This is a genomic window from Nocardia coubleae NBRC 108252 (assembly GCF_001612805.1).
GTDB lineage: Bacteria > Actinomycetota > Actinomycetes > Mycobacteriales > Mycobacteriaceae > Nocardia > Nocardia coubleae.
Genome location: NZ_BDBD01000025.1, coordinates 229,730 through 277,315, shown reverse-complemented (window position 1 = coordinate 277,315; position 47,586 = coordinate 229,730). Strand labels below are relative to the sequence as shown.

At 64.5% G+C, this 47,586-nt stretch carries 29 protein-coding genes (1 of these 29 running past the window's edge); 12 read left to right on the top strand and 17 right to left on the bottom strand.

Translation table 11 applies throughout. The features are described 5' to 3' along the window. Positions 1 to 44 precede the first annotated feature (44 nt). Positions 45 to 293, bottom strand: a complete 249-nt coding sequence (locus NCO8_RS26285) for a MoaD/ThiS family protein (RefSeq protein ID WP_245655502.1) — start codon at positions 291 to 293, stop codon at positions 45 to 47. 29 nt (positions 294 to 322) lie between these two features. Continuing rightward, a complete protein-coding gene (locus NCO8_RS26280; RefSeq protein ID WP_067643234.1) occupies positions 323 to 1,420 on the bottom strand; it encodes a WD40/YVTN/BNR-like repeat-containing protein in 1,098 nt (365 codons plus the stop codon). A 154-nt stretch (positions 1,421 to 1,574) separates the two neighbouring features. Here NCO8_RS26280 and NCO8_RS26275 point away from each other — a divergent pair, with 154 nt between their 5' ends. The 3 genes from NCO8_RS26275 (at position 1,575) to NCO8_RS26265 (ending at position 3,787) form a co-directional block, all read left to right on the top strand. Beyond that, complete coding sequence (locus NCO8_RS26275) at positions 1,575 to 2,012, top strand: hypothetical protein (RefSeq protein ID WP_067643231.1); 438 nt, start codon at positions 1,575 to 1,577, stop codon at positions 2,010 to 2,012. Positions 2,013 to 2,191: 179 nt separating this feature from the next. Next, entirely contained in the window at positions 2,192 to 2,890 is a 699-nt protein-coding gene (gene gntA / locus NCO8_RS26270; protein ID WP_067643227.1) for a guanitoxin biosynthesis heme-dependent pre-guanitoxin N-hydroxylase GntA, read from the top strand. A gap of 18 nt (positions 2,891 to 2,908) precedes the next feature. After that, the gene (locus NCO8_RS26265) at positions 2,909 to 3,787 is read left to right on the top strand and encodes an ATP-grasp domain-containing protein (RefSeq protein WP_067643224.1); all 879 of its coding nucleotides are present in this window, start codon (positions 2,909 to 2,911) and stop codon (positions 3,785 to 3,787) included. On the opposite strand, the gene NCO8_RS26260 is transcribed toward NCO8_RS26265, so the two are convergent. After that, the gene (locus NCO8_RS26260) at positions 3,777 to 4,667 is read right to left on the bottom strand and encodes an ADP-ribosylglycohydrolase family protein (RefSeq protein WP_245655501.1); all 891 of its coding nucleotides are present in this window, start codon (positions 4,665 to 4,667) and stop codon (positions 3,777 to 3,779) included. The two genes, NCO8_RS26265 and NCO8_RS26260, sit on opposite strands and share 11 nt — an antisense overlap. 140 nt (positions 4,668 to 4,807) lie before the next feature. Here NCO8_RS26260 and NCO8_RS31925 point away from each other — a divergent pair, with 140 nt between their 5' ends. Beyond that, positions 4,808 to 6,163: a hypothetical protein gene (locus NCO8_RS31925; RefSeq protein ID WP_167353336.1), complete on the top strand. Its 1,356-nt coding sequence runs from the start codon at positions 4,808 to 4,810 to the stop codon at positions 6,161 to 6,163. 41 nt (positions 6,164 to 6,204) lie between these two features. Continuing rightward, entirely contained in the window at positions 6,205 to 7,032 is an 828-nt protein-coding gene (locus tag NCO8_RS31920; protein ID WP_067643214.1) for an EamA family transporter, read from the top strand. On the opposite strand, the gene NCO8_RS26245 is transcribed toward NCO8_RS31920, so the two are convergent. The 3 genes from NCO8_RS26245 to NCO8_RS26235 form a co-directional block, all read right to left on the bottom strand. Beyond that, positions 6,989 to 7,693 (bottom strand): phosphoribosylanthranilate isomerase, encoded by a 705-nt coding sequence (locus NCO8_RS26245; protein ID WP_067643210.1) that lies wholly within the window; start codon positions 7,691 to 7,693, stop codon positions 6,989 to 6,991. The two genes, NCO8_RS31920 and NCO8_RS26245, sit on opposite strands and share 44 nt — an antisense overlap. Before the next feature lie 133 nt (positions 7,694 to 7,826). After that, positions 7,827 to 8,483, bottom strand: coding sequence for a hypothetical protein (locus tag NCO8_RS26240; RefSeq protein ID WP_067643333.1), 657 nt, complete (start codon positions 8,481 to 8,483; stop codon positions 7,827 to 7,829). A 58-nt stretch (positions 8,484 to 8,541) separates the two neighbouring features. After that, complete coding sequence (locus NCO8_RS26235) at positions 8,542 to 9,120, bottom strand: helix-turn-helix domain-containing protein (protein ID WP_157105117.1); 579 nt, start codon at positions 9,118 to 9,120, stop codon at positions 8,542 to 8,544. A gap of 534 nt (positions 9,121 to 9,654) precedes the next feature. Here NCO8_RS26235 and NCO8_RS26230 point away from each other — a divergent pair. Then, the gene (locus NCO8_RS26230; RefSeq protein ID WP_157105116.1) at positions 9,655 to 14,478 is read left to right on the top strand and encodes a PDDEXK-like endonuclease domain-containing protein; all 4,824 of its coding nucleotides are present in this window, start codon (positions 9,655 to 9,657) and stop codon (positions 14,476 to 14,478) included. 7 nt (positions 14,479 to 14,485) lie between these two features. Here NCO8_RS26230 and NCO8_RS26225 read toward each other — a convergent pair whose 3' ends face one another. Further along, entirely contained in the window at positions 14,486 to 16,297 is a 1,812-nt protein-coding gene (locus tag NCO8_RS26225) for a DEAD/DEAH box helicase (protein WP_067643201.1), read from the bottom strand. A 176-nt stretch (positions 16,298 to 16,473) separates the two neighbouring features. Here NCO8_RS26225 and NCO8_RS26220 point away from each other — a divergent pair, with 176 nt between their 5' ends. Together NCO8_RS26220 and NCO8_RS26215 are read left to right on the top strand one after the other, a co-directional pair. Further along, a complete protein-coding gene (locus NCO8_RS26220; RefSeq protein ID WP_067643198.1) occupies positions 16,474 to 19,857 on the top strand; it encodes a hypothetical protein in 3,384 nt (1,127 codons plus the stop codon). Further along, positions 19,758 to 24,788, top strand: a complete 5,031-nt coding sequence (locus NCO8_RS26215; RefSeq protein ID WP_210740871.1) for a DEAD/DEAH box helicase — start codon at positions 19,758 to 19,760, stop codon at positions 24,786 to 24,788. The genes NCO8_RS26220 and NCO8_RS26215 overlap by 100 nt, the downstream gene beginning before the upstream one ends. A 39-nt stretch (positions 24,789 to 24,827) precedes the next feature. Here NCO8_RS26215 and NCO8_RS26210 read toward each other — a convergent pair whose 3' ends face one another. Genes NCO8_RS26210 through NCO8_RS26195 form a run of 4 tightly spaced genes read right to left on the bottom strand, consistent with a single transcriptional unit; the run spans position 24,828 to position 36,827 of the window. Beyond that, the gene (locus NCO8_RS26210) at positions 24,828 to 27,062 is read right to left on the bottom strand and encodes a 3'-5' exonuclease (protein WP_067643190.1); all 2,235 of its coding nucleotides are present in this window, start codon (positions 27,060 to 27,062) and stop codon (positions 24,828 to 24,830) included. Continuing rightward, positions 27,062 to 28,270 carry an HIRAN domain-containing protein gene (locus tag NCO8_RS26205; RefSeq protein WP_067643187.1) on the bottom strand — a complete coding sequence of 403 codons (1,209 nt, stop codon included), beginning with the start codon at positions 28,268 to 28,270 and terminating at the stop codon, positions 27,062 to 27,064. Before NCO8_RS26205 ends, NCO8_RS26210 begins: the two co-directional genes overlap by 1 nt. Positions 28,271 to 28,305: 35 nt before the next feature. Beyond that, a complete protein-coding gene (locus NCO8_RS26200; RefSeq protein WP_067643183.1) occupies positions 28,306 to 30,498 on the bottom strand; it encodes a 3'-5' exonuclease in 2,193 nt (730 codons plus the stop codon). Continuing rightward, complete coding sequence (locus tag NCO8_RS26195) at positions 30,498 to 36,827, bottom strand: DEAD/DEAH box helicase (RefSeq protein ID WP_067643181.1); 6,330 nt, start codon at positions 36,825 to 36,827, stop codon at positions 30,498 to 30,500. Before NCO8_RS26195 ends, NCO8_RS26200 begins: the two co-directional genes overlap by 1 nt. A 362-nt stretch (positions 36,828 to 37,189) precedes the next feature. Here NCO8_RS26195 and NCO8_RS26190 point away from each other — a divergent pair, with 362 nt between their 5' ends. Next, positions 37,190 to 37,627 carry a hypothetical protein gene (locus NCO8_RS26190; protein ID WP_157105114.1) on the top strand — a complete coding sequence of 146 codons (438 nt, stop codon included), beginning with the start codon at positions 37,190 to 37,192 and terminating at the stop codon, positions 37,625 to 37,627. 72 nt (positions 37,628 to 37,699) lie between these two features. Here NCO8_RS26190 and NCO8_RS26185 read toward each other — a convergent pair whose 3' ends face one another. The 6 genes from NCO8_RS26185 to NCO8_RS26160 form a co-directional block, all read right to left on the bottom strand. Then, positions 37,700 to 40,000: an AAA family ATPase gene (locus NCO8_RS26185; RefSeq protein WP_067643176.1), complete on the bottom strand. Its 2,301-nt coding sequence runs from the start codon at positions 39,998 to 40,000 to the stop codon at positions 37,700 to 37,702. Continuing rightward, positions 39,997 to 40,578, bottom strand: coding sequence for a hypothetical protein (locus NCO8_RS26180; RefSeq protein ID WP_157105113.1), 582 nt, complete (start codon positions 40,576 to 40,578; stop codon positions 39,997 to 39,999). Before NCO8_RS26180 ends, NCO8_RS26185 begins: the two co-directional genes overlap by 4 nt. A 25-nt stretch (positions 40,579 to 40,603) precedes the next feature. After that, a complete protein-coding gene (locus NCO8_RS26175) occupies positions 40,604 to 41,101 on the bottom strand; it encodes a hypothetical protein (protein ID WP_067643170.1) in 498 nt (165 codons plus the stop codon). A 251-nt stretch (positions 41,102 to 41,352) separates the two neighbouring features. After that, a complete protein-coding gene (locus NCO8_RS26170) occupies positions 41,353 to 41,718 on the bottom strand; it encodes a DUF732 domain-containing protein (RefSeq protein WP_067643167.1) in 366 nt (121 codons plus the stop codon). Positions 41,719 to 41,894: 176 nt separating this feature from the next. Next, entirely contained in the window at positions 41,895 to 43,982 is a 2,088-nt protein-coding gene (locus tag NCO8_RS26165) for a UvrD-helicase domain-containing protein (RefSeq protein WP_067643164.1), read from the bottom strand. Between the two features lie 82 nt (positions 43,983 to 44,064). Further along, positions 44,065 to 45,579 (bottom strand): ATP-dependent nuclease, encoded by a 1,515-nt coding sequence (locus NCO8_RS26160; protein ID WP_084457487.1) that lies wholly within the window; start codon positions 45,577 to 45,579, stop codon positions 44,065 to 44,067. A 274-nt stretch (positions 45,580 to 45,853) separates the two neighbouring features. Here NCO8_RS26160 and NCO8_RS26155 point away from each other — a divergent pair, with 274 nt between their 5' ends. The 3 genes in view from NCO8_RS26155 to NCO8_RS31610 are tightly spaced (at most 41 nt apart) and all read left to right on the top strand, a layout consistent with a single transcriptional unit that may run on beyond the window. Continuing rightward, positions 45,854 to 46,228, top strand: coding sequence for a hypothetical protein (locus NCO8_RS26155; RefSeq protein ID WP_067643161.1), 375 nt, complete (start codon positions 45,854 to 45,856; stop codon positions 46,226 to 46,228). A 41-nt stretch (positions 46,229 to 46,269) separates the two neighbouring features. Next, positions 46,270 to 47,580 carry a hypothetical protein gene (locus tag NCO8_RS30885; protein WP_245655500.1) on the top strand — a complete coding sequence of 437 codons (1,311 nt, stop codon included), beginning with the start codon at positions 46,270 to 46,272 and terminating at the stop codon, positions 47,578 to 47,580. Next, positions 47,577 to 47,586, top strand: the 5' end (the start) of a protein-coding gene (locus NCO8_RS31610) for a hypothetical protein (RefSeq protein WP_157105112.1). It continues 440 nt past the right edge of the window; 10 of the gene's 450 nt are visible here — the first part of the coding sequence; the start codon lies at positions 47,577 to 47,579; its stop codon lies beyond the right edge, outside the window. The genes NCO8_RS30885 and NCO8_RS31610 overlap by 4 nt, the downstream gene beginning before the upstream one ends.

Below are 47,586 nucleotides of genomic sequence, written 5' to 3'. Positions count from 1 at the left end.
CCCCCTGACTACGGTCAGGGGGCTTTCGTCGTTTCTAGACCAATTCACCCGCCGGCAACGGCCGGAATAATCATCACCTCGGTCCCTTTCTGCACCGCAGTCTCCTGGCCGTCGAGAGTCCGGCATTCGTCACCGTCGACATAGAAGTTCACATAACGGCGCAATACTCCGCGTTCATCGCGCAAGCGCCGTTCCAGCCCCGGATACTGCTCGCGCAGCACATCGAGCACCTGGCGCAGATCAGCCCCGTCGATATCGAGTTCCCTTGCGCCGTCGACGTATGTGCGAAGCACCGACGGCAGACAGACGCGCGCCACGGCCCTTATCCGATCACCGCGGCGCGCACACAGAGCACGTCCGGCAGCTTGTCGGCCACCAGCTGCCAGTGGTCGCCTTCGTCCGCACTGCAGTACACCTCGCCGTTGCGGGTGCCGAAATAGATGCCGGTCGGGTCGGCATCATCAGCGCACATGGCATCACGCATCACGGCCGCCCAGAACGGCACCTCCGGCAGTCCTTCGCTGAGCGCCGACCAGGTCTGCCCGCCGTCCTCGCTGCGGTACACGGCGCACTTGGCGTCTGGCGGAAATCGAAAGCGGTCCATGTCCGCGACCAGTGGGAACGTGTAGATCACGCCGGGCCGCCGAGGATGCGCGACGATCGGGAATCCGAAATTCGACGGCGGCAGCCCACCATCGATCGACTGCCAGCGCTCTCCGGCATCGGTACTACGGAACACCCCACCGTGGTTCTGCAGGTACATCGTGTCGGGATCCGCGGCATCGAGCGCCACCTTGTGCACGCACTGCCCCCATTCCGGCAACTCACCAGGCATGAAGTCCGCCGTGACCCCTTTGTTCGTGGGTCGCCACGATTGCCCACCATCGGTGGTCTGATACACCCCACCGGTCGACATCGCGACAGCCATCCGCCGGGTGTCCGCAGGATGCGGAAGGATCGTATGCAGTGCGAGCCCGCCACCGCCCGGCTGCCACTGCGTCCGATGCGGATGGTCCCACAGTCCCCGCACCAACTCGAAACTGCGCCCGCCGTCCTCGGAACGGAACAACGCCGACGGCTCGACTCCCGCATACACCACATCCGGCTCCGCCTCGGTCGCCGGCTTGATCTGCCAAACCCCTTGCAGCGCAGCATCTGTGTTGTCCGGAAACGCCAGCGGCGCATCGTCCGGCTCACTCCACGTCTGTCCGAGATCGTCGCTGACCACCATCGTCGGACCGAAGTGACTGTTCAACACCCCCGCCAACACTCGCGGAGTTTCCGATCGCGTGTCGATCGCCAACGCCTTCACATCGGCAACCGGAAACTGCGGCGGCGACACCTCCCAGGTCTTGCGCCCGTCCCGGCTCCGTGCCAGAAACAGCCCCTTACGAGTCCCTATCCCGAGCAACACGTCCATCGCAGACCTCCAGTGGTAACCGCAACGCCGACGTCCGTCACGCTACTCCGGACCACCGACAATCGGAATGTCATTCGGGTGGAAGCGGGGGATGGCGAGGTTCTGCATAATATCTCCGGGTCCTGATCTCGACTCAGCGGAGGGGAGTATGAGAATGCGCGAGTTCGTCTATGCCGCAGGGTTATTCGCGGTGGCGACAATGCTGGGATGCGGGCGCTCGATCGAGGGAACTGCGACAGCAACAGACCCCGACGCCACAAATGCAAAGACGCTCGAGGGGACCTGGACCGGTTCCTACACCTGCGCGCAGGGCGCCACCGGCCTCACCCTGACCGTGCGATCGCCTGACCGCGCGGAGTTCGAATTCTATCCGCTGCCGGAAAACCCCACGGTCCCGAACGGCCGCTTCGCCATGCAGTGGCACACCGAGCCGACCCGTTTCGTCTTCCGCCAAACGTCGTGGATCGACAGACCGGGTTCCTACCGGATGGTCGACCTGATAGCCGACCGCACGGACAGCACCACAATCCTGACCGGAACAGTGACAGGTGAAGGCTGCACGACTTTCTGGCTGAGCCGCGACCTGACCTGAGCGAACAGCGCACTGAGTTTCACGGCACCGAGCGGCCGGGTGTGATTTCGGACATGGACATTTCACGGATCCGGCCTTCGAGCGGGGGAAACCGGCATCGGTGACAATTCCCCCGATTCGCGCACTGCGCTGGTCACCTGACAGGATCACGCGCGTACGCACGGAAAGGAACACAGGGGTTGACGACGGACGCGCGAGCTGAGCTGGCGAATTTCCTGCTCGGCGACCGATTCGCCTGTCTGGCGGGTCGCTCCGCCTGGCGTCAGGGCGGAATCACCCATTGCCACTACGACGTGCTCGGCGGCGCAGAAGCAGCTCGTCTGATGGCCGCTGATCTGGCGGAGTTCGTCGGCGCCGCCGACTGGAGCTCACGCAAGTTCACAAGCTTCATCGCCACCTTCGAGCAGCCTCGCGGCGTGGACGAGCTCCGCTTCGAAGAGCTCCTGTGGCAGCACCTACAGCTCCTTCACGAGGCCGACGCGGACCGCTTCGCCTGGGCGGAAGGTTGTTCCGCCGACCCCCAGTCCGAAGAATTCAAATACAGCGTCGCCGGCCACAAATTCTTCGTGATCGGCCTCCACGAAACCCACCGCCGCCTCGGCCGCCGCCCACCCTTCCCGATGCTCGCCTTCAACTCCCACGACCAGTTCGCCCGCATCAAAGCCGACGGCATGTGGGACCGCCTCGCCGACAAGATCCGCAAACAGGACATCATGCTCCAAGGCGACATCAACCCGAACCTGATGGAGTACGAAACGCTTTCCGAGGCCCGCCGCTACTCCGGCCGCCCCAAGCCCCTCGACTGGCAGTGCCCGTTCAGCGTCCGTCCTGCGGCGGAAGAATCCGGCCCGGCCGAGGTCCAGCGCGCCTATATCTGACGGAATAATGTGGCGAGAGTGCCCACCACTCTGCTGTTCTGCTGTGACCCACTGAGCCCGCGAAAGGTCGACGACCATTTCGCCGAACAAGCGGCCATCGCACGAGCCATCGGTGCGATCGTCGCGCTGCTGGACCATGATGCGCTGCTGGCCGGGCACACCGCCGCAGCCGTCAGCCGCGTGGCCCGCGACAGCGGAGAGCTGTGGTACCGGTGCTGGATGATTCCGTCGCAGCGATATCGCGAGCTGGCCCAAGCGCTTTCATCGCGCGGCTGCAGCCTGGCGGTCGCGCCGGACCAGTACGCCTCAGCTCACGAATTGCCTGGCTGGTATCCCTCGTTCGAGGAATTGACGCCGCGAACTGTGTGGTCGCCGTCAGGGCCTGGCGAGATCCCCGATGAATCGGCGCTCGCACAGTTGGTCACGCCACTCGGTGACGGTCCGGGAATCGTCAAGGACTACGTGAAATCCCGAAAACACGAGTGGGACACCGCCTGCTACATCCCCGATCTGCGCGATACCGCCAACCTGAGACGGGTGGTCGAAAATTTCGTCGAACTACAGGGCGAGTTCTTGGCAGGGGGTCTCGTGCTGCGGCAATTCGAAGACTTCACCGATACGGCAGACACCCCCGCATCGGAGGCCCGAGTCTGGTGGCTCGACGGCGAACCCATCCTCATCGGCCCACATCCCGACAACCCGGCAGCCCACGTCGAACCGGACCTGACCGCAATAGCGCCGGCGGTCTCCCGCCTCGGTTGCCGCTTCATCACCACCGACGTCGCTCGTCGCGTCGACGGGGTATGGCGGGTGATCGAAGTCGGCGACGCCCAGGTCAGCGACCTGCCCTCAACCGTCGACCCCACCGCGCTGATCGGCCCGCTCGTCAAACCCTGATCGAGGTGAGCCAGGACGGCAGCGGTTCGCGGGCGGCGAGCCAAGCCTGGGGTACTCCGTTCGCCGTGCCGGTTCCGGTATACGCGGCGACGATCCCTCCGGTGATCGCGCAGGTTGTGTCGATGTCGCCGTCCGCTTCGATGCACGCGGCGACAGCAGCCGGGTAGTCGTCCAAATATGTTGCGGCGGACCACAAGGCGAAGGGCACGGTGTCCTGTGCCATCACTCGCGATCCGTTGCCCAGTTCGTGTGCGGCTTCGGCAACAGTGGCGCCGAGCAGCTCACGCGCCCGGTAGATGCCATGCGTCGTCTCGCCCGGTTCAAGACGTTCCAGGACGGCGGTGAGGAATCCTGTGGCGGTGGGCTGAGCTTGGATGTGGCGGGCATAAGCGGCCTGCCCGGCCGCGACGGCCACGGCGACCGCCCCGACCACGCCGTCGGGGTGCATGTGCGTCACCTGGGCGGACCGTACTGCTTCGGTAACAGCTCGTTGCGGATCGTCCCAGTAGTAGGCGCCGAGGGGCGCGACCCGCATAGCCGCGCCGTTGCCGCAGGAACCACGACCTTCGAAGGTGGCTGCGGACGTCTCGCGCCAGGGCGCTCCGTTGCGGATCCGACGAAGCGTCGTGGCCGTCGCGTGCCCGTAGTCGCGTTCCGGGGAGAACCGGCGCGCGAACTCCGCGGCCAGTCGATCCCGGTCGACGTGCTGGTGACGTCGCAGTTCGGCGACCAGCACGCACGCCATCTCGGTGTCGTCGGTCCAGTCCCACGGAGCCTGTGGCGGCCTACCCGACCGAAGGTCCGGAAACGACCTGCCAATGATGAAGAACTGGGCCCCCAGCGCATCGCCGACCGAGAGTCCGTCGAGCGAAGCGAGCATTGGTCCCACACGATCATCAGAAGTGCTCGACCGCCATCTCCATCGCATCACCGGATCATCGTGTCAGGAGCTTCGTCCGATCCGGAAGCGGTCTGTTTTGCGTCTGTATAAGTGAAAGGACCTGGGGCGAAGCGGCTTCGGTGCAGATCGGTAAGGGGAAAGACATGTCCAATCTCGATGAACGGATGAGGCTGGCGGTCGAATGGTTCGAGCGTTACCAATTCTCCGATGGGGCAGGTGGGGCCGGGTGGGGCTGGATTCACGACGTGCCACCGAATCCGCAGAACACGGCCGAGGTTGTGTGCGCATTGGCTGCGGCGGGGATCCCGGTGCCGCAGGCCGACGAAGTGCTGCACCTGGTGCGCAGGCAACGCATCGTGCCGCCCACGGCAGGCGCGGGTGAATTCACCGGGCCGATCGACATCGCGTGGCAGTTGCGGGCGATGCATTGTCTCGGAGTGCCGGACACGGATCCCGATGTGGCCGAATGTATTCGGCGGCTCATCGAGGAACAGGACGCGGAGTCGGGCGGGTACCGGATGTCGGGGTCGATCGGTCCGGTGTCGCTCACCGCGACGTCCGCCGCGATGCACGCCCTCGCGCCCTATGCGGCGGCGAACGAAGAGGTCGCCAGGGTCACGCTGCGCGGTGTCACGTTTCTGGCGTTGACGATGCTGTCCGACGACGTCCGCGCCGAACCGCTGTATACCGCTGCGCACATCGTGTCCGTCCTGGCCCGCTCGGAATTCGCGTCGGTCGGCGGCAAACGGGCGAGGCGAGCATCGGAACTGGCGATCGAACGGATCCTCGACTCCCTGGCCGACGGCGTGAATTGCAATGGGGACGAATACTTTCTGCGCGGCGACATCGCACATACATGGCGTCATCTCGGCCTGCACTCGGCGGTAGGGGCCCTGCTCGGCGCGGACGGCAAGTTGATCTTTCATCCGGCGGTTCGTGCCGCACTGACTTCACTGTTCGAATTGCAGGAGATGTCGGTGCGGCTCCCGAGCCGTGGTGGGTTCAGGACGTCGAGCGAGGGTTTCGTCACCGCCTACTCGACGACCTCGGCGTTCGAGGCGATGGTGCACGCCCGGGCCGCTGTCGGCGAAACAGCCAATCCTGGAAAGATTTTCGACCTGATCTGCCGAGCGGACGGCGCGCATCACAGCGACGGACAGGTGCTGGCGAAATGGGGACGGCAGCGGTTGATCATGAACAGCTTTGCCGGCTTCGCGGTCTTCCTCTTGGCCATGACAGCAGGACTGACCATTGTGGCCCATGGTGCGGAGCTGAATGCAAGGTACGAAAACCCGGACTGGCCGGTAAAACTGGCAGCAAGGGCGCTCGTGATCTGGGGGACGACGGTGATCGCGTTCGGCACGCTCACCTGGCTCACCAGCCGTTTTCCCGCGTCGTCGTCGCGGGTGGTTGCGGCGGCCGTCTTCGGCGGGTTCACTGCTGTGGTGCTGCCCATCGTGACCTATGCGATTTGACCGTAGCCCGGTCCTCCTACACCCGAGCGTCGCCGTGGATCATGCTCACGGCGACGCTGGTGTGGGGTGCCTCGAGCGCCGCGTTGGCAGCCGTTGAAGGTGCCCTGGCCTCCTCGGCGCTGGTTGCCGCGGGCGGTGGCGCGACGTTACTGCTCATCGCGGGAGTTCGTCGTCAAGGTCCGCTGCGAATCCTGATGGAATCGCCGGCTCTCTACCTGCGGCTCGGCGCACTCGAAGCGGCCAACCTCATGCTCTTCGTCGCCGCTCTGAAATGTGGCCCGCTGCCCGTTGTCGTTGCGCTGCATCTGATTGCGCCGTTGCTTTTACTCGCCACCGAGATCGTGCGGGGGAGACGCCTGCTCACGCCGCTGGTAGCGCTCGAGTTTCTATTGGTCGGTGCTGCGGTGGCGGTTGCAGTGCCGAGTAGTTCAGCTGAAATCCGGATGGACAGAGCGCTCTTGGGTTGCGTGTTGGCGGTCGGCAGCGCCGTGTGCGTCGCGATGCTCGTCAGCCTCATCGCCCGCGAATCGGCGCAACGGCCAACGATCGCATCAGCGGGTTGGCAACTGGTCGTAGCCGGGTTCCTCGGTGCCGCACTGATATTCACCGATCCGCCCGACCCGCGCACAGCCGGCTCGCTCGTACTCGTCGGCGCGCTGCTGCTAGCCCCGGGATTTGTGCTGTATTGGCGGGGTCTGCGCGGACTCGACGCGACGAAGGCCAGTATCATCGGCCTCAACGAAGCAGTCTTCGCCGCAGTGGTGAGCGCGATCTTCACCGATACACCGATCACTCTCGGCGCGGTGGTCGGCGGCGTGCTCGTCCTCAGTGCTGTTGTGCTGGACGATAAGTCGAGGCAGCTTCCCTAGCGGCCTCGACGAACGCGACGCAGGCAGCCTCGGATTTGTCGCCTTCGGCGTCGTCGACTCCGGAATTGACGTCGACACCGAAAGGTTTGACCGCGTCGATCGCCGCACGAACATTGTCCGGATCGAGCCCACCGGCCAGGACTACCCGCTTGCCCCGATCCTTTTGCGACTCGACGATTTTGTTGCTGATGCGCCAATCATGGGTTTGTCCTGTGCCGCCGAGGCGGTCCGGTGTCCGCGAATCGAGCAGGATCACGTCGCAGTAATCCGCGACTGCCTCCACATCGGCAAACGCGCCTTCATCGAGAACATGCACCGCCCGAATGATCTCGCGGCATCCGTCGGTGCGCGCATACACCTTTCGCAGATTGTCCGTGCTCACCAAACCGTGAACCTGAATCGCGTCGACGCCTATGCGGTCGGCGAGAGCGAGGATGTCATCGGCGTCCTCGAGATGAGTCACCAGCACGCGCTTCACCGGCACCGCGAGCTCGGCCACCAGCGCGGACAGCTCCCCAGCCTCCTCCGCGCTGACCTCGTCCTCGCTGAAGGCGGTAACCCCGCAGATGAAGCCCACGGCATCAGGCTTGGCGCGTAGAGCCCGGCGCAGATCGCCTGCTGACCTGATGCCACAGATCTTCACCTGAACGGACTCTGTCATGCCGCCCAGCCTAGTGACGTCGCAGGCTATCCAGCCACCTGGGAGGGCTCAATCTCGGATGCTGTTCGACACTGTCCGTCGATGCTGATTCGACCGCGGCTCCTTGATGAACCAGTGCGGCTGTCAGTGTCGTTCACTGGGCTGTTGGGACCGCGATCCCCGCGAGAAGAAGGGCACGGACAATGGCAGGCCGGTCCGGCGGTTCGTCGCCCGGAGTCTCCGGGCGCAGCACGTCGACCAGCCGATCAGGGGTCAGGGACCGTGTCTCAGCATCGGACAGAATGCCTTCCGCGTCGAGCCTGCCCGCCGACTCCAGCAGACGCGCAGACAGCGCGTCGAGCACTTGCTCCCTCTCGATGAACATGCTCATCCCGCAGCTCAGACCGTCGTCTCGGAGATCCTCGGGATAGGGCGCACGGGACCAGGCACCATCCTCGAACCAGTAGACGCAACCCAACTCGTACCCGGCGGCCCGCTCGCGCAGTTCATCGAACGGAAGCCAGTCCGGCCCACCCGCCAGCATGTCGATCGGCGGCTTGTGCCACTTCACCCCGCTCGATTCGTCCTCTCCATAGAGCACGAACCGCCCTTCGCCGACCCGCGACATGGCCCACCAGGTGCAACCACCGTCTTCGTAGTGAAGGCCATCGTGATCGACCCACATGCCAGTGCGATAGGTGCTTGCCTCGGCCTCGGTGGTTGCGTCGATCGCGGCCAGTAATGCCCACCGAGCCCACAACACATCAGCTGGCGGAATGTTCCCGGGCAGGCCCGGAGTGTGGATTGGCATCATGCACCTTGCAATAGGGTGAAATTCGACGGGCCGCATATTCGACGGCGGCCTTTCGTCAGACGGGCAGCCGGTAACTCGTGAATGCCTCACCGGTCTCCATCATCGTACCGACAGCCCCGCCCAGCGTCAGCGTGATGAAGCGCAGTAGCTGGTGCTCATCGATCCCGCTGGATCCCGCCCGGTTGACCGCGTTCAGCAGCAGATGCGCGATCCGGTCCGGATCGTTGTCCCACTCATCTTTCTCGTAGCCGAAGTCGACTGCGAGCCTATGCTTTCGGCGAAGTTCGCCGGCGATGTCGGCGATCGCGTCGAACCTCGTCGAGCCCGTCCGCAAGCAGTGCAGGCCTGATCCTTCGGCGTACCACCGGCATCCCGGTGGCGGATTCTCGGAGATCGCGCGCACCTGCGCTTCATCGTTGCTCCAGTCGAAGAACAGCGTGAATGCGTGCACTCTCGCGCCGCCCGCATCTACGAGGACGAGTTCTTGGCCGATCTCGTACCAGCGATCGGGGTCCATCAGCCGGGCAGCGTCGAATGCAGCGGAACGGAGGTCGTCGACCACCGCCTCGGCACCGCTGGGGACGCGGACGACCCATCCACTCTCCACGGGCGTGATCGTCACAGTGTCTGGCACCGAACAATCCTTGCACGACGGGTGGGTTCGATGACCGCAGGACAGCCGCGGTCCCGCCCTCAATGCTCCCGACCTCGGATCGCCCATGACCTGCCGAGATCGCCACCGGCTCAGCCTGTCGATTTGTAGCGCCGAGGACCTTCCAGACGATAGCGTTTCAAGGGCTGATGGTCAGGGCGAGGAGTGGCGGTGCGGGGCGTGGTCGACGATGCGGATCTCGTAGATCGCGCGGCGCGGTTGTTCAGGTTCCTCGCTCGAGTGCAGGGCGTGGGGGTGACGAGGGTCCAAGATGCTGCCGACCTCGGCGTGATCGAGTGGCTCGGTGCAATACCGGACCATCCCTCTGTCCGGTTCACGCCGAACAACGCCGACGCCCCATTTCTCTTGCTGGACAAGGTGCGTCGAACTCCGGCTGTCGACGCACCTGAGGTAGCAGTCCGGGCTTGGTTGGCACCTGGCCGATTGGACGACCCCGATGACGAGCCGTCCTTGCTTCAGCGTCGACTGGACGGTACAGGTACTCGGACGTTGCTGTTGAGCGACCATCCGAACGTTGTGGAGGAGTTCGACGCCTGGCTTGCTCGATGGCGGGAATGGGCGGCTGGGGCGCGCATCGAGGAAGCCGCGCTGCGCCTGTACCGCGCCGTCTACCAGATGTATTCGGACGTGAATGCCTCGGCGGAATCCAAGGAAGCGGTGCTCGCGCTCGGCTGCCTGGTCTGGCGCAGGCCAGGATGGGGAACTGCCCGCCGTCATGTGCTGACCTTGCCGGTCAAGCTGGATTTCGACACCGATTCGGGTCGGTTGACGGTACGGGTGGACCGTGATGGCGGCCGGGCCGCGGTGGAACTCTCCGATTTCCTGGATCCGTCCGAGATCGCTGATCCGGGTCTGCTCCGAACGGCCGAACGTGAGCTCGTCGACGAAGGACTCGAACCGTTCGATCGAGCGACGATCGCCGGACTGATGCGGCGCCTGCTACACAGCCTCGGTCCTTCGTCGAGCTATCGAGACGAGGACGTGCCCGCCACGGCCACTGACGAGCCGGTCGGCTTCTATGCCCCCGCGCTGATCATGCGGTCGCGCGGCAAGCGGGGCCTGACCAGGGTTCTGGATTCGATTTCCGACCGGATCCAGGACCAGCGGGAGGTGCCGAGCGGGATTCGAAATCTGGTCGACCCCGCCTATGCGCCGACCATGGTCAGGTCCGAGGAGAGCGGCGCGATCGTTCGTGACGGGGACGATTGCTTCTTGCCGCTGCCGTTGAACAGCGTGCAGCTCCAGATCCTCGAGCACGTCGATTCGCATGCGCACACGATTGTGCAGGGACCGCCCGGCACGGGCAAGACGCACACCGCCGCCGCGCTGATCACCCACCTGCTCGCCCAGGGCAAACGCGTGCTTGTCACCGCCCACACCGATCGTGCGCTGGAAGAAGTTCGCGGCAAGTTGCGCGAAGAGATGCGTGGGCTGTGCGTCTCGGTGGCCGGTGCGTCACGCGACAATTTCGACGACCTGAAACGTGCCATGGAGCGCATCGCGCAGGAAGCCGACCGCCACAACCCGCATCGTGCCCAGACAACGGTGAAAGCCGCGCAGGCCCGCGTTGCCGACCTGCGCGCTGAGCGGGCGGATATCCGGAAACAACTGCTGCGGCTACGCGAAGTCGAGGTTGTGCAGCACCAGTGCGGTAGATATCGGGGGACGCTCACCGAACTGGTGACGCGCCATCGCGACGAAGCCTCGCGGTTCGACTGGATCAGCGCTCTGGATCCAGTCGAACCCGGCGCCGCGCTGCCGGTGTCGGCGGCGGACGTCGCGCAGTGGCGGTCGTTGCTCCTGGATTCCGCGCTCGATGACCCCGAATCGCGGGCACCGGACCTGATTACCACTCATGATGTCCCGCCGGTCGATCAGATTGCGCTGTGGTCCGAACGACTGCTGCAGGCCGAGGCGCGCGTCAGGTCCTGCTCGGAACAGGGTGCGCCACAGTGGACAGAGCGCATTGCCGCGTTGAATCCGCCGACGCGTGCGGACTTGCTGGCGATGGTACGGCGGCTGGACCGGGAGTTGGGTGACCTCGCGGCGAGTCGAGACGCCTGGGTTCGAGAAGCCTTGGCCGACATTAGTCTTGGGCGCGCCGCCCTGTGGCAGGATCGGGCGATGCGCCTGGCCGGTCTCACCCAGCCGGCGCAGCAGTTGGTCGCACAGGTCGGAATATCGCAAGTGCGCGTGAACGGTGGCGATACCGCTGCCCTGGTGTCGCTCGCCGAAGCTGTTCGCGCGCATATCGAGACGGCTGGTCCGCTCAAGGTCGGCGCGGACGGAATGCCGAAGGCCGGTTTCGCGTTCGGTAAGAGCCGGGTGCTCAAGGACGCGGCGCCGTTGTTCGAGCACGTCCGGGTCGACGGGCGGATCCCGACCACGGCCGAGCAACTCGATGTATTCCTGCGTTTCGAGGAGATCGAACGACTGCTCGGGCAGCTCGACGAGGTGTGGGTGGGAACTCCGGCCATGCCTGTCACCGGGAGTCCGACGATCCGGCTGACGTGGCATCGCGAACATGCCGAACAGTTGAGGCGGTTGCTGAGCTGTGGCGCCGAGCTGGCCGAGGCAGGCAGGCAACTGCGCACCTTCGGCCTCCCTGAACCGGACTGGGCCGACGCGAACGCGCGCAAGCCGATCTTCGCGTCGTTCGAGGCCGTCACCGCGATCGACGAAAGAAGAGCAGTACAACATCTTTTCGATACGGTGTCGGTCAAGCTGAACGCAGTGCGATTCCAGCCGCACGCGACGGCGAATCTGCAAGAGCTGCATGCCGCGATAGAACGCGGCGATGTCGAAGCCTACCGTCGCGCCTATCAGCGCCTCGGTGAACTGAACACGGTGCGGCGCAGGTTCGTTCATCGGCACGAGCTCGGAGCACGAATGGCATCGTTGCCGCGCCTGCGGGACGCGATCGCGGCAACGGCTTCCGATCCCGCGTGGGACAACCGCCTCGTCGAGCTCGAAAATGCCTGGGAATGGGCCGGTTTGGGCCGATGGCTCGCGGCGCACGAAGACGACACCGTCAACGAACTGTTCGGCAGGCTCGATGACATCGAGGCGTCCTTGCGCAACGAGGCATCCGAGCTCGCGGTGACCAAGGCCTGGGACTACGCGGTCGGACCCGAGCGGCTCACCGCGAACACCAGGGTGGATCTGCGTCAGTACGCCCAGCTGGTCCGGCGCCTCGGCAAGGGCACCGGCGCGCACGCGGATCGCCGTCGTGCCGAGATCCGGGAGACCCTGGCTCGCTGCCGCTCCGCAGTACCGGTATGGATCATGCCGATCTACCGGGTGGTCGAGCAGCTCGACATCGAACAGGACATGTTCGACGTCGTCGTTGTCGACGAGGCCTCACAGGCGGGTGTGGAGGCGGTGTTTCTGCAGTACCTCGCACCACGGATCGTGGTGATCGGCGACAACCGTCAGGTTTCGCCGTCCGGTGTGGGCGTGAAGATCGACACCGTGAACGGGCTCGGCGAGCAATTTCTGGCCGACAACCTGCACCGGGCCACATGGACCGACCCCAAGCGGAGCCTGTTCGACGAGGCCGCGATGCGCTTCCCGTCGCGGCTCACCCTGCTCGAACACCGCCGCTGTGTGCCCGAGATCATCGGCTTCTCGAACAAGATCGCCTACGAAAAAGACGATGTGCGTTTGGTGCCCGTGCGGTTGTACGGTGTCGATCGGTTACCGCCGATCCGGACCGAATACGTCCCCGACGGCGTCAGCACGCCGGGCAATGTGAACGAGATCGAAGCCGATCGGATCGTCGCCCGCATCCTGGAGTGCTTGGCCGATTCGCGATACGACGGGAAGACCTTCGGGGTGATCTCCCTGCTCGGCACCGCGCAGGCGGAAGTCATCTGGAAGAAGATGCTGGTCAAGGTGTCTCCGGAGGAGATCGACCGGCGTCGGCTGCGCTGTGGCGACGCGGCCGACTTCCAGGGCGCCGAACGGGATGTGATGTTCCTGTCGATGGTGAAGTCGGCCGGACCAGAGACCAGGCTGGTGGCCCGAGCCGACGAATCGGCGACCCAGCGGTACAACGTCGCGGTGTCGCGTGCGGCCGATCAGCTGTGGTTGTTCCACTCGGTCACCGCCGAGCAACTGAAGAATCCGGCCGACCTGCGCTACCAACTGCTCGACTACTGCCGATCGATCGAGACCACGCCGCCGGAGATCACCACCGGGGTTTCGGAGCCAGTCCCCGAGAACAGGCCGGTGGCACCTTTCCGTTCGTTGTTCGAGCAATGCGTTTTCAACCGGATCGTCGGTCGCGGTTACCGGGTGGTCGCACAGTACGACGTCGGCGGACACGCGCTCGACATGGTGATTGTCGGAGGCCATATCCGGGTCGCTGTGCAGTGTGACGGCGACAGGTGGGCGGGGCCGATCGAATACCAGCGGTCGATGGCGTGGCAGCGTGATCTGCAACGGTGTGGTTGGCCGTTCTTCCGAATTCGGCAGTCGCGCTTCGTGTCCGATCCGGAGTCGAGCCTCGAGCCACTGTGGCAACTGCTCGACGAGGTCGGCCTGACGCCGGTGTCGGCCGAGGACCTGGTGCAAGCCGATGCGGCACCGATCGCGTCGGCGACGAGTGTCGGAACCGCTGAGCCGGTGATACAGCAGCCTGTCGTGGATCCGCTGGCCGACTTCGATTGGCGCAAACCGGAACCCGATACCGGGGCTGGCGAAAACGAGCAAGTCTGTCCAGTCGAGGAGAACGTCGACATCGACGTCCCGATCGAGCCTCCGAACGCCGCCCCCGCACCCTCTGTTGTCACGGAAGAAGCTGGTGAGCAAGAATATTCGGCGTTCAATGGATTGGTGTCACCGCTGTCTGCCGCGTCGCCGATCGAGACGGTCGTGAGTGATCTGCTGCGCGTTGTCAAGGTGGAGGGCCCCGTGACCGCCGGTCGTCTGCGTTCAGTGTTCTTTCGCAACGTGGCGGACGACGACGAGCGAGGTGGCAGGGCAGCGTTGGACCGTGCACTGTCGGTGGCTGTCGAGCGTGGCGAGCTGATCGTGGACGACTTTCTGGAACTGCCTCAGCCGCAATGGTTCACCTACCGATCACCGAGCCAACCGGAGGTGCGACGGCGGACGCTGGGAGCCCGTTCCATCGAGGAGGTGCCGCCGCGCGAACTCGCCCGAATCCTGGCCGACGCTGCCGAGACGACCGGTTGGGGCGACCGGCGTGGACTGATGCAGACAGCCGCGAGCGAGCTGGGTCAGGCGCAGTTGACCGATCGGGCCATCTCGATGTTCGCCCTGGTGCTTTCGAGCGCGCGTACGGCGCCCGCCGGATGAGGTGAGATCAGAGCAGGCCCGAGGGTGTTCGCCCGCGGAGGAACGCGGCGATCTGGATGAGCCGGTGCGGCGGCACGGTGAGCGTACCGACCCGCGACATCACTGACCGCAATTCGCCCACCGGATCATCGGATCCGGCCGCCCATTGTGCGATCGCTGCTGCGGCCTGCTCACGTGTCGCCCTCGTGCCGCCCACGGCTGCCGACACGAGCAGCAGGTCCTCAGTGGGTTCGCCGAGTGAGCGGTAGGTCAGCAGCCCGGCGTCGGCCGCGGCTTGGACTTCGTCGAGCAGCTCACGAGGATCGGTGACCCCGATCAGGTCGCCCACTTCGTCTCCGGTGGCAACGAATTCGAGTTTGGTCAACTGGTCCAGCAGGTCGGCGTACTCGGGCACCGCCTCGGCCATGTACTCGACAGAGTCATCGTCGTCGGGATCGTGCGTGTCGGCACCTTCGCTGTCTGCGTCGTCGTGCGCCACCAGATGAACCCCGGATGGCGCGGCCGCTCCGACCGCATGGTCTTCCGCCGCGACGGCAGCTGCCTGACCGGCCCATTCGGTCAGGAACTGCGTCAATCCGGCGACATCCGTGCGCACAGTGTTGTCTGCCAGTCGATGGGCAACCGACAGGAAGGAACCATCGACGCCGGCGGCCGGATCTTCGATGGATCCGACCACGTAGGCGATGACGATGACGTGGGGCCGGCCAGCATGGGCAGAAGTCACGACGCGACCCAGCCGCCGGATCATCTCGGTGCGGTCGTGGCTGCGGGCGAGGAACAACCCGAGTTCGGCGTGCGGCACGAGCACCGTTTCGTCGGGCACGCGTTGTTCGACGAGCACCCGCACCGACCGTTCACGCAGGCCGGCCGACAGCGCCGATCGCTGCTCGGGCCGCAGCGCGGGGCCCGAGATGGCGGCGGTAACTCCGGCGGAACTCAGAATCTGTACCACTGTCCCCGCCGCCACCGCTCGGCCGGCGAAAACCACGGTCTGGGTATCGCGGAGTACGTCGATCGGCAGCGAGCGGACGAGGTCCATCTTCGCCCGGCATTCCGCCAGCAATGTCGCCCGATCGCCGAGCGCTTGCACATAGCGGTTGGCATGGTGGGCCCCGGAGCCACGGCCTTGCCGGAGCTGTTCGACGAAGACGTGGAATTCCTCGGAGCGATCCGGTGCGCCGTAGCTGCCGGTCAATGTGTCGATCTCGCGCTCGACCAGTGATTGTGCCTGATTGAGGCGGGCACGTTCTTTGGGCGTCAGCTCGACACCGACCTGCACGACCGTGACCGGCGCGAGATGGCCGTCCGCGCGGGCACGCGGGTAATCACAGCCGGCGATCACGGAGCCGAAGTAGGGGAGAAGCACCGAGTCGACGGTGCGATCCCCGGGCGGGAGGGCATCGGTGAAGCCGAGCCGGTGTGGGAAGCGCTCCGTCAATGCCGTCGGCCAAAACCCCGCGCCGTATCGATGCAGGTCATCGACGATCAGCAGGGCCCTGTGGTGATCGAGGTCGGCGGTGCGCAGGCGCGCCACTGTGTTGGCGGTGAGCACGGCTACGTGCCGGGTTCGGCTCGGCATAGCGAGGCTGCCGATCCGACACGACGGCATCGTCTCTTCCATCGTTGCGAGCCAGCGTTCACGGGCGGCGTCGTCGGGGACTACGGCAACGACCGGGCTGCCCGCCTCGACCGCTTCCGCCGCGGCTCGCACACCGAGCACGGTCTTGCCCGTACCCGCCACGGCCTCGACGATGCCTCTGCGGCCCTTACGGTTCCACTCGTCGTAGGCAGCCTGTTGCCACGGGCGCAGCACCCTCACACCCTCCTCGCCAGGCCCGAACGGGGCCTCCGCTGACGAGGGTAGCGGCTCGAAATCAGCAGCTTCGGTCTGCGCCCGGAAACTTCCGATCGGTGAGATGATGAGAATCGGTTGATGGAGGTTTGCCAGGCGCCCGAAATGGGTAGCAGGCGCGGTGTGGAGGGGGTGTGGCTCGAATGGCCGAGTCGTTCGTGTGGGTCCAGGCCGGCGACGAAGAATTTGCTCGCGCCAGGCAGTTGGAGCGGGTGTCGCTGTTCGTCGAGCTCAACTTGGACCACGACGAAATCGTCCGGACCCGCGACCTGTTCGGCCAGCTCATCCGGGATCACCGACGCACCCACGGTCTTGCCCGGTTGATCGACCGGTTTCCCGCGCTCACCCTGACCACCCTGATCGGGCATGCGGGTCTGTCCTATGAGCAGGGGAAATACTGGGAGAGTTTCTGGGCGGAACTGGCGATGGAGCGCGAGCAGGAGTTCGAGAACCTGCTGCGGACCAAGCTCACCTCGCTGCTGCGCAAGTTCAAGCTGTGCGAATTCCCGGAGATCAGCAACCAGCAGTACGTGCAGACCATGGCGGTGCATGCCGGAGTCCCGGTGCACTGCCTCAACGACCTGGTCGACGTTATCGAACAGCACATTTCGCTCGGACGTGAACCGAGTGGTGCTGCCGTGTTCGAGTGGCTCACCCAGCCTGGTCTCGAGTACCGGATGAACCACCTCGATGTTCCCGTCCGCAACTTCCTGCAGTTCGGTGGTGAGGCCGCTGTCGACATCGTCGACCGGATCATCGAGTTCGCCGAATACGCCCGCGAGCATCCGGAGGTCGCCAACGACCTCGATCTCGATACCTCGACCACCGGGCTGCCGAGTGTCATGCTCGAAGCGTTGATCGACCGGTTCGAGGAGCGGCCGTTCGGGTCGAGCACTGCCGAGTCCGGTCGGGTCGGTCGATCACGCCGACCGGTGATCGCCTATTCGCGATCCGATGACCAAGTCGTCGTCGAGGTTCCGTTTCCGGACCGGGGCTCCGAATTTCCGTGGTTGGTTTCTTTCGACGGCGACAGCACCGAGGTGTACGCCGAACGAGGTTGGGGCCTGAGTGAAGGCGAGGTGCACCCGCCGACTCGGGTTCGGGTCCCACATCGAGTGCGCGAAGTGGTCCTGCGCCATGACGCCTCCGAAGCGCATCATCGGATTTCCTTGGTGGACAAGGACAATCCGCTCTTGCTGTTCGATCACAACGGCAAACCGATCTCCCGGCATCTCGCCCTGCCGCGTGGCGAGGTGATCGGTGTCCATCCGGCGACCGCGTCGCTGGTCGACGGGCACAGTGGGGCGCCGGTGTCGTTCACGGCCGAAGCTGTCCCCGCGGGCTGGCGCGACTGGCGAGCACGGGTCTACGACCTGGCGGCGGTCGACTCGGTGCGGTTGCGTCGAGATCACCTTCTCGGCCCGGTGCAGCAGGTTCGCCGGGTCGGTGCCGCCCGACTCGATCTAGCCGACCCGGTCGAAGGGGTCTTCACCAGATCGGGCTTGCTGGTGTACAGCGAACGCCCCGCCGTAACGCTGCCCGTCACAGGTGCCGAGCCGGTTGCCTGGCGCGTGCGGGTGCGCCGGTCGGGGACCACCGACTGGCTGGCCGACGACGAATGGGAATCGGATACCGAACTCACCGAGCTCGACCCGTTCGACGGTCTCGCGCCGGGCCTGCTCGGCATGTTCGACATCGTCATCAGTGGGCCACTGGGACAAGACATTCGACACAGCATGTTCATGGTGGAAGGGCTCTCGGTCGAGCACGACAGCATCTTCCGCATACCGACCCCGGACGGATTGTCCCCGGCGGCGACCGCGCTCGAGATCGCGCCGCCGTTGGCCCTCGACCGTGCGTTCGTCGAGTTTCCCAGTGCGCAGCGTGATTCGGAGTTTCGGGTATCAGCAGGGCAGACGGTCGAACGCCTGGTCCTTCGTCCGCCACATATCGAGTTCCGGGTCGACGACATCGGCGCCGCCGCCCGCTGGCGCACGGTCGCGCCGGTGCTGACCGTCGACGATCTCACCGAGCACCTGATCGTGGCGGTTCGGGTCCCCGGCGATGTCGAAGTCGACATCGCACTGTCGGATTCAGTGGGCCGGATTCGGCAGACCGAGGAGCCACAGGTCAACCGCGACAATCTCTTCCAGGTGTCGAGCCGGACCTTTGCCGACACCGCGCGCTCGCTGCGCACCGCGACACTGCTGGCCCGGATAGATACCCCGGACGGTCGGACCACTCAGGTCACCGTGGCCCGTGTGCAGCCGCGCCTGCTGTGCTCAGGAATCCGGTTGGACGGCGGTGTGCTGGTGTTCGAGGGCACCGACAGCGACGACCTCGCCGCGTTCGTCTGGCCGGAGACCGCGCCGTGGCGGCCACCGACACAGGTCGAGATCGTCGAGGGAAAGGCGCGCCTGCCCGCCGAATTCGCCGATGCTGGACCGCTGACCGTGCAGGTTTTCGTCGATGATCCATGGGCGGTGATCACCGCCCCGAGCCGCCCTGACGATACGGCGTACCACGTTCCGCAGCACGGCTGGCTGCAGGATTCGGACCCGGCACGCACAGAGCTGGCGAAATTCCTGGCCGGTGCGGGGAATCCGCCCGTCTCGGGCAGTGCGCTCGCCGAGGTGTGGTCCGCTTACGCGAACTGTTACTCCGACAGCTCGCTGAGCCCGCTGGTTCGCGGTGGACTGCTGCGAGTTCTCGGGGCCGATCCTCGAAGCTCACTCGAGGCGTTGGAACGCAGCGCTCTTCCGCAGGCCCAGCTTCCAGCACTGCTGATCCGTACCGGGCTGGTGGACAAGGATTTCAGTTCGTACTTCCGCCTGGGTAAGCACGCCAATCCGTGGCTCGGCTGTCTGATCGATATCGCCGACCTTCCGAATGTCGTGTTGCAGTCGGCCGAGGAGAGTGCCGAAGCGCTTCGTGCCGACCTGGCCACGCACGGCGGTCCAGCCCTGGTCGAGCTGCTGTCGGGGAAATTGCGGGAGGTCTACACCGGCTACTTCGAGCGAAACACCATCGGGATGCACCGCATGGCGCCGGAGCAGATCGCCGCGCTCAGGGACGCGTGTGAGATCGTGCCCGGGGCGTTGCTTGATCCGGATACCCGAAGGGCTGCGATGTTCGAGGCGTTCGCCCGGCGGCTCGACTGGCAGTCCGATCCGGCCTCGCATGCCATGACCACCCACTCGGCTGCGTTGACGACCCCCTTGCGACGGGCCTCGCCGTGGGTATACGACGTGGTCAAAGCACGCAGTGATGCGCTGACAGGGGTAGACACCAGCGAATTCCCCTGGATGCTGATGTCGATGCAGTCGCTGCTGTTCGCTGTCGTCGCCCGGTTGCGGGCTCGCTCGCTGATGTCGCATCCGGTGTTCACCGCGCCCATGCGGCAGTGCTGGGCCAGGCTGGCCGAATTATGTCCAGGACTGGTCGCTGCCGACCTGCTGATCGCCGATGCGCTCGCGTCCTACGTTTTGCACCACGATGTCATCAACAAGATCGGAGACCATCGGTGACCGACAGGCTGGATCCCCTTGCCGCCAGTGCCGACATCGAAGCAGGCTACAAACGCTATCTGAAAACGTTGCTGGCGCCGCGTGATCCGGCGCTGGCGAGCGCGTTCGACCAGGCGGTGGACGAGACATCGCTGCTCACGAAGGGGCCGATGCTCGAGCTGACGCCCCCGTACGCACCGGGTGCGTCGCTGCGGTCACTGATCTCCGAGGGCGTATTGCACCCCGGCTTCGCAGAGTTCGGCGCAACCATCGAGCTGGACCGGGCGCTGTATGCGCACCAGGAGACAGCCGTTCGCAAGGTGGCGAGTGGCCGCAACCTGGTCGTGAGCACCGGCACTGGTTCGGGTAAGACGGAGAGCTTCCTGCTTCCGATCCTGAACTCTCTCATCGCCGAGAAGTATGCGGGCACACTCGGGCCAGGTGTTCGCGCCTTGCTGCTGTATCCAATGAACGCGCTGGCCAATGACCAGCTCAAACGCTTGCGGGGACTGCTCGCAGCAACCCCGGAGATCACTTTCGGACGCTATACGGGCGAAACCAAACGGCACCGCGCCGCCGCCGAGGCCGGCTACCACGCGATGTTTTCCGGTGCCGAGCGCCTGCCGAACGAGTTGCTCAGCCGAGAGGAGATGCGCGACAGCCCGCCACACATCCTGCTCACCAATTACGCGATGCTGGAGTATCTGCTGCTGCGCCCGCGTGACTTGGAGCTTTTCGATGGAAAGCACCAGGACACTTGGCGATTCATAGCGCTCGACGAGGCTCACGTCTACGACGGCGCGCAGGGATGTGAAGTCGCGCTACTGCTGCGCAGACTCCGGGATCGGGTTGCCGGCGGGCGGTCGCTACAGTGCATCGCCACGTCGGCGTCGTTGTCCGGAACCACGCCCGAAGCCCAGGGGATCGAGGCGACGGCGTTTGCGCAGAAGTTGTTCGACGTCCCGTTCGAGTTCGTGGCCGACGACCCGAGTCGTCAGGATCTGGTGACCGCCACCCGGATGCCCAGCCGTCCACCGGCGACCTGGAAGATCGACGACGACAAGCTGCTGACCCTGGCCGCGCCGGGTGCCGACCTGACCTGGATCGGTACGAAGGTGCCCTCCGGTGACATCGTGGACGCACTGCACAGCGAACGCCGGATCGCCGACCTCGAAAGTTACGCGGCGGCCGGACCCCAAAGCGTCCGTGAGCTCGCCGCGAAGTTGTGGCCGGACGACGCCCAGGCCCCACAGAAGCTCGAAGCCCTCGTCGCACTGGGTTCGAAAATTACCGACGAGACGAAGAAGCCGGTGTTGTCTGCGCGCTACCACCTGTTCGTCCGGGCGACGGAGGGCGCCTTCGTCAGTTTCGACGACAACGGCCCCACTGTCTTGCTCGGCCGTCACGAGGTTGATCCGAATACCGGACGCGCGGTTTTCGAATTCGGTACCTGTCAGCGGTGCGGTGCTGTGCATCTCGCCGGGCAGCGGGAGCTGGTCGACGGCCGCGAGTACTTCCGCCCAGCCAAGGGGGAGAGCAAGGTGAGCTGGTTGGTGGTGACCGACAGCGACACCGGCGACCTCATCGACGAGGATGACGAAACTCTCGACGAGCAGCAGAGCAGCGCCGCAGGCACCGGCACCGGCACGCTGTGCACCGGATGTGGTGCGCGCGGGAGTTGCGCGCCGAAGTGCCCAGGCGGCCGGGTATTGCGGGTCCGGGAGCATCGTGCCGCCGCACGGGTGATGAGCAAGTGCACCGAGTGCGGTGCGCGGTCACGGCAGGTGATCCGGCGGCTGCGGACCGACACGAATGCCGCGCCTGCGGTCATCACGACCGCGCTCTACCAGCATCTTCCGGAAGCTGCGGACGGTACGGCGGATTTCGTCGGCGGCGGGCGGAAACTGTTGATGTTCTCCGACTCGAGGCAGGCAGCGGCCTTCGCCGCTCCCTATCTCGAGCAGACTTATGGCCGGATGCTGGAACGGCGCTACCTCACCGAGGCGCTTGGCCAACCGAAGAATGCCGGTGAGGCCCTGTCACCTGATGACTTGGCTGCTGATGCGAAAGCCATGGCGGTGCGCGCGCAGCACTTCGAGGAACGCGCCACCCGCGCCACGATCATGCGCGCGGTCAACCCCTGGGTGATGGCAGAGCTGATGGCGATGGACCAGCGTCAGTCGCTGGAAGGCCTCGGGCTCATGGCGGTTTCATTGTTCCGGTCCCGAAATGCCGAGATCCCGAAGGGATTCCGCAACCTGGGGCTCAGCGATGACGAAGTATGGGCCTTGCTGAACGAGCTCGTGAAGTCCATCCGGCTGCAGGGCGCGATGAGTCTGCTTCCCGAAGTCGACATCACACTGCCGATCTTCGAGCCTCGTGCCAGCCGGATCCGCATCCGTTCCCGGGATTCGGATCGGGATCGTCGTATCATCAGCTGGCTTCCTGGCGGCAGGCCGGGCACTGCGAACAACCGTATCTTGTTCCTGCGCAAGGTCCTTGCCGAATTGGGCAGGTCGGAACCGGCCGAAAAGGTGCTCGACGCATGCTGGAACTTTCTACTGCAGAACAAGTATTTTCTCGAAGAGAGCGACCGCGTTGCCGGTGTGCTGTACCAGCTGGACCAAGACCAGCTGCGGATCCGTCGTGGTGCCGACTGTGAATGGTTCCAGTGCGGGGCATGCCGCCGGATCACCGTCCACAATGTGCGCGATCTGTGCCCCCAGGGCAATTGTGACGGGCGGCTCGCGCCCCACGCGATTCCGGACCGCGACGAGGACATCAATCACTATCGGACCGCGTACCGGTCGTTGGCCATGTTGCCGCTGTCGGCGCGTGAGCACACCGCGCAATGGGAGGCCACCGCGGCCGCCGACATCCAACGACGATTCATCTCCGGCGAAGTGAATGTCCTGTCGTGCTCCACGACATTCGAGCTCGGGGTCGATGTCGGCGATCTGCAATCGGTGATGTTGCGCAACATGCCGCCGAAAACGGCGAACTACGTGCAGCGGGCAGGTCGGGCCGGGCGTCGCGCCACGTCGGCCGCACTCGTGGTCACCTACGCCAAGCGCAGTTCACACGATCTGTCGAAGTTCCAGAAGCCGGAGTCGATGATCGCCGGAAAGATGCGAATTCCGTGGATTCCCATCGACAACGACCGAATCGGCCGTAGACACGCCCATTCTGTCGCGTTGGCCGCCTATTTTCGTGACTGCTATGACAAGGAGGGCCGCGAGTGGGCCACGGCCGGTGAGTTCTTCACGCCGGAGAATGATGAGACCGAGTCGGCGGCCGCTCGAGTACGCCATTTTCTGACTCCTGTCCCCGATGCTGTTCGAAGCTCCCTACGGGCTGCATTGCCTGCCCACGTGCAGCGTGAGATCGGGGTGGAAACCGACGCCTGGGTCGAACATCTGTGTGCCCAACTCGCCGATGCGGAACACGACATCCGCACGGACATCGCGACTTTCGAAGACCTGATCCAACAGGCCATCGACGCGAAGAACCTGGCGCTCGGCAGTCGTCTGCAGAAGACCCTGCACACTGTCCAAGGTCGCCAGCTGCTCGGATATCTCGCCAACAAGAACGTCCTGCCGAAGTACGGATTTCCCGTCGACACCGTGGAACTGCGCACTACCCATTGCGAAGGTACCGTCGGCGCCAAGCTCGAACTCGCCCGTGACCTCGGGCAGGCGATCTACGACTACGCACCGGGTAACCAGGTGGTCGCGGGCGGCAAGTTGTGGACTTCGCGCGGTCTGCACAAACTGCCGAAACGGGAGCTGGAAACGCTGCAGTACCGCGTATGCAAGGAATGCAATCACTTCGAGTCAGGGCATGTGCTCGACCCGTTGTCGACCTGTCCGAACTGCCGGGCAGAATTCGACGCGACGAAAACCTGTGTTCTGCCGGAGTTCGGCTTCGTCGCCGATCGAAAGCCCGAGGATGTGAAAGCTGAAGCGCCCCAACGAGCATGGTCGGGCGCCAGCTTTGTGGAGACGGTCGGCGAGGGTTCGGAACCGGTTGTCTGGCCATCGAAAGACGATATGCAAGTGTGGGCGCGGTCGGGTACGCGCGCCAAACTCGCTGTGATCGGCGAAGGAGCGGGCAACGGATTCCGGCTGTGTGCTTGGTGCGGCTGGGCCGAGCCGATCAGGTTCGATCGCGCGCCGAGCAAAACACATGAGCGTCCGGCGACCGGTAGTCCGTGTGGTGGACCGCTCGATCAGGTCAACCTGGCCCATCGTTACGAAACCGACGTCGCGGAGTTCACTTTTGCGGACTTCCATTACACAGAGTCGGAAGACAAGTGGTTGTCGGTGCTGTACGCCCTGCTCGAAGGTGCTTCGGAGGCGTTGGAGATCAGCCGCGACGACATCGACGGAACGCTGTCCTGGAGTGCCGACCACCGTCGAAGCATCGTGTTGTTCGACACCGTGCCTGCCGGCGCGGGAGCGTCGAAACAGATTGCCGCGGAACTAGATCGAGTGTTGCGGGTCGCCGCGCAACGGGTCGCCACGTGTGACTGCGGTATCGAGACCTCGTGCTATGGCTGCCTGCGGTCCTACCGCAACGCCAGGTTCCATGATCAGCTGACCAGAGCGGGCGCGCTGGAAGTGTTCCACCAGCTCGGACTGGCACCCGAAGTCACCGATCTGTCGGTCGACAAGGCTCCGGAATCCTGGGACGAGGACCCGCTGTATTCCTCTCAGGCCGTCCGGGACCTCCTCGCGGAGCTGCAGCAGGCCGGTGTTCCCAAGCCCGAGGTCGGGATCGAGGCCGGGCGGGCCTACTGGATGGTCGACATCGTCTGGCCGACGGAGAAGGTGGTTGTCGTCGAGGGCGTGGACGAAGACCGCGATTCCGGCTTGGCGGCCGACGGTTTCCGGGTCGTGCGGGTGGAAGAAGCCGATGTCGACGAGCTGGCGACAATCCTGGTGGGCACGTGAACGCCACGGGGGCAGCGGTTTACGCTGCCCCCGGACCGGCTAGCGATTGAGCAGTTCCGATTGCTGTCCGCTCCAGGTGACGACCAGCTCGTCACGCGCACGACTGGCCGCCACATACAGCAGCGAACGTTCCCGCTGCTGTGCCTCGGCCTGTTCCTCCTCGGGGATTCCGCGCAGCTGTGCCTGCGACGGCACGTGCTCACGATCGACCCCCGCGAGAATGACGCAACGAAATTCCATGCCCTTGGAACGGTGCATCGTGAGTACCTGAACGTGCTCGCCCCCGGCGGGCTCGGCATCGAGCACGGTGGCGTCGACGCCGCGCTCGACCAGTGCACGCACGATCAGGTTCCGTTCGCTCTGACCGCGGGCGAGGACCGCGATGCTTGACGGCGGTATATCGTCGGCGATCCAGTGTTTGATCCGGTCCGCGATCGTCTGCAACTCCTCCATCAACGAACCGCACTCGATCAGCTCCGGGTTCGGGCCGAGCCGTGCACTGGTGTATCCGGCGGTCGACTCCTGGCCTTCTTCGAGATCGCGGTAGTCGGCTCCGGCGAGAATGCTCACCGCGAAATGCAGGTTCTGCGCGGTGGTTCGATAATTGAGCGTGAGCTTGCTCGACCGACCACCGCGGATATTGATGCCGAGCCGGTTCAGCACCACCGGCTGCCCGTAGATGCGCTGATGAGAATCCTCGGCGATGAACAGGTCGTTGGGCCCTTCGGCGACCAGCGCACGCAGCAGCGCCCAATGTGTTGCATGGAGATCCTGTGCTTCGTCGACGATGACGTGGTCGGCCAACGTTTCACCGGTTGTCTGTGCGCGCCACTGCAAATAGGCGGCGGCGACGGCGAGGATCTCAGGGAAGCTGATCCGCCCGCTCGCCCTGCCCTGTTTCCTGAACTGTTCGACGATTTTCCACACCGCGACGCGCTGCGGTCGAGTCAATCGCACACCGCGACCGGCGCGGGGAACCTTGAGGTACTCCTCGAGCGCGGTCACTCGATTGCCGAGCACCACACTGATGTATTCGGTGGATAGAAAGCCCGCGTGCAGCAGCCGGGGATCCAGCGAACTGCCCGCGACGGCATCGGACCAACCGATATCCGGGTTGGCACGCACCCCGATCCGGGTTGGAGTTCCAGGACCGAATACTGCGGCGAATGCCGCGTCGAGGTCTTTGCGACGGCTGAGGATCGCCGACGCGAGACTGTCGATGCCTGCCACGTAGACGCCCGGATCTCCTGGCTTTGCCGCGATGGTGATATTCGGGTCCAGGGCCAGCAGGTCGTCCTGCATGGCCTTGGCCAGTGTCTTGTTGTAGGTGGTGACAATGATCCGGGCAGCGGGATTCTGGGCCGCGAGATGCCGCGCACGATGCAGCGCGACCACCGTTTTCCCAGTACCGGCCCCGCCCGAGAGCCGGAACGCACCGCGGTGGTCCTTCTCGACGAACCGGCGCTGATTGGGATGCAGGAAGGTACGCCAGGCCTTGAAATCGCCCTCTTCGATGACACGGCGCAGTTCGTCGTTGTCGTCGACGAGAGTGAATTGCATCTTGGTCGCGGGATGTTCCAGCGCGGCGAGGATCTGCTCGTTCTCGTCGAGAGAGTGGTCGACCGGCTGCTCGGTGAAACCGAGGGCGTCACGGATGTCGTCGACGGCCCGGCCCACAGCCAATTCGAGCACGGCATTCTGCTGCCAGGCGACCTCGGTGCTCTGCGCGACCGAGAAGACCGCGTCCTGATCCGGGGCGGCCAGCACCTGGGCGGCGAGTTCGGCCTCCAGGCCGAGGCGGTCGGTGAGTTCGGTGAGGGTGTAGCCGGCGTTGGCGAGGTATCCAGCCGTTGGTTCGGCCGCGAGCGCTGCCGCCAGCACCCCGCCCGGGTCGGGGATCACAGTCCGCTTCTTACGGTCGGCGTTACCGTCGAGCTGACCGACGATCCCCTCGAGAACGCCGTTGATCGGATTCACCCGCAGTGTGGACTTCTCGGCGAGCTTGTTCGCCACGTCGTGTTTCCACGTGCCGAGGTAGATGTAGGTCGCCTCACCGAACCGGTCGTCGATGCGGAACATGATGGCGCGGTAGTTGAGGTCGACCCGTCCGGTGCGTACCCGCGGGTCGACCGCGCCCTTCAACGGCTCGATGTGCAGGCCGGGTGCGGTGTCGTCCGCGCAGACCTTCTTGAAGTAGTCGTAGACCTTGGCTTTGATCGATCCGTCGAGCTTCGGCATCGACTTCGTGTTCTGAGCCAGCACAACATTGGCCATTACAGCGCCCCTTCGGTCAGCTGGTTGAACTCCTGAGCCGCAGCGAAATCGGAGTCGTCGATGCCGATGAGCGCGTCGACGAATTCCTGCCCGATGGCCAGCGGCGCCGATGCTGCGAACGTCTGGTTGGTCAAGGTGACCGGCGGAGCGGTGAGCTGCTCGCGCGCGAGTAACTGCTGAGCAGTTGCCTGAACCTTTCGCGCGACTTTGGATTGCCAGGCGGTGAGGGGCCTGGCGAATTCGATGGTGACGGTGATCAGCGATTGGGCGCCCGACTCACGCACGGTGATCTTGCTGCCGTTGCCGGTGACACCGGACTGCACTTCGACCGCCGAAGCCGACCGCGTGCTCGGAGCAACCGGCCCTGACACTCCACGTGGCGGCACGACGGCTGGTGGCCCGGTGAGCGCATCGCCGGAGAGTTCGTGAGCCTTTTGCGCGCGCAAGGACAGCGTGGCCGAAACAGCCGACGCAGTGAGCATCGCCCGGGCGGCGGTGACCCATCCGCGTGCGCCGAAATGGTCGATCGCGGGGAGGTACTTCTCGCTCATGGCAGGGGAGAGCTGCCCGACACGGTCACTGTCGATGCGCACCTCGACCACACGTTTCGTCGAACGCGCGCTCGCTTGATCCACGGCGACCAGGCTGACGATGACAGGCCGTTCGCCACCATCGGTGTGGAAGCGGGTCAGGACATCGGTGTGCTCGCTGGTCCTGAGTACCTGTACCGCGCTGCCCTCGGGCAGCATTGTGTACGGCACGACCGGTGGGTCGTTGAGCGGAAACATCGTTTCCGGGCTCGCCACGTAGAGATGGACATCGGTGCTGAGCCGTCGTTGCTCGCGCCCGTGATCGTCCCACTCGGAGTACTCACGTGCCCATATCCGGCCCTGCGCGACGGGGATGTACCCGCGGTTCATCAACTCGAGCAACGGACGGTGGTAGCGGATGGCGTCCTCGCGCGGGAGGTAGCCGATCGTCTGATTCGCGAAGCGAACCGCGACAGCGTTGCGGTCGTACGGGTTGTCCGGTTCCGGTACGAGCTCGACCGTGCGGCGGGTTTCGGTTCCGCGCGGATCGAAGTCGTCGCCGAGCATTCCGAGGAAGTTCGGCAGATACGACTGGGTGCCGACGACGTCCTGCGCGGCCCAGCCACGACTGGTCGTCCACAGTGAGTAGGGCTGGCGAGGTGCCGCTGGGGGATTCATCTGTTGCTCCGGGTGTGCAGGTGGTATTCGACGATTCAGGTGTTCGCCAGCAGTTCCGAACGGCGCCCGTTCCATGTCACCACCAGCTGGTCGCGCGCGCGGCTAGCCGCCACATACAGCAGGGACCGCTCCCGTAGCTCGGCCTCGCCCCGTTCCTCTTCCGGTGCTTCGTTCAGCACAGATTTCGCGGGCACGTGCGCGTCGTCGACTCCGGCCAGGATCACCTTGGCGAACTCCATACCCTTGGACCGGTGCATGGTCAGCACCTGCACATGCCCAGGTCCGGCGGGGTTGTCGTCGAGCACCCGGGCTTCGATGCCGCGTTCCCCGAGGGCGCGCACGAACTGGCTCCGGTCGTTCTTTCCCCGGGTGAGCAGAGCGATGTTCGAGGGCTCCTCGCCCCCGTCGAGCCACTGCCGAACCCGCCCGGCGACCTGCTCGAGCTCAGCTGCCAGCGAATCACAGGCCAGCAGCATCGGTTCGGGCCCGGTTCGAGCACTGCGATATCCGTGCGTGGACTCCTCGGCCTCTTCGAGGTCGTGATACTCGCCGCCGGAGAGGATGTCGATGGCGAACCGCAAATTCTGTGCCGTCGTACGGTAATTCAACGTGAGCCGCCGTGAGCGGCCGACAATTTTCACCCCGAGCCGACCGAGCACCACCGGTTGCCCGAAGATCCGCTGATGGGAGTCCTCGGCGATGAAAAGGTCGTCCGGCCCCTCCGCGACAAGAGCGCGCAGCATCGCCCAGTGGGTGGCGTGCAGGTCTTGGGCTTCGTCGATGATGACGTGGTCGGCAATGAATTCACCTGCGGCGCTGCGCTGCCGCAGGTATTCGGCCGCCAACGCGAGCACTTCGGGAAAGCTGACGGTTCCATCCATCCGGCTGCGGCGGCGGAACGCCTCCATCAGTTTCCAGACGGCGATGCGCTGCGCACGGTTGAGCCGTACACCACGCCCGGCGCGCGCGACCTTCGCGTACTCGGCGACGGTGGTCACTTTGTTGGCGAGTACCACCGCGGTGTACTCGCTCTCCAGGAAACCGGGCGTTACCAGGCGTGAATCCAGATCTGTCTCAACAGTTCTGGTGATCTCGCGCCAGACCTTGCCGGTATCGGTGCGACGAGGCGGCAGCGACGTCGCGCTCCCGAGAACCGTCGCGAAGATCGGAGCGAGATCGCCTGCCCGTGCCAGTACATCGCTGGCCAGCTTGTCGACACCATCGATGTAGATGCCGACCTCGCCGGGCTTGCTCGCGATCTGCACGCCCGGATCCAGTGCCTCGAGATCGGCCTGTAGCTGGCGCGCGAGCGTCCGGTTGAAGGTGGTGAGGACGACGCGGGCATTCGGGTTGCGCCGCCAGAGATTGCGCGCGCGGTGCAACGCCACCACGGTCTTGCCGGTTCCCGCACCGCCCGACAGCCGGAAGGCGCCGTTGTACCGCTTTTCCGCGTACGCACGTTGTTCGGGATGCAGGAAGGTGCGCCATGCGGCGAAACTGCCGCCCTCGATCACGCGACGCAGTTCCTCGGTGTTGTCACCGATGTAGGCGAACCGGATCTTCGACGCCGGGTGCTCGAGCGCCTGCAGGATCTGCTCGTCCTCGCCGAGAGTCGGGTCGACCGGATTCTCCGTGAGTCGGAGCTTGGCGCGAATCTCATCGATGCTTGTGCCACAGGCCAATTCGAGGACCGCGTCCCCCTGCCACCCATCGATCTCCGCGGCGATCTCGTTGATCACATGGTCGTCGGAAGCCGCAAGCACTCGTTCGGCGAGTTTCGCGTCCAAGCCGAGGTCGTCGGTGAGCTGGGTGGTGGTGAAGCCGAGGTCGGCGAGGTACCCGGGCTTCACGGCCGGTTTCGGCTGCTGGGTCGGCGCAGGTTCTTCGGTGTCGGCGATGATGAGCTCGAGGACGCCGTTGACCGGGTTCACCTTCAGTCCCGCCCGGGGTGCGAGCTCGGCGGCGGTAGCGTCCGGCCACGCACCCATGTAGACGTAGGATCCCTCCCCACCCGCGGGCGCTACGTAGAACAGAATCGCACTGTGCCCCAGGCCGATTCGTCCGAGCCGCACGCGCTCGTCCGTGGCTCCGGGAACTTCCTCGATGAGTGTGGACGCGGCAGGTTCGTCATCCTGCACGCTGTAGAGGAAATCGTGCGCGCGCCGTTTGATCGCACCTTCGAGCTCGTCCGCGGACCCGCTGGTCTTGGTCATGATGACGTGCGCCATCACATCACCCCGTTCGTTTGCAGTGCTCGGACGAGTTCCGCCGGATCGGCTGGGCAGATCTTCCAGCCTTGTTCGGTCATCGTATTGGCCGCCTCGGGCTCCGCGAGGAGAACTCCGAGACGGACGTCGGGCCAGCCCATGTCGATCACGTCACCACGGTCGGTCTCCACACCGAGCACCGGCACCGGGACGCCTGCCGCGGCCAGAGCGAGGACGAGTTCGCGTTCGGCATCGGAAACGGTGTCGTCGTAGAGCACCTGCCAGTCGGGCGTGAGCTCGGCGCTGCCTGCGTCCGGTCCCCGCTCCGGCACGGTGGAGTTCGCCTGGAGCAGGGTTCGGGTGGTGATCACGTGGTCGGCCAGTCCGAACCAGTTGGACAAGCGCAACCACTCCTTCCACGCGCGACCGCCGTCGAGTTCGAGCTTCTCGTCCCGGTCATCGAGCGCGAGCACCGCGTCCAGCGTCTTCATGCCCTTGTTCGTGGCGGCGGTGATGGTCAACGGGCCGTCGCTGTAGGACCAGCAGTTGTACTCGCCGTCCGCCGGAGTCGAAGCGGTCCCGTCGAGGAGGTCGAGCGCCCAGCTCGCGATGGCGTCGGCGTCGCCCTGGTGGCGGCCGTTGAGGAGGAACATCAGCGGAAGCCATCGCCCCACTGCTTCCCATGGCTCGCGTTCAGGCTCGAGCATGTACTCGATCAGCTGGGTGATCGGGTCGGCATGCAGCAACTTGAACAGTTTCGGCTTCAAGTTGCCGTGTTTGCGGGTCGGGCCTTCCAGCTTTTCGGTGAACCAGGTCGGCTTTTCCGTCCGCGCGGCTCGAAAGCGCTCGAGATCATCGTGGGAGAACGACCAGACCACCACGCCGCCGGAGCGCAGGATCTCACGTTTGTGGGCGTCGTCGGCCACTCGGTTGTGCTCGGGTGTCGCGTGGTAGCGGCGACCGTCGGCGAACACGGCGATGAGGGGGATATCGGGATCGCTGGTGCGCAGCTGGAAGTCGGGTTGGCTGTTGCCCATCAGCACTTGTGGCTCGAGCTGCCAGGTCCGGATCTTGGTGCCGGGCAGTTTGATCGTTGCGGTCGGGCCGTAGGTGCCCGGTTTTTCGGTGACCGTGGCGCCCATGGTGGTGAGCCGCTCGGTGAACGCGCGGTAGAACTCGCGTTCCAACGGCGACTCGGCGCTGCCTTTCGGTACCGCGGTTTCTTCGGTGACCGAGTCCAGCCAGCTTTTCGCGTCCGGCTCGCCGTCGCGGCATGCGAGCAGATCATCGAGCACCTTGGCAGCCGTGATCCGGGAAACCTTGTCGAGTTCCCGTGGCGGTGCGAACGGCAGCAGGCATTTGTGGCAGGCGAGCCGGTCGGTGCAGTAGCAGTTCTTGACCACTGTGCGGGCCGCCGCAAGTACCTCCCACACTTGACGTGGGTTGGCGAAGTCGGCCAGATAGCCGGTGCCACCGGGCACGGTGTCGTGGATGAGCAGGGCCCGCTGGTTCGGGTTGTGGAGGGCGTCGGTGATTGCGGCGACATCGAGATGTTCCGGGGAGCCACCGATCACCTGTCGCAGGCCGAGCAGGATCGCAGCGCTGAGGCTCGGATGGGCGAACGAGTCGTATTCGAGCCAGCTCGGCAGGTGCAGCAGCACAGCCTGGGTGCGTAGTGTCCGAGCCAGCGCGATCTCGCGAACGTGCTTCTCGTCATCGGCTTTGCGATACCGGCACCAGCTGCGGTGCTCATGTGGCTCGTTCCTGCCCGCCACCTTGTCGAGCTGCCCGCAACCGGAACACACGCGGAACAGCGAACCCGTGGTCGTGTTGCCCGCAATGGTTCGCTTGCCGCCCTGCGAGTTTCGCCTGCCCATGTTCAGCCAGCGAATGTCCATGCGCCGCAAGTACTCCGCGCCGAAGTCCTGCTCGGCGACGAACCACCGTTTGGTGACGTTGTCGGGGTCGATATCGGCTGCGGCCAAGACCGTGAACGATTCCTTGCGCCGTTCGTCACGGATGTCGTTGATCGCCGCCTCGTCGCGTCGCACCTCGGCGGATACCTTGGCCATCTCTACCACTTGAAGCTGTTGGCTCACGTCCGCGATTGCGCTGGTGTGGCATCGAGGGCACTGATTCGGTGGGGGTGTCGGGTCTGCGGTGTGGGTGATGCCTGCCCAGCCGCAGGACGGGCACAGCCGCCAGATCTGAATCGCGGATTCGCCCGCGCCGAGATCGATCGCGTCGATTTCCACGGCCAGCCCCTGCGCGTAGAAGGTCGCGCCAGGAGCCAGCTCGGTGAGTGCGACCCGAGAGCCGCGCTGGTAACTCGCTGTGTCCTCGGCGTATTGATTGGTGTCGGGATCGATCCAGGTGATGCCGACATCCAGCAGCACCGCGTCGTCGAGCAGCGTGTAGTTGGGCAGCACGCCGTACCGTTCGAGAACGCCGACCCAATGTTCAGTTGTCAGCGCGCTGATCGACTTCGACAACAGACGCAACGTGCCTCGGGCCGTGCGCAAATCACGCTTGTCGTCGTCGGTGGCGGCAGGGGAGTTGGCACGCTGTTCGAAGTCGGGAATGGCCGCGTCCACTGCCGTTCGCCGGTGCCGCAACTCGTTCACGTCTCGATTCCAGCGATGCACGGCGTCGCGCAGCAATGCACCGAGGCCGCTGTGCTCGCCGAGCCCGGGCGGGGTCGCCCAGTCGCGGAGGTTCGCTGCGGTTTCCGTCCGGAGCAGATCGCCGAACTGCCCGAGGAATTCGTCGACCAACAGGTCGGCGTCGTCGTCAGCGGTCTCGATGAGGGTGCCCATCCAGGTACCGGAGTCGAAACTCGACAGCACGTTGGTCGCGTTGCCGGGATCTTCGGCTCCCGCACGCCGCGCGAGCCGGTCGATGATGTGCGCGATGTACTGGCGCTGCAGGATTTCCTCCGCGGTGAGGAAGGTTGCCGGGGGACGCACCTCCCCTTGGATCACCGACGTCGGGTCACCGAGTTTCGGCAGGTGCTCGCCGCGTCCGCGGACGAAGGCGAGCGCGAGTGAGTTGCCCGTGAGGCGTCCTGCGCGGCCGACTCGCTGGAGATACGACGACACCGTTCGCGGCATGGAGCCCAGCATCACCGTCGACAGGTCGCCGATGTCGATACCCATCTCCAAAGTCGGCGTCGCGACCAGCACGTTCGGTGCGGTGGGATCGCTGGCCGTGGCCTTGAATTTGTTCTCGTACTCGAGCCGTGTCGCGGTGGGAAGCAAGGAGGTGTGTTCACGCGCGACCACCCGCTTCATCTCCGAGTTGTCGTAGAGGTCGCGGTAGAAGTTGTTGTGTTTGGCGGCCCGTGCCAGCCTGCCCGGGCATCGGGTCAACAGGCAGGGAGCACCGTCGAGCTGGTCGACGACGGCCGCGCTGCCCGGCGTGGGCGTCTGGCAGACATCGCAGACGAGCAGGTACCGCATCCCGGTGAGCCCGGCCGGGTCGGGGATACCCACCAGGACCGAGTCGTGCGTCAAAAGATAAGCAGTCAGCGACTTCTCGGTGTTCTCGGTGATCACCACGCGTTCTTCGGCGAACACTTCGAACAGCGCGCGTGCCAGTGATCCACCCTCGATGGGCGAGACGTTCAGGCAGCGCGAAGCCCAACGGGCGTACCACGAGGCGGAGACGGTGATCGGGTCGAAGCCGTCAGGGATGGTCCGGCCGCCGAGCGCCGGGAAGGCCGGTGCGGGGCGTCCCTTGGGGAAGGCGGGCATGCCCTGGCCCTTGGGGCGGCCACCCCACACCCAGCGTCGGTTCGCGTCGCGCTGAACGTATTTCGTCAACCAATCGTGGGCGATCGCGCCACGGGTGCGCATGCGTTCGGCGACACCACGAACCCACTGGGTCACCGCGGCCTCGTCGGGCTCGGAAAAGGCGAGTTGATGTTCTGTTCGCTTCAGCGCGTCGGCGCCCAGCTGCGCGACGCGCCGGGGAGAGCCGAGATCCACCTCCGAAACCACACTGCCGGTGAGCTCGAGCGTACGACCGAGGCGAGACTGCAGGCCGAACTCGAGGTCGATATCGAATTGCAGGCGCCGGGCAACAGTCCTGGCCGCCTTCCGTCGAGCCTGGGCGGTGCTGTCGGGGTCCCAGAACGGAGCGAACTCGTCACGCTCGACGATGTCGGGCGCGAGGAGGTGATAGCGCCGTCGCGCGTCTTCACCTGCCCGGTCGAGTACCGCATCGCAGAGCTCGGCGAGGGTGAGCATCTGCTCGCCACTCACCTTGTCGCCCAGGGCATTCCGCAGGGTCGAGCGGAGGCTGAGGGTGTGCGACCTGGCCTGGACGAAACCGGCACGGTGGGCGGCGTCTTGGACGCTGTCGGTGAAGACGAGGGCCTTCTTTTCGCCGTCGGCCAGTTTCGCGTCACCGAACAGGTTCGACAGCGCCACCGACAACTGGGTGGCGATCGCGCTGCCGAGGAAGCGGATGCCGTCGTCGGCACCACACGCCGGGCACACGTCCCTACGCGAATTCTCGTCCGCCTCAGGGCCTTTCAGGAATAAGACCGGCAGCACCCGCCCGTCGAGTACCTCATCGCTGTCGGCATCGGGTCGTTCGTCGACGATCTCCCGGTCGTCGACGCGGAACCAGCGCAATCCCTCGACCGGAGTGTCGATTTCGGCCTCGGCGGGCGCGGAGATCAGCGCTCGGAACCGTGGACCACCGGTCGCGTGGTAGCTGCGCACGTCTTCGTCACCGGCATCCAAGGTGTGGCCGGTCGGTCCCAGCCGAACACCCCAGCCCGACCGACCGCAATGCCGGCAGTAGAGCGAGGGGTAGTAGTCGACGGTGGTTCCGTCGAGTTTTCCGTCGTCCGGCCAGCGGAACTGCGGGGTCACCGCGGCCGCACGATCGATCCGGGACAGCTCCCGAAGCCACAGGTGCACATCGACATTCAGTGCCGACCGTCCGACCTCGGCGCGCACGTGCGAGAGCGCGGCGAGGAGATAGCCGACGTAGCGCTCGCGGTTCGCGAGGCCACGGGTGAGGTCGCGTTCGCCGGTCTGGGCGGGCAGAACGGTGGCGGCCAATGTCGCGGTCGAGATGGCGTCGATCGCACTACGCAGGACCCGCGCGAAGGTTCCGTGCCGTTTGATCAGATCGAGCATCTCGGATTCGTCGAGCTTGTGCAGGCTCGCGGTGATCCGCTCGTGGGTGTCGTCGACGTCGGAGGTGTGCCGGAACAGCGTGGCGAGTACCGCCGCCGTGAGTCGCTTGTTCGTCACGGTTTGTGCTGTGGTGCGGTCGAGTTCGGCAAGGGCCTGATCGATCACCGGCTCGACTGGTGAGAATGTGCGATCCAGGTCGCGACGGCGCTGCGCGAGCCAGTCCTCGGTATCGAGCCGCGTTTCGCCGATCAGGGTCTCGGGTGTGAACGTCTCGCCGAAAACGGTTTTCGCGAAGTCGAGCATAGACGTCGGCGATCCTTTGGACCCCAGCGTCGCGGAGGTGGCAACCGGCGTGATCTTCCCGAGGGGCCGCGCCCGATCTGCTTCTGTGACAGGGGAACCGGCGTTCCAGTGTGATTTGACGGTCAGACCGAGCCGTCGCAGCAGCATCGCCACATCCGTGCCCTGCGCACCGTCATAGGTGTGGAACTCGTCGAGCACCACGTACTGCAGCGAGTCCGCCGACTGCCGCCATATCGCCGCCCGGTCCGGCCGCAGCAGCATGTGGTCGAGCATCTTGTAGTTGGTGAGCAGGATGTCGGGCGGCGAATCGTGCATCAGCCGGCGATCGGTGATCAGCCCCGCCTCCGACACCATCGTGCGGCCGCCGGAGGACTGCTCACCCGTGTACAGACCCGCCGTGATGCCGGACAGCTCGGAATGCTCGGTGATCATCTTCGCCAGTCGTTGCTCCTGGTCGTTGGCCAGGGCATTCATCGGATAGATGATCAAAGCCTTCATCCCGACCACGCCTGCCTTCTTGGCCCGCAGCACATGGTCGAGGATGGGAATGAGGAACGACTCGGTCTTACCGGACCCGGTGCCCGTGGTGACCAGAGTGGGCAGCGGCCGGCGTTGAAACTTCGTCGACAGCCGTTCGAACGCGGCGGCCTGATGACCGTATGGTTCGAAATACTTCGGCCACCAGTCCAGGTGCATGCCCCAGTTGCCGCGCGCCGGGGCGAAAGGCAGCCGCAAGCGCACATACGGACCCTTGAAAAGTCCGTCCGCGGGATCACCGATGAAGTCGGTCAGCGCACCCTGGGTGTCCGGATCGGTCAGCGCGAAGGTGGTGGTCAGGTAGTCGGTCAACCCTTCCCTCAGCCGTTCGGCCTGCAGTGTCGGAAGCAGCGCCCCCACGTGTGTGCTCCTCATCGTGCGTGACCGGCATGCGGTTCGGTCGGGTGTCGACCTGTGTTCATCTGGAACTATCGGGTTCGGATGCTAGTTGATTACGGGATTCGGGATTTCTCGATCGCGGTCGGCCGGCTCGCTGACTGCGGATGATGATCTCGAACGCCCGTTGCCGGTAAACGTACACCAACTATTTGTAGGTTGACAATGTTTTCCCTTCGGCTTACGGTTTCGTCGTATCTGCACCGCGGGTCTCCGGATCGGAGCCTGTGCGCCTCGAAGGGATCTGCCGAATGTCGTTCGACCACTACGATTTCGCCCCACCCCCACCGGCAGTCTTCGGTCAGCGACAGCTCATCGAATCGTACTTGGACGCAATCCTCGACTTACGCCGCAAGAACCTCCCCGGCAAGGATGATCGCCGCGCTCATTTCGAAGGACTGCAGCGGTTGTTCGAGGTGGACCTTCCAGTGGAGCGGCCGGGCATGGAGAGCCGAAATATGCTGCGCTACATGCTGTTCAGGGCGGTCGACTCTTTCCATTCGATCACCACACCGTGGAGCGGGATCCTCGAGGGCGGACTCATCATCCGGCAGTTCGACAGCGCGGGCATCACTGAGTCGGCCATGTCCATCAGCCGCGAGATCAGTCGGTTGGCCCAGGACTCGGAGCGAGAACACCACAACCTGATCGCCGTCCTCCTGCGCGGCCTCTACGGTGAGAATCTCGACCGAACCTTCACACTCGACGAGCTCCGAGCTGCCGACATCCCCATCCCGGTCCCGATCCGCTATCTCCCTGACTGACAGCGGGTTTCGTGGTCGCGGCCTCAGTGTCCGAAGGCCGGCCCGGGGCGTGGGATCGGAAGACTCCATTGGTCAGGAAGTCGTGGCAGCCGTGGTCCAGGCAAGGAACTGATCCGCAGTGAAAATCGGTTTGCCGAATTCGGTGGCCTTGCGGCCTTTGCCGGACGTTGTCCCGGCTTCGGCCGCGATCAGCGCGTCGCATCGCTTCTTCGTCACGCTCGGCACCGGGACGAGACCGCACCTGGCCGCCAGTTGTTCCATGTCGGTGCGACTCCACTGGGTACCGGCGTCATCGATCACCGAACCGGTGAAGCAAATTCGCGCACCGGCCGTGAGGATGTCGGCTATCGACACGCTGTGACAGCGGGATTCGTCGTCGAGAATGGGGTGACCGAGAGCCTGACCGAGGTCGGCCAGTCGAGCGTATGTCTGCTCGTCGAGCTGAATGCGGGGAAGGTTGTGGCGGAGCAATTCGGCGAGTGCCGCTTCGGGCGTCGACGCGGCGGGCGTCATGCCACCCGGCTGGAAGCAGTCGGGCGTTCCTCCCCGTTCGAGCGTGTACCCGAATCCATCATTCGGGGTGGTGAAAACCTCGCCCTCGGTGCGAATCGCTGACGCTACGCGAGTGACGAGCGCTCGTGTGGCCCGTGCACGGGCGACTGCGCTCGGAGCTTGGAGGCCGGCGATCTCGGACTCCGACAAGTCGGCCACATCGAGAGATATGCCCAGCGGCATCGGCACAACCACGCCCAGGCGCTTGAGCTCGTAGTCGAGGTTGCGTAGCTGATTGTCGATGTCGAGTCCGACCGGGCATCGGCCGGCCAGATCCGGAGCCAGTGCTGCCCAGGCTTGGTCGAGGGTGGGTGCCAGTGCGACGTCGCCGGCGGTGATTCCATATGTGAGGCGGGCGTCACCGAGGTCGCGGAGGGGATTGACCAGGGTGCTGAGTTCGATTCCGTCCTCCGTGACCAACGCGATCTCGATCGGGCGCGGCCGCCACATCCGCCCTTCGTCGCCGACAGTGCAGATCCCGAGATAGACATTTCCGCGTGAAGTGGACGTCGCGCTGCTGGCGGCGAGGAAACGGCGGATACGGATATCGGTTTTCAAATCCTTGGGCAGGACATCGCGTTTGAGGACCAGCCCCTCTATCGACGTGCACCGGCTGAGTGCGACATAGAGCTGACCATCGGCGAAGGTGCCGCCGCTGAGATCGACGACGAGCCGGTCCAGGGTTTGTCCTTGACTCTTGTGGATCGTGATCGACCAGGCCAGCTGGAACGGCAGCTGCTTATATGTGCCGACGACCTGATGCCGGAGGGCGCCGTCGACGACTTCTGGTCGCGTGATTTCCCACAGGTGCGGTCGTGTATCGACCCGACTGCCGTCGGGCAGGTCGATGGTCACGACCGGGGAGCCGTGCTCGGTGCGATAACCGGTGATCCGCCCGATGGTCCCGTTCACCCAGCGATCGGCTGGATCATTGGTCAGCAGCATGATCTGAGCGCCGACCTTGTAGGTGATCACCTCCGCGGCGGGTCGGTCGAAGCCATCGATGTCGCCGGATGTGGTGGCGCGATGGGTGAGTTCTCGACCGGGAACACGTGCGAGCATCGCCCGGTTGCGCGTCTCGGCGATCCGGTTGGTCGTGGCCAGAGTCAGCCAGTATTCGTCCACCGGCGGTTCGAAATCTGGATTGGTTCGATTGTTCAGCTCTGCTCGAGAAGTTCCCGACAGGGCGCCATCTCGGACCTCGTTGAGGATTTCGACCAAACGTGTGTCCCCGATCTGCCGGAAGACGGTTCTCAGTTCGACGACTGGGAACTGCTCGTGAACGTAGTGGTCGGCTGAGAAGAAGTACGGCGAGGTGTAGCGCTGCGTGAAGTAGTCCTTCTCGCCTTCGCTGACCACAGGCGAAAGCTGGAACAGATCGCCTACCAACACCAATTGCACACCGCCGAAGGGCCTGCCCCGCTTGGGCCCGAATCGTTCGAGCGCAACGGCGAGGCAGTCGAACAGGTCGGCCCGGATCATTGATGCTTCGTCGAGAATCAGTGTGTCGAGTCTGGCCAGGGTTTTCGCGAAGCGGCCAGGGAAGTAGTCGCTCGAACGGACATCGTCGACGGTGATGCCCGCCCAGAACGAGAACAACCGGTGGATGGTGTAGCCACCGACATTGAGCGCGGCGATTCCCGTTGGGGCCGCGACCACGACATTACGGTTCGTCGTGGCGAGGAACTCGCGGATCAGCGTCGATTTGCCGGTTCCCGCACGACCGGTGAGGAACAGGTTTTCCCCACTTTCCAAGCGGTGAAGTCCTTCGGCGAACTCCGGCGTGATGGTGAGCGACGCCACGGTCGGCTGATTACTCATGGCACGGTCTCGGGTTTCACTCGCTCGGCGAAGTCCACGGGAAAGTCGGCGATAGTCGGGCTGTTCAGGTCCGCCGGCATGATCCATGGTGTTTCCCGGCTTTTCGGAGAAGTCGTTCGGCGCACACGCTGCTCCTCGGTGAACAGCCAAGCCGACCACACTGCGCCGATGTAATCGGCGACCCACAGCGCGCGATAGTGTGGTTCGTCGCGCTCAGGTGTACCGATCTCGGGCACCGGGAGAAAACTGGGAACGACCAGTTTGGTGCGTTTGCGTCGAGAATAGTCCGTGATCGCCGCGCAGATCCGCTCCTGCTGGTCAGCGGTCTGTCGGATCAAATCGTCGAACGCTTCGATTCGGAGCGCGTGCGAGAATGCCAGCGGTGGGTCGGTACCTTCGGTGAGAACCACCGCACGACCCCACGTGAGTGAGCGGACCTTCTTGTCGTGGTCGGGATCATCGTGCGGAATGACGACAGCGTTGGTGTTGCGCACGAAATCGTCGGTAGTGCGATCGGTCAGCCATATCGCGGTGAACTCGTACGGCGGATGCCGATCGACTACGGCGAAACCCAACATCATTCTCCTTGCTACAGCTTTCGGGTCAATCGTTGACGGTGTCGGGCCAGCGTGTGATCCGGGCCGGACCGGGGCCGGCGTTCGTATCCGTAAACCGTTGGAGTGCAACGAGATACGCACCGGGCATCCGGCCGGCGCGGGATGTCAGAATCCGTGCGCCCACCAGAAGACCGCCGTGTACCGGCGCATCTACCGCGAAGCCTGTCACCGTGTACACGCCGTAGGCAGGTTCCTGGAAATACCCGACCACCGGATCCCCGTGGGTCAGCTCGGCCAATGCGGACGCCAATCCTGTAGGTGGATCAGCGACGTCTGAGGCGTCGGCGATCAGCTCCAGCAGATCCGGCACCGGGTTGAGCGTCGACGAGGCCATATCGAGGGCATGCCCACCGATCAGCAGGCCGCCGTTCGCGCCGGAACGAACCACCGGGCCGTGCACGCTGAAAGTTCCGTAGAGCTCGGACCGGAACGTCGCGGCGGCAGGTTTGCCGGGAGTCAGCGCCGACATGGCGGTCTTCAGCATCTGAAGGTTCCTGCGGCGTGGAGGAAGGGGCAACGATGGCGAGTTCAAGTGATGTGGCCTTCTTCATTCGGAAGAGGCGAGGTGTGGACCGAGTGAACGGCGTAGCGACGACAAGCGGGATCGTCTCGAACTGACAGCGAATCGGAGCTGCCGGCACGGCGAACAGTGTGGCAGCAGAAGGCTGAAATGTCTTGTGTTCGAGGCGGTTCCGTGATGCGGCCACCGCCGGGGCGGGCCTTGGGTCGAGTGGATCAGATGTCGTATTGCGGACAGTAGCTGGTGACCGCGGCGTCGAGGAAGGTGTACGGGTAGCGCACTGAGGCGCGGTTGATCTCCGCCAATTCGATGTGCTTGGACGCGCTGTGCCCATGAGTAGCCAGCCACTGGCAGTTGGACAACGCCAGCCGGATTGCGGCGTCTTGGGTTCGGCACGGTTCGTCGGCGAAATCGGCACGCCGCAGGAACATTCGATCCGCGTTGCTGCGGGCTGCGCAGGTTTCCGACGAGCCGCTGGACGAGCCGCTCGCCGGCTTCGCCCCGACTTGCGGGGCGAGTGCGGTGAAGGCGGTGACGGTGCCCGCAGCGAGCAGGGCGGAGATGACACGTGAGTGACGCATGGGTTCCCTCTGGTAAGGCGATGGGGCGGCGCCGAGGTGGCGACGGAAAGTGTTGGAGCTCTGGGGTTCTGGCTGATCCAGTAGCTACCTTGTGATGTTGTCGTCCAAGCTACGGCAGACTGAAAGCTATGTCAATCGGATGATGTCGTGAAACCTTGCCATCGCGTTAACGGCTCTCAATGCCAGATGAATGCAAGCCGATCCCGTGCGCGCGTGGCCGCGACGTAGGCAAGCGCCTTGGCACGCTGCTTCGCGTCCGCGGTTTCGTAGGGGGAGCCTTGCTGGTCGAGTGCGGCTATGGGCGGCCGGCTCGGGTCGACGCCGGCGACGATCACGTTCGTGTACTCGAGACCTTTGGCGCCGGACATCGTCCGGACTGCAACCGGCATCCGCGAATCGCCGCACTGGTCATCGTCGACCGGGCAATCCGCAGCCCTGAGGCGGGACCGGATCGTGCTAGCCGTACCGTTGTCGAAGGTGAGTACCGCGATTGTGGTCACCGATGTGCCCGACCGCTGCCATTCGCGCACCGTGTCGACGACGCATTTCAGCATCGTCTTCTCGTTGGTGCACGGCACGAGGCTCGGTTCGGGGCCGAGACGGGCAGATCGGTAGCCGGACCCCGGCTCGATCCGGTCTTCGAGGTCCCGGAACTCGGTGCCCAGCAGGAAGCCGAGGGCGAAATCGAGGTTCTCTGCTGTGGTCCGGTAGTTCAACGTCAGTCGACGTGATCGCCCGCTGAGCGCAATATTGTGATCCGACAGCGCAATTCGTTCGTTGAAGATGCGCTGGTGGGGGTCGTCGGCGATGAAGATGTCATCGGAACCTTCGTCGACGAGCGCGCGGACGAATCGCCAATGGACCGCGTGCAGGTCTTGGCCCTCATCCACCAGCACGTGGTCCGCGAGTGCGGTCTCACCTGCAGCGGCAGCATGCATGAGGTGACGCCCAGCCACGGCCGCGACCTCTTGATAGCTGTACCAGTTGAACCTGGCGCAGAACGTCCGGTAAGAGTCGAAGATTTTCCAGAGCGCAACCCTCATTGCTCTGTCCAGCCGGATCCGGCGTCCGCGCCGTTCCACCGTGGCGTATTCGCGGACCGTTCGGATGCGTCGTGCAAGTACTACCGCGACGTATTCGTTCTCCAAGAACCACGGTGTGGTCAGATGCGGCGGCAGGCGATGGTCGACCTCGGCGGCGATCCGTGGCCAGACGTAACGGTCCGGTCGATGCCCTCGCCATTGGAACTTCCGGTGGCCCAGAACATCCTGTGACGCCACTTCGACTTCTGCTGAGCTTTGTTGCAAGACCTGGACGGCGAGGCTGTCGATGCCGCCGACATAGATTCCCGGTTGCCCGAGCTTCGTTGCGAAGGCGACATCCGGGTCGAGGACGCGCAGGTTCTGTTCGAGAATAGTCGCCAGTTCCTTGGTGAAAGTCGTCAGCACCACGCGCGCATCCGGGTTGCGACGGATGAGATTACGTGCCCGATGGACCAGAATCACCGACTTGCCGGTGCCGGACCCACCCGAGACGCGGAACGAGCCGGGATAGCTCTGCTCGGCATAGCGTCGTTGTTCCGGATGCAAGAACGTCCGCCACGCGTTGGCATCGCCGCTGTCGATCACACGGCGCAACTCGGCTGAATCGTCGGCATAGGTGAACAGCAGGCGGGAAGCGGGGCGGTCGAGGGCCGCGATGATCCGGTCGTCCTCGTCCGCGGCTGTCTCGGGCGGCGTGTGCAGTTCCAGCTGCTCGCGGATCAGTTCCGGCGACGCCCCGTCGAGGAGCTGCAGCAACGCTTGGCCTTGCCACCCCAGCTTCGCGGTGACCTCCCCGGCGAACCGAAAGAATTCGGTGCGATCGGTGATGAGGTAGGCGCGTTCGGTGACTGTGCGATCGAGTCCCAGATCGGCGGCGAGTTCGGCCGGCGAGTGCCCGGCACGTTCGAGTAGAGGGTGAGCGGGGGTTCTTGGTCGGTCGCTCACGAGCGGCAGTTGGCCGACCGTACCCTCCAGGGCGCCGGACACCGGATTCACCCGCAAGGTCGCTCTGGTCGCCTGTCGGCGGGCTTCGTTCGCTGCCCACGTGCCCATATAGATGTAGGTGGTCTCACCACGCTCTGGGTCGACGCGGAAAACCACAGCGCGATGCGTGCCGTCCACGTACGCAGTGCGCACCCGCGAATCCTTCGCGCCCGGCACCCGCTCGGTCCATGGTTCGTCGTGTAGATCGCCCTGGAACAGCGACAGCAGGTCGAACACCCGTCGTCTGAGTGCCGGGGCGTGTGATTGTGCCGCAGCGGTGGAGGTGAGGACGATCCTCGCCACTATCGCACCCGCCCGGTCACGCCGATGCCGGAGTCGGTCGCCCGCGCTGCTGTGCCTGGCGGATGAGATCGACGATCATCTTGGTCGGCTCGGGAAACTCGTTCGCCCACAAGGCAAGGAAGGCGTGCGCGACGTCGTGCGCCGACAAGAATCCGAGGTCTTCACCGATCTGCTGAAAGATCAGGTGGACGTCGCGGTTCGTGGTCCTGCGGGTACGAATCACGGAGACGACCTGCTGCTGTCGATCCAACGGCAGTCGCAGCGACAGTGTCAGTTTGGCCGCGAGCTCATCCAGGTTGGAACAGATGTCGTCGAGAACGGTGCGTTCCGGGTCCGAATTTCCCGGCAGGAGATGAATCTGTTTGTCCTCGTCGGCCAGCTCGCCTTGGTCGCCGTCCAGAAAGCAGAGCGCGGGCTGCCACGTCGTGGGAATCGAATTGTGGTGCAGGGTAGCGTTCTTCGCTACCGCGGCGCCGCTCATCGCATGGATCTCGATCATGTCCAGTTCCACGCCGCCGTCCCTGCGCAACGCGGTCGCCACCAGGTCCCGGGCGAACTGGTCCTCGACGAAGACCACCACGTCCGCTTCGACCTGCCCGGTAATGGCACGAAGCGATCGCACATCGAGCTTGCCTTGGATCACCCGATCACCGAGCGCGGCCCAGATGGCCTCCGGCGGCAGCGGAGCCAAGGCATCGTTGGAGTGGGTGGTGAACACCACTTGGCACTTGCGGCGGTGGGCGACGTCGATGAGGTATTCGACCATCCGTTGTGTCGCCACGGGATGCAGCCCGTTCTCGATCTCTTCGATCAGGATGAGGCTGTTCTCCTCTGCGGCTTCGACTTCCGCGATGATTCTGATGACGCTGGCCTCGCCGGCGCCGAAGTGGAACTCGGAATAGCCGTCGCCCAGCGCGGTGACGCCGGAGAAGATGCTCAGCCGATCGATGTCATCGAGGAAGAGTTGCCGGAAGCCGGCCAACGGTTTGGCGAGTACTTTCTCGGCTTGATCGATGACGTGATCAGGAAGGCAGGTCTCACGAACGGCTTCGAAGGCACTGCCAACGGCTCGCCGTAGGTTCTGCCGTTCACTGGCCGGGACCGTCCGCTCCACCCCGAAGATGAGGACTCTCCGGTCGACCGCGGTCCGATTCCACTTGAGGCGTTTGAAACTCGCCGTTCGCAGGACCGGAAGCTTCCGATTCAGCCCCTTCTCGATGAGCTGGTACTCGATCGACCAGTTCTGCATGCTGTCGTCGTACTTGCCGCTCTTGGCGAAGAACCGGCTCGGCGGCACCGAGCTGTAGGGAAGGCCGGCAGCGCCGAGGATGGTCGACTTGCCGCCACCGTTGGGCCCGACAACCGCGGTAACCGGGAAGTCGAAACTCACCTCGATATTGCTGAAGCCGCGGACCTTGGCGAGCGTGAGCTTGCGGAGATACTGCCCGTAGCTCTCCTTGGCCACCTTGCCCGCGAGCTCCTGAATGGTCCCATGCCGGATCTCGCTGCGAAACCGGTTGCCTGCGTTCATCACCCGAACCACCCCCAGCTCGTCACCTGGACGCAGCCGCGCCCCGACCCCTGAGGATGATACCGCGATCGCCGTCGACGTTGATCGATCGCTTCCTCTGCCGTCCCTCGGGGCGTCGAAAGGTGCTGTCGGACAGCGACTCTAGCTGAGCGCAAGGAGATGGACGAACGGCGTACACCGGGGTTGCGGGGCACAGCGGCGCTGCGTCACCACACAGGTGGCCTGAGCCTCGGCGTCGACATTGCGGTAGTCATACCGCTGTTCACCAGAGCTGGTGTTCGCCGTCCTCGGCGCGAGTGTCCTCCGGGCAACCGGCTGCTATCGTGTCGGCCAAGTACAACTGTCTCTTGGGGGCGAATTGACAGAGATGTTGCAGGCGGATATCACCGCGCTGAGTACGATGAGCGCAGCGCTCGAGGCGCATGCGACCGCGATCGATGGAATAGGCATTTCACTCGAATTGATCATGCCGGGGTCTCCTATTGTTCAGGTCGAGGTTGCCGCCAAGCAGGCGGTTCTTGGTGCATACCGTGCGCTATCGTCGAATATCAGGCATATGGCTGAGGTCACGCATGTCGCCGCTAATTCATATGAGAATGTCGATGGGTGGTTTGCTGATCAAGTCCGTGCTCTCGAGAGCGGACAGTGATGGCGACGATCAGTCATGTTCGCGCCTGCCAGCCTCTCAGTATGGTGACCTATGGCTCACACCTGGCTGCGCAGAACACTTTCTTCGCACAGGTTGCTGAGCAGGTTGAGCGAGATGTCGACTCGGCGATGGACGGATGGCAAGGTGACGCCGCTGCCGCGGCGTCTGGACGTGCTGTAGCAGACAAGCTGTCTGCCACTAACATCGATGAGGTAACCACGCGGCTGGTCGGCCATTACAAAAGCTTCGGCGGCAATATGGAAGGCATTCGGGCCGCGTTGCTCCGGATCGTCGACGATGAGGTTCCGCAGGCGGGCATGACCGTTTCCGACGACGGCACTGTCACTGCTCCGACGGTACCGGGCAGTGCCGCAGATACCACGACGTTAATCCTGCAGATGCGACTTGATGGCCAAGCCGCAGGATATCAGACGCGCATAAAGGAACTACTTCACGACTTTGGCCTGGCAGAGTTGGGTGCCGTACAGGCGATCCAAATTGAGGTGAGCGCTCTGCAAGTGTTGGCAAAGTCACCCGCAGCCCCTATCCCTGAACCACCTACGGTAGTAGTGGATGGTCAGACGTACAAGATTGGGCTGCCTGAGACGCCACATCTATCGACCGACCAAGGGTTCGTTCCTGGCTCGGCAACGCCTGGGATCGGCGACTATATTTCAGCGGCCAAATGGAAAGCGATGTTGAATGGTGGGGAGTTGGGCCGCTCGGACTTGGATGACTCTACTGCAGCTTACCGCCACTACTGGGAAGGTGGCGGCACACCGTTCGAATTCGACTACGAGGAGGCATACCGTGAGGACCCGAACATCAAAGCGGCGGTAGACAGCGAGATCACTCGTGCTGCGATGGCAGCTGATGCTCTTGCGCGCGAGGGAAACACCAACTTTCAAATGACCGGCACTGCGGCAGACATCGGGGGCGCTGGGGGAGACTATCCGGCCACTGAGAATTGGCAGAAGACGATCGGGGCCTATCAGCAATGGAGTCATTCCAATGTGCGGGTGGAAGGCGACCGTGTGGTAATGGATGTAACGGTCGAAGCGATGGACTACTACAATTTCAATCAAGGTGCTGAGGACCTGGCGACCGGAGCATCCGATAATGAGAATGGTAGATTTGCAGAGCTGGGATGGGCTCACGATTTCGAGACCAATGGCAAGGTGACGAGGACCGTGTCATGGGAGCTTGGTCAACCTCCGTCGACTGCGACCGTGTCGGAAACATCCGCGACAGAGCGTAATCCGGGGCGAGAAGATCGAGTAGACAACCGTGACTCTAGTGGACCCCGAACGCCGGTCGAGAACAACGACGAATCGGGAAGGCCGCGAAAATGACTGCAC

Coding starts and splice junctions, on each gene's coding strand:
- NCO8_RS26280 (WP_067643234.1), bottom strand. CDS start 1,420: ATGGACGTGTTGCTCGGGATAGGGACTCGTAAGGGGCTGTTTCTGGCA.
- NCO8_RS26275 (WP_067643231.1), top strand. CDS start 1,575: ATGCGCGAGTTCGTCTATGCCGCAGGGTTATTCGCGGTGGCGACAATG.
- NCO8_RS26260 (WP_245655501.1), bottom strand. CDS start 4,667: ATGCTCGCTTCGCTCGACGGACTCTCGGTCGGCGATGCGCTGGGGGCC.
- NCO8_RS31920 (WP_067643214.1), top strand. CDS start 6,205: ATGCTCACGGCGACGCTGGTGTGGGGTGCCTCGAGCGCCGCGTTGGCA.
- NCO8_RS26245 (WP_067643210.1), bottom strand. CDS start 7,693: ATGACAGAGTCCGTTCAGGTGAAGATCTGTGGCATCAGGTCAGCAGGC.
- NCO8_RS26240 (WP_067643333.1), bottom strand. CDS start 8,483: ATGCCAATCCACACTCCGGGCCTGCCCGGGAACATTCCGCCAGCTGAT.
- NCO8_RS26220 (WP_067643198.1), top strand. CDS start 16,474: ATGGCCGAGTCGTTCGTGTGGGTCCAGGCCGGCGACGAAGAATTTGCT.
- NCO8_RS26215 (WP_210740871.1), top strand. CDS start 19,758: ATGTCCAGGACTGGTCGCTGCCGACCTGCTGATCGCCGATGCGCTCGC.
- NCO8_RS26210 (WP_067643190.1), bottom strand. CDS start 27,062: ATGGCCAATGTTGTGCTGGCTCAGAACACGAAGTCGATGCCGAAGCTC.
- NCO8_RS26205 (WP_067643187.1), bottom strand. CDS start 28,270: ATGAATCCCCCAGCGGCACCTCGCCAGCCCTACTCACTGTGGACGACC.
- NCO8_RS26200 (WP_067643183.1), bottom strand. CDS start 30,498: ATGGCGCACGTCATCATGACCAAGACCAGCGGGTCCGCGGACGAGCTC.
- NCO8_RS26185 (WP_067643176.1), bottom strand. CDS start 40,000: ATGAGTAATCAGCCGACCGTGGCGTCGCTCACCATCACGCCGGAGTTC.
- NCO8_RS26180 (WP_157105113.1), bottom strand. CDS start 40,578: ATGTTGGGTTTCGCCGTAGTCGATCGGCATCCGCCGTACGAGTTCACC.
- NCO8_RS26175 (WP_067643170.1), bottom strand. CDS start 41,101: ATGCTGAAGACCGCCATGTCGGCGCTGACTCCCGGCAAACCTGCCGCC.
- NCO8_RS26170 (WP_067643167.1), bottom strand. CDS start 41,718: ATGCGTCACTCACGTGTCATCTCCGCCCTGCTCGCTGCGGGCACCGTC.
- NCO8_RS26160 (WP_084457487.1), bottom strand. CDS start 45,579: ATGAACGCAGGCAACCGGTTTCGCAGCGAGATCCGGCATGGGACCATT.
- NCO8_RS30885 (WP_245655500.1), top strand. CDS start 46,270: ATGGTGACCTATGGCTCACACCTGGCTGCGCAGAACACTTTCTTCGCA.